Source organism: Vibrio sp. YT-16 (assembly GCF_033337405.1).
Lineage (GTDB): Bacteria > Pseudomonadota > Gammaproteobacteria > Enterobacterales > Vibrionaceae > Vibrio > Vibrio alginolyticus.
In genome coordinates this window covers 627,015-684,685 of sequence record NZ_JAWOQQ010000001.1, presented here as the reverse complement: position 1 = coordinate 684,685, position 57,671 = coordinate 627,015, and the positions used below count along the sequence as shown (strand labels likewise).

The window sequence follows — 57,671 nt, the reverse complement described above, 5'->3', positions numbered from 1 at the left end:
TTGGTGTTGGGGCTTGGTTTCAGTCGCTTTTATTTTGCCGCTACTACAGCTGATTGATTATGCGATCACTTATTTTGCGCAGAGTTGGACCTCAGAGTTTCGTGAATACGCATGGAATAGCTTAGTTGTGTCTGTTATTGCTGCGATTATTGGTGTTGCTGTCGCACTGATCGTTAACTTTACCCATCGAGTCAGTGGTAAACGAGAAAGCTTGGCATTTATGCGTCTTTCTTCTATGGGCTATGCAGTACCAGGAACGGTACTAGCCATCGGTGTGATGGTCGCTGTGCTGTTTATGGATCATCGTGTCAACGATGTTGCTAAAGCCATGGAGTGGGGAAGGCCGGGACTTATCTTTTCTGGTTCCATGTTCGCACTAGTATTTGCCATGGTTGTGCGCTTTTCCGCGGTAGCGATTGGTAGTATCGAAAGTAATTTAAATAAAATTTCTCCGTCGTTAGATATGGCATCGCGCACTATGGGTTGTAAGCCCAATGCCATGCTGTGGCGCGTGCACTTTCCGCTGGTTAAGCGCGGTGCACTGATTGCGGCTTTATTAGTGTTTATCGAGTCGATGAAAGAGCTTAATGCGGCTTTGTTACTTCGTCCGTTTAACTTTGAAACACTAGCCACATACGTTTATAACTTCGCCTCGGATGAGCATTTAGAATTGGCCGCTTTGCCAGCGGTTCTGTTGGTTCTTGTTGGGTTGATCCCGCTTGTTGTTGTTAACCGTTCACTGGAGCAAAATCACTGATGAGCTGTGCATTATCAATTAAAAACCTAACGTGCCAATATGACGATCAAACTGTACTCGAATCATTGTCTCTTGAGGTAGAACAAGGGCAGATTGTCTGTTTGCTAGGAGCCAGTGGCTGTGGGAAAACAACACTATTAAAGGCCGTTGCGGGATTATTGCCGTTAACGTCAGGCGAAATGAGTCTAAATTGCGTCACAATTGATGATGGGGAAAACTGGTTGCCGCCAGAACAGCGTAATATCGGGATGATTTTCCAAGATTACGCACTTTTTCCTCACTTGACGGTGGAGCAAAACATTGCCTTTGGCTTAAAGCAGTGCTCGACAAAAGAGAAAAATGCCAAAGTTCAAGAGATGTTAGAACTCGTGCATCTTCAAGGTTATGGCGATCGTTATCCTCATCAATTGTCTGGTGGACAGCAGCAGCGTGTTGCGATTGCTCGCTCATTAGCTTACAGCCCAGACTTATTGTTACTTGATGAACCGTTTTCTAATATTGATACGCAAGTTCGCCATGAGTTGATAAGTGAGATCCGTAAGATTTTTAAGGCCCAAGGTGTGACTGCCATTTTTGTTACGCATAGCCGTGAAGAGGCTTTTGCTTTCGCCGATAAAATGGCAGTGATGAACAATGGAGTCATCGAGCAATATGGCACAGCATCTGAGCTTTACTACCAGCCTTCAAGTAAATTTGTCGCTGATTTCTTAGGTGGTGGCAGTTACCTTGCTGCTAAACGGGTTTCGAATTCAGAATATGAAACCCACTTGGGCGTGGTTGAAGCCACGGCTCAACAAGATATTCCAGTACAGGCGGAGTGCTCTTTACTGCTAAGACCGCAGCATGTGCAAATTCAATCCGATGAAGATAGTTCGGTAACCGTATTGGAACAGCATTTTATGGGTGATCACTGCCGTTATGTGATTAACGCGAATGGTGACCGTTTGTTAGCTACAGCTTCGCAAGCATTAAATATAGGTGAGTCCGTCGCGGTGAAAATTGAAACGCAAGGCGTCCTGGCATTTGCTTAACGCTCCTGAGTATCTTTTCTATCTCGTTTACGACTTTCCAACATACAATAAAAAAGCCCGGCTGTGGAGCCGGGCAAGTGCTCTTCTCCTGTTGATGAGCGCCTTTTCAGACAGCGTTGACTCTCATCATAGTGCTCGAAGCGGGCACAAGGTTCAGTTATAAAGACAAGAAGTCTTTAAACTGTTGAAGAACACGTTCCGCAGTGTCCTTATCTTGCATCTCTGCAAAAATTCGTAGCAGTGGCTCAGTGCCAGAGAAGCGAGCGATGATCCAACCGCCGTTCTTGAAGTAGACTTTCGCACCATCTTCATAGCTGACTTTTTCGATTTCAAACTCGAACTCAGGCAACTGCTTTTCAACATAAATCTTGTTGAACAGTACGTCTTTTTGCGCTGGTTTGAACTTGCAATCGCCTTCTGCCATGTAGGCATAGCCGTACTTGCCGTAGATTTCATCCAGCAACTCAGACAGCTTCTTGCCGGTTACTGAAATCATTTCTACCAATAGGCTTGATGCGAATACGCCGTCTTTACCTTTGATGTGGCCGCGAATGGTTAGGCCACCAGAGCTTTCCCCGCCAATCAGTGAGTCATCCGCTTCCATTTGGGAGCTGATGTGCTTAAAGCCTACAGGAACCTCAAAGCATTTCTCGCCATGATCTTCGGCGACTTTATCGAGAAGGTGGGTGGTTGCGATGTTACGTACCACGGAGCCTTTCCAGCCTTTGTATTCAAGTAGGTAGTAGTAAAGCAGCAGTAGCACTTCATTTGGATGAATGAAGTTACCTTTTTCGTCGATAATACCAAGACGGTCCGCATCGCCATCAGTACCGATGCCAATATCGTAACCTTGCTCTTTCACTAGGTGCATCAAACGGTAGAGTGTTGCAGCGCTTGGCGAAGGCATTAACCCACCGAAGTCTGGGTTTTTGCCATCGTTAATCACATCAACGTCACAGCGGCCGTTGATTAATACGGTTTGCAGTGCGTTTTTCGCGACACCAAACATTGGGTCGATCAAAACACGTAAATTCGCCTTCTTGATCGCTCCGATGTCGATAAAGTCGATGATTGAGTCAACGAATTCGTTCATCGGATTGATGATTTCAATCAGCTTATCTTCAACCGCTTGTTCAAAGTCGACGCTTTTTACATCTTGCGCAGTGAGCGCGTCTATTTGTGATTCGATTTTTTGGGTGATGATTTCATCTGCGTCACGACCACCTTCAATGAAGACTTTAATGCCGTTGTAATCGGCAGGGTTGTGTGATGCGGTAATACATGCCGAGTATGCGCAGCCCATTTCTTTCGCTTTAAACATTACGATAGGTGTTGGGACAAATTTGTCGATAAAGCTAACCATAATGCCGTTTGCTGCTAGAACTTCAGCGAACCAACGACCTGCTTTATCGGAAAGAAAACGACGGTCATAGCCAATCACAAAACCGCGATCAGCAACCGATTCGTTATTCGTGATGTTTGCAACTGCTTGGGCAACCAAGCGTACGTTATCTTTGGTGAACTCCTCACCAATAAATGCACGCCAACCGCCTGTACCAAATTTGATCATGATTCGATCCTCGATAAGAGCGGCATCCCACCGCGTCTTAAATCTTTGCTAGCGAACCGATGCACTTGTAAAACATAAATGCACCGGATAAATCAAAAGGGGAGAAGGACTCCCCCAAAAGATGATTAACCTAGAGTAACGATAACTTCGTTTACTGAACCTTCCGCTTGAACTGGTACAGATGCACCATTTACAGCTTCACCGTTCACGGTAATCGACTTAACGCCTTTGCTTACTGAGTCTGGGTTAACGACTTTGATGTTGTACGTTGCTCCTAGCCATTGGCGAGTCACTTCGAAGCCAGGCCAGTTCGTTGGGATACATGGATCGATAGTTAGGCCATCGAAGCCTGTACGCACACCAAGAATAAAGTTGGTAACAGCGAAGTAAGCCCAGCCTGACGTACCTGTTAACCATGGGTGGTTTGCACGACCGTGGTCTTGGTGGTCACGACCCATGATGAACTGAACGTATGAGTATGGTTCTGCAATACGTTTTTCGATGATGTCGTTCTGGTTGTATGGGTTTAGCGCATCGTAGAACTTCATTGCACGATCACCACGACCCAGTTTCGCTTCAGCTACCCAAGCCCATGGGTTTGGATGCGAGAATATCGCACCGTTCTCTTTTACGCCTTGGTAAACACGAGTTACGAAGCCGATATCATCATTCGGTGTTGCAAAAGATGGTGAGTTTAGGTGGAGGCCGTATTCAGAGAATAGGTTCTCATCGACAGCGTCCATCGCTTTTTCTCCGCGCTCTTGAGATACCGCACCAGAAAGTACCGCAAGTGTGTTTGACTCTAGGTGTACACGACCTTCTTTTTGTTGCGCTGTACCGATCTTTTCGCCGTTTTTCGTTAGACCACGGATATACCAGCCGCCTTCTTCGTCCCAAAGGTGTGTTTCACACGCTTCACGCACGTTTGCTGCCATCTCGGTGTATTTTTCAACGTCGGCTTCCTTACCTAGGTATTTCGCTAGGTCGATGAACTCCTGCAGTGCCCAGAAATGTAGGAACGACACCATTGAAGATTCGCCGCCACCTAGGTTCAGACAGTCGTTCCAGTCTGCACGCAGACCTTTACAGATACCGGTTTGACCTACGTATTCAGCCGAGAAGTCTAGCGCGGCTTTCATGTGGTCATAAACCGTTGCATCGCCACCGTCGGCGTAAGGGATCACTTCGTCGAAGAAGCTGTGCTCACCGGTTTCCATCACGTACTTACAGATGGTTGGAACTAGCCATAGGTGATCATCAGAACAGGTGTCTTCGATGCCGTGAATTTTGTCTTCATCAGAAGGTGTTGGAACTACGGTTGGAGATTTAGATGGTTTAACATCCGCTTTTTCTGGATCAAACCAATCTGGATCGAATAGGTGTAGACCGTAGCCCGCTTTTACTTGGCCGCGCAGTAGGTCAACGATACGTTTGCGCGTCATTGCTGGGTTAGCGTGAGGAACTGAGATTGCATCTTGCGCTGTATCGCGGTAACCAAGACCAGTACGGCCTCCCACCTCGATGAATGAAGCAAAGCGAGACCACACCACACACGTTTCCGCTTGGTATAACGTCCAAGCGTTGATCATGGTATCTAGACCTTCGTTTGGTGATTTCACTTGGAACTTGCCACAACGCTCATCCCAGTGTGCTTTGATACCCGCAAATGCGTTGTCGACTTCTGCAAGGTCTTGGTACTTAGCACGCAGACGCTCTCCGTTGCCTTTACCGATACCGAGAATGTAAGCAAAGCGAACTTCTTCACCCGGCTGAATAGTAAATTGCTTATGCAAAGAGCCACAGTGGTTGTAACAAGTTTGCGCTGTATTGAAACACTTACCTTGTTCTACCGCTAACGGGTTTGCTTCGTCACGGTATAGGCCTAGGAAGCTGTCACGTTGGCCGTCGTATGAATCTGGGGCAAATGTTGAAGCTAGGTAGTAGAAGCCTTCGAAATCGTTGGTGTTGTAGTACAGGTCGTACTCGATCACGCCTTCGTTGTAAGCCGTACCTGCCGAGTACAGAGACATCTGATGGTTTTGGTTATCAGATTGAATGTGGCTGAATGAGAACTCAACAAATGAGAATGCACTGATCGTACGTGGTTTGTCAGAGGTGTTTTTAATCACTACATCCCAGATTTCAGCGTCTTCGCCTTTTGGCACAAACAGAGTTTTTGTTGCGGTAATACCGCTGTATTCACATTTGAACTTAGAGTAAGACAAGCCGTGACGAACTTCGTAGTTTGCTTCGTCTAGGCTCTTCGCAACTGGTTGCCAAGAGATTGACCAGTAATCACCTGTCTCATCATCACGCAAGTAAACGTAGTGTCCTGGGCGATCGAATGTCGCATTTGGACGGAATTTAGTAACACGGTTGTATTCTGGAGAGTTGTAGAACGAGTAGCCACCCGCGTTGTGCGAGATAACCGTACAGAACTTCTCAGTACCTAGGTAGTTGGTCCATGGTGCTGGTACGTCAGGGCGAGTGATGACGTATTCGCGATTCTCGTTATCGAAATAGCCGTATTTCATTTGTGTCTTTCCTTTTTACGAAGCTGCATCAGCAGCCAAAATTTAAAAACTCTTCAAGCGTGATGTTTCGACATCAGTTTTGTATTACTTCCACGGTTTACGGTAATTCACTCCCTGCAAATCAAGCAGAGGTAGATGGCCTTTCAAGCGTGATAAATAGTCGGTCCAATCTCGGTGTTGTTTGTCTGTCCAACATGCTTCTGCCATTGCAGTTAAACGAGGGAAGATCATGTAGTCCATGCGAGGTTGGTTATTGATAATTTCGCACCATAATGCTGTTTGAATGCCCCAAATGCGCTTACGTATTGGGTCGTCAGCAGGCACTTCAGCGAGCGGCTCGTAGTTGTAAGCTTTTTCTAGTGGCAGTGGGTTTGCCCAGTCCACGCCCGGTTCTTCAGGTGCGTAGTCTTGGGTCATATCTAGGTAAGTGGTTTGTGCTGGTTGCAGCACCACATCAAAGCCTTGGCGAGCACAGTTCAAGGCCGCTTCTTCGCTTAGCCATGAGTAGATCACCGTATCTTTACTGACTTTGTCGCCGTGTTGAGCTTCTTCCCAGCCCAGCATGCGTTTGCCCAATTTACGAAGTTTGTCTTCGGCATAACGCAAGAAGTGTCCTTGCAAATCTTTGTAGTCGCTGTAACCCAGTTGTTCCATTAGTGCTTGGCATGCTGGGCTTTTTGACCATACGCCGTTAGGTACTTCGTCGGCACCAATATGAACGTAAGGCGCAGGAAAAAGCGCAGAGACTTCTTCTAGCACTTTGTCGATAAATTCATAGCTCCCCGGCAGAGCTGGGTTAATGACGTTGTCGTTGTAATGCTGAATACTGCGGTATTCGGTGGTATCTTCCGCTTCTACCAATAGGTGTGGTAACGACTTGATGGCGGCTCGGCAATGACCAGGTACATCAATTTCAGGAATGATGGTGATGCCGCGTTGCGATGCAAATTCGATAACGTCTTTGATGTCTTCTTGTGTGTAGAAGCCGCCGTAACGTTCATCAAAGTGCGTGTACTGTGGTTCATTGATCTCATCCAATCCGCGCCAAGCACCAATATCGGTCAGTTGAGGCAGTGATTTGATTTCAATTCGCCACCCCTCATCGTCGGTAAGATGCCAATGGAACGTATTGAACTTGTAATGAGCCAGTTGGTTGATCAAGCGTTTGACTTGCTTAACGGAGTGAAAATGACGAGCACAATCCAGCATCATACCGCGGTAACGAAAACGTGGCCTGTCCTTGATTGAACAGCAAACTACTTCCATTGAGTTAGGTTGATCGCCAACTTTGATTAGTTGTAATAACGTTGCACAAGCATGGGTAAAACCAGACGAAGATCCTGCTTCAATTTTGATTGACTCTTCGGCTACTTTCAGTTTGTAAGCGCCTTCATCCAAGGTTGGGTTGCCTTTGAAGATGATCTGACTGCCATTGTCTGATGCGAACTCAAATTGGTGAATGCGCTTAAGCTCATCAAGTAGCCATTCTTTAGCTGAATTGGCCAGGCTTGAATAAACCGCGACGCCAGCATGATGATCAAAGCTAAAATAGTGATCGCTGACCTCAATATGGTTTGGTTTTGGCAGCAAGGGCTGTGCATGGGTTAAACTTGCAGGAATCTCACTGCGTTCACGGTATGGTGAAGCTAATACGATAGGCGTGACATCCACTTGTGCGCGCTGTGGGTTTCCATCAACGACAAAGTTGATCATCGCTTCGTTAAAGCCATCCGAGTAATAACGGAATGGGTTCGAACCAATACTGAATTCACAGTAATAGTGATGGTTGGCAGCCAGTACCACCCCTTCTGGCTTAAGTGTGCAAAAACTACCAATTTGAGTCAGTTGACCATTTGAAACGCTGTCTGGAAGAATGTAACGATCGAAAGCGAAAGTTAAGCTCCAGCTGTTTAGGTCTTGGTCGCTCAAGTTATGAAAGGTGAGGCCAAAGCGGCAGTTTTGTTTCTGCTCAGAAAGGACTACGAGATCAACACGATATTCCATATCTACTCCTACGCCGCACTGAGCGAGTAAAGGTTATGTTCTGGTTTGCCAGCAAACATAATTGCGCCTTCAATCGCGTCAAACTGTGGCTCAACAATCCATTGCTGAACTGGTGGTGAAAGCCAACGTACAATGCGTTCAGCTATGCTGCCCATTAAACAAATACGTGTTGCGCCGCGCTTGTTTAATGCCACGAGAAACATTTCTATATCCGCTGCGGTTTGCTTCAGCATTTCAATGGCCAGTGCATCGCCTTGTTCCGCATGTTGGAAAATAGCCGGAGAAAACTGCCCATAATCACGAGGAAGCGCCTGTTTTGACCACGCCACCACGTTGTCGACCTCATTTTCGAAATGCGTCATAACGTGTTGTGCTAGGGGCGTTTTTTCTCTGATGCCATCTTCAGCTAACAAAACTTGCTGAACTAGGCGTAGCCCCATCACTGCACCGCCACCTTGATCCGAAATAGGGAACTCACGACCACCGACAACGTGTTGCTCCAATCCGTTAAGGTAGATGCCACAAGAACCGGTTCCCGCAATCATGATTGCGCCATCTTCGCCATTGTGCGCACCAACGCACGCACCGTAAGCATCGGTATTCAGAGTCATACTGGCAAATGGATGAGGAAGAGACATGAAGGCTTGCCAAGATGCTTTGTGCTCTGCGCCAGCAAGGGCTAAGCCGACGTGCATCGACGCGAAATCTTGTTGTGTCAGACCGCCTTGCTCGGTAGCCGAAGTGATGGATTCAAGAATCGAAGCCATTGCTATTTCAGCACCTAGCATGATGTTGGCACTGCCGCTTTTGGCCTCGCCAAGAAAATTACCTTGTGAATCTTTAATCCTGGCTCGACATGACGTGCCGCCACCATCGATACCGACAAAATACATTCCCATGATTATTCTTCCTTCATATTTTTAGAGGTCGCCAACTGAGAAACATGCTGAGCTTGACTCATTATCGCGAGTAAGTACCAAGCGCCATGCGGGATCCATTGTTCGCCCCAGCGCCAGTTTTGTAACACGTCTTCTTTTTGTGCAGGTGGGTTAAATGCAATGTCTTCCTCGTCTTCAAAGCCGCCAGTGATTCCGTTACACACGCCACCTTTTGCGTTGAAGAAACCATATTGAGGGAGGTAATCAGGGTTGTTACGACCATGGCCATCTAGCATGCACATGTCGTATGGGTTTAAGCCTACAACCCAGTTCAATGCATCTTGAGCAAACACAGAAAGTTGTTGCTGTACTTCTTGCGACGCTATATGCGGTTGAGCAAGGTACGCCATGGTCGCGAGTGAGCCCAGTCGAGCATTCTCGCCTTGCCACCAATAGCCGGATTCATTGTTGTGTGCGACAAAAAATGCCTCGCGTTTTGACTCATTTACGCCTTTAACATATTGGCGAGGGTAACCGAATGGGTTGATCACTTTATTCGATATTGTGACCTCAAACTCACACGCTAGGTTGACGATACGTTTTACCGATTCCGCTCGTGCTGAGTCGTCTTCAATTGATAGATATTCGCATAGGGCAATAACTGGTAGACCAGCTTCGGCTGCGTGAAAATATGGACGGCTGCCGTCTTGGTTTGCTGACCAAAAGTGTTGAATCTGCTCATCGCTCATTTGGCGTGCAACTAAACGTTGCGTCCACAAACGGCTCTCTTCCAAGTAGCGAGTTTCTTTGGTTGCTTTAAACAGTTCTACACAAGCCAGTAGCGCACAGTATTCGTCGATAATGTTTTCTTCCCCATCATTGAGGTACTGCGTATTGTGCTCTTTTAAGTGCCAGTAACCATTTTCGGCAGCGTTGCGGTATTTTTGTTGATCGTATTCACCGTGAACACTTAAACGCGACGCTGCCGCTAGCGCTGCAATGGCGACACCGCCACCTTGTCGAAAGCCTGCTTGATAGTCGTCAAATTTGTGACCAAGTTGAGTTTCGTACGCGCAAATCTCGCGTTGCGCAGTATCTTTGCTCCACTTGTCAAAGACCGTCATGTAGAAAAAGCCTTTTTCGTTTTGCATACGCACAAGAAAGTCTGCACCGAACAGGGCTTCTTCAATCAGACGTGTACGTGTGAAAGCTGCAATGTCTTCGCTTCCTTCAAGCAATGAAACCCCTTTTAGGATGTTCCAAACCACCATTGGGGTTTGTTGAGGATTCAAATAATTCGCGTATGAAAGGTGACTTAAATACTTGCTAACGTCTCCTGATGCGTCGTACCAGCCGCCGTGTACATCAACCTTTTTATTGGAGTTTAGTACTGGAAGTTGTCGATCTTGTTGATCGAAGATCCCGCCGCAACGTTGCGATTTGAAGTAGTGGATCACATCTGACAAAGTTTGATCCAACAGAATGTGTTCGCCAACGATGAAAGAGGAAGAGCGCGTATCTTCTACTTGCAAGAAATAGTCACCTGACGTTGTGAAAGAGGAAAAGTCGATGAGGTAGAAATAGCCCTGATGCCAGTTCGCCACTTTACCTTGTTCTTCAACCGCAAAAGTTGCCACGGTTTGCTCGCTAGTGGCACAAATCAATTGAGCAGTGTAAGAAGACAAGTGTGGTTGTTCGGTCTGGATAATGGCTTTCTTTGGGCCCAGACGTTCATAACCAATGTGGTTAGTCAGTAGCAGCATTCAATGTCTCCGGGAAACGATAAAAACAGGAATGGGCCAGGCTGAACCTGACCCTCGTTATGATTAATCTTCAAATAAGTAACAGCGGACAAAGTGGTTGTCGGACAGTTGAGTGACGCCCGGTAGTCGTTCGCGACATTTGTCGGTAGCGTGTACACAACGTCCAGCAAATGGACAGCCGACAGATTCTGGTGTCCAAAGTGGGATTTCCCCTTTGTTGCCTTTCAGTTTCTCGTGAATAGACTTCGATGGATCTGGAACCGCAGATACCAACAGTTGCGTATATGGGTGTTGAGGATCGTGAATGATTTCTTCAGTATCGCCCCATTCAACCATGTGACCTACGTACATGACCGCGAGATCTTCAGCAATGTAACGCGCTGTTGCGATGTCGTGAGTGATGTAAAGCAGAGACATTTGTTTCTCGAACTTCATCTCTTCCATCAAGTTCAGAACACCGGCACGGATTGATACATCGAGCATCGATGTTGGCTCATCCGCCAATACCACTTCTGCACCAACTGCGATGTTACGAGCTAGGTTTACACGTTGACGCTGACCGCCAGATAGCTGGTGCGGGAACTTTTGCGCCGTTTCTTTTGGTGGAATAAGACCAACTTGTTCAAGTAGGTCGTACACACGCTCTTCCAGTTCTTTCTTGTTGCTAGGTGAGACCTTTTTGTGGATTAGCAGTGGTCGAGCAATATGGTGGAAGATATTGTGCGTTGGGTTTAGCGAGCCAAACGGGTCTTGCCACACCATTTGTACACCTTCACGGTAGGTCATTAAATCGTGACGAGAGGTGATGTCTTGGATATCACGACCTTTGTATTCAATGATGCCATCGGTTGGTGCGTACATTTTTGCAATCATTTTTGCAGTAGTAGACTTACCTGAACCAGATTCACCTACCACTGACAAGCCGCGGCTCTTGTACATTTTGAAAGAGACGTCGTTGATTGCGCGCATCTTAGATTGTTTGATTGAGTTACTGTTTAAAGGGAAGTCCTTAACGACATTTTTACCCTCAATCAGCAGTTCGCCGAATTGTTTGCTCATAATTCTCTCCAGTGTAATTTTTGTTCTTAGCTAGCGTTTTTTTGTTGTTAAACCTTAGCTTGAGCAATGGTGTCGCCGTACAAATGGCAATTTGAGAGGCGACCTGGTTCAATTTGACGTAATTGGGTTGGTACACGTGTACATGCTTCATGTACGCGATCGCAACGAGCTTGGAAGCGGCAGCCCCGTGGTACTTCTAGCAAGTTCAACGGGTTACCTGGAATACCAGTCAATTTGGTCTTTGGTCCAGTTAGTGGAGGGAAAGAGCTACCCAAACCTTTGGTGTAAGGGTGGTAAGGACTTTCCAGAATTTGCTTAGAAGGCGCGACTTCAATCAACTCACCTGAGTACATGATGCCGATACGATCCGAGAACTCGACCATCAATGACAAGTCATGTGTGATGAATAGAATTGAGAAACCAAACTCTTCTTTAAGCGCGTAAATTTTTTGTAGAATTTCACGTTGAACCACTACATCCAATGCGGTAGTCGGTTCGTCCATGATGATCATTTTTGGGTTCAGAGCCAAAGCGATTGCGATTACTAGACGTTGACGCATACCACCAGAGAACTGGTGCGGGTAATCACTCAATCGGCTAGGGTGGATATCAACGATTTCCAGCAGACCTTCAGCGCGTGTTTTTGCTTGAGCGCGAGTCATATTGGTATGACGCATGATGACGTCACAGAACTGCTCTTCCATGGTTAGAACAGGGTTCAAAGCGTTCATCGCACTCTGGAATACCATCGACATTTCACTCCAGCGGAACGCTTGCATGCGATCATCGCTGTACTGAAGGATATCTTCACCGTTGAAGATAACCTCACCACCTGTGATAAACGCTGGCGGCTTATGAAGGCGCATTAGTGAGAAGGCAACAGTGGATTTACCACAGCCAGATTCACCAGCCAGACCGAATACTTCACCGGGTGCAATGTCGAAGCTCACGTTGTTACAGGCGCGGACATCGCCCGCGTCTGTGATGTAGTCTACGCATAGGTTACGGATGGAAATTAGTGGTGCAGTCATGATTATTTATCTCCGCTCCATAGTGCATTTTGTGGTGCCAGTTCAGGCTCACGCTCTTTCTTGTCTTTTGCTGCTAGTTTTTTCCAGCGTTTCATGCCTTTGTGAGAACGAAGTTGAGGGTTCGCAATTTCGTCAACGGCAAAGTTCAACAGAGCAAGACCAGTAACCAGTAATGTTAGGGCAATACAAGGTGCTAGTACTTCCCACCATGCGCCAATCAGCATGGCTGATGAGGTTTGCACGTTGTAAAGCATGATGCCCCAACTGATCGTGTTGGCATCACCCAAACCTAGGAACGAAATGACCGCTTCAGTGTTGATCGCCAGCATTACTGAGCCAATGAAGCTCGCACCGACAATTGGGATAAGGTTTGGTAAAATCTCAACAAAGATGATGCGGAATGAAGACTCTCCCAATACTTCGGCAGCTTTAACGAACTCTTTCTCGCGTAGTGCCATAGTTTGAGAGCGGACAACACGTGCACCCCATGCCCAAGAAGTACCAGCGATAATCAAGGCAATGGTGAGTGGGCCTGCTTCACCGATAAAGGCCGCCAACACGAATAGCAATGGATACTGCGGAATTACTAACATGATGTTCATCGCGGCACTCAATACGTCATCCACTTTGCCTCCGAAGTAACCTGCCGATATACCAATGACTGTTGCTAAGAAGCACACGATGATGCCAGCGCCAAAACCTACACCCAGTGATACTCGTGCACCGTAAGCCACTTGCGACCAGATATCGCGACCCATTCGGCTAGTACCTAATACGTGGTCAGCCTTTTTAGACATAATCAGCGTACGACGATCGTCTGCTAGGTTTTTAGCGACCCAACCATCAGGATTGTTTTGTGCCTGTTTTACAACAAAGCTTGGGTATTCGTGTGGGTTACCGGTTCGCTTGTCTGGCGCATGCTTTGTAAGTAAAGGAGCGGCAATCGCAACGAACACGAACAGCGTAACAATGCCAAGACCAATGCGAGCAAATGCGTTACCCAAAATAAGTTTGAATAGTTCTTTCATGATTATTTGCCTCCCGTACGTAGGCGAGGGTCTAGAATCATGTACAGCATGTCAGCCATTAAGTTGAAGCACAGCATGAACATCGTCATGATAATTAACTGACCTTGAAGTACTTGGTAGTCACGAGCGTGAATTGCGTTTAGAAGAACCGTACCTAGGCCTGGGTAGTTGAAAATCATCTCGATGATTAATTGACCTCCAATGGCCATACCTAAAGACATAGACAGTGCGGTAACACTTGGAAGTAGTGCGTTACGTGCGGCGTAATTAAAGACGACGCGGTTTTCACTCAGCCCTTTACCTTTAGCCATCGTGATATAGTCTTCGGCGAGAAGGTTGATCATGTTGTTACGCATGTTAACTAGGAAGCCACCAATTTGAACGATGGTTGCACAGAATAGAGGTAGTACAGCGTGGTAACCCACGTTCTTGATGAACTCCCAGCTTGTCCAATCAGGAATAGTACCTGGCGTGTAAGCATAGCCAGATGGGAACCATTTCAGGCCAATCGCAAAGGTAAACAGTGCTAACATTGCGATAACCATTTGTGGAATCGCTTGAATGATCAATGTGCCAGGCGTTACGAATGCATCGTACTTACTACCGCGCTTCCAGGCGGCAAAAATACCAAGGACAGAAGCGATGGAGAAAGAAAGTACAACCGCAGTACCAGCTAGAAATAGTGACCAGCCAAATGCACTACCTAGTAAAGAATTAACTGAAAGAGGGTAGAACTGGATTGAGGTGCCCAATTCCCAACTTAGAATGTTTTTAATGTACGAGAAGTACTGAATGTAAATTGGCCCATCAACGAAACCGAGCAGTTCTTTCATTGCTGCGATTCGTTCTGGAGTCACCTGTACTGAAGCATTAGCAAACATCATGGTAACTGGGTCACCAGGCATTGCTCGCGGAATAATAAAGTTTAACGTCGCTGCAACTAAGAGCGCGACAAGATAGAACGACAAACGTCTTAAAAAATAACCCATAACTCACACCTTACTCACCCAGATTTTTTCCCTGTTTCTGGTTTCAGGTCGCTCCTAGCGAAATTTAGAGCGAAAAATCCCCTGACGACGAGCGCCACATATTGGTTTCGTTAACAAGGGATTTTTATAGGCGGCACACGGGATGTATGCCGCTTGAAATGAACTTCTACTTATTTAACTGGTTTTAGGTCCAGTACGTGAAGTAGACGCTCTGGGATACCTGCCCAAATGTTTGGACGGCCCTTAGGGTTTTCTTCGTTCCACCAACCAGTGAAGCGAGTTGTGTTGTATTGGTACATGTACGCGCCAGATAGCACAGGAATAGTTACTTGGTCCTGAGCAATGATCTTCTGAATGCCATGAGCGATCTCTAGCTGTTCTTGCTTATCTGCTGTCTTGTAGAAGCTGTTAAGAAGACCGTCTAGCTTATCGTTCTTGTAGAAGTGCATTGCAAAGCGAGGCATGCCGTCACCAGCTTGTAGCTTCGAGTTGTAGCCACTATCCCAGTACAAGTGTGGATCTGCACCGTGGAAGTAGTTGGTGTAAGCAACGTCGTAAGTACCTTCTAGCATAGCTTGGTTGTATACCGAGAAGTCCGGTGTACGAGCACGAGCTTTAATGCCCACTTCTGCTAGTTGCTCAACGGCTAGCTGTACCGTGTTGTTGAAGTCAGTCCAACCGTTTGGTGATTGAATTAGAAGCTCGAAAGACTTGCCAGATGGTGTATCCACAAAGCCATCTTTGTTTACATCTTTGAAGCCAGCTTTAGCTAGAAGCTTTTTCGCACCTTCCGCGTTGTATGTGTTGTAGCCTTTGTACTTGTTGTGCGTCTCTTCATCAGACCAAGCTTCGAATGCGTAGCCAAGACCAGATGCGAAGTCGTTCACTGTACCGCCGCCGTAGAAAGCGATATCAATGATAGTTTGACGGTCTAGCGCCATAGAGAACGCACGACGGAAGTCAACGTTAGTTAGTGCTTCGTTTTTCGCAGCGTCTGGGTTTTTGAAGTTCACTACAAATGCTTGAGTACCCGCTGGTGGGTACCAGTAGTGGTGATTCGGGCTTGCTGCAGCGTACGTACGGTCGATGTCTGGTACGAATGAAGACGTCCAGTCCATTTCGCCGTTAACGATTTTGCCCAAGAATTGGTCGTTGTTCGCGATTTGTGGCACACGCAGACAATCTACATCTAGGTTGTCAGCATCCCAATAATTCGGGTTCTCACACTGGATATATAGCTGCGGTGTGAAAGTGTCGATTTCAGTAAATGGACCACTTCCTACTGGATTTTCGTTTGTGAATGTAGCTGGATCTTTTACTTTGCTCCATACGTGCTTAGGTACGACGGGTACTTTCGCAATTTCGTAAGGAACGTTTGAGTTTGCTTCGCTTAGACGGAATTTAACTTGGTAGTCGTTAACTTTCTCTACGCCAGTCACCCAAGAGTTGATACCAGACTGGTCTAGCTCTGGCTTCTCTTTCACTAGGTTGAAAGAATAAACAACGTCATCAGCGGTAAACGCTTTGCCATCAGACCATTTTACGCCCTTACGGATATCGAAGGTTACGCTCATCAGGTCATCAGCCATGGTAAAGTTTTCTGCTAGACGAAATACAGGCGTGTTACCGTGCATTTCGTTAAAAACAACGAGCGGCTCGTAAATAAAGTCGGTTGTTGTGTGCAGGTTAGTTGCACCCAAGAAAGGGTTAAAGTTACGAACGAAAGTTGTAAACTCTTTAGGGTGGATAGTCAGTTCACTGCGTTCAGCCGCAGTAGCTACCGATGCAAAACCTGTAGTAGCCGTTGCAATAATTGCTGTTGCTAGTGCTGTTTTTTTAATATTGGCAAGCATAGCTGTTCCTTACTATTTGCTTTCATTTCACTAAATGGAATTGAATGTCATCAATTGATAAACACTCTCTAAGACCTACCTCTTGTACATGCCTTACTCATTACAACATTGAGTTTCGCCAAGAGTGGCCTGTAGGCCTTAGGCAGGAGTAAGAAAACACCTTATCCATAAAATAATCAAACTTGATTCCCGTTAAAAACGTTAAAATCTCTGAGCTCTCCGTTATAAACGTTATTTTGGCTAATTTTAACCAGCATTGGGCCAAAAAATAAACGTTGATATGCGTCGCAGTTTATATCCTTGTTAATAATGAGTGTTGGTGATTACTAACCTGTTGGTCCTTTTTAAATATACGTTTCCTGCTTGGTTTCTAGGTTCGGAGATCTCGCTCACATGCAGAAATGGTGTTAATTAATCAGCTAAAAATTAATCTGCCGTTCTGTTGTGATTAAGTTCGCAATCTCTATCAATAGTTCGTCAAAATCCGCTTGTTATCTGAAAAATGGCCTTTTTTATCGACAGTTTTCTTCCGTTTGTTGTCCTTTTTTTATTGTATGAATGAAGTTTTTCGGTTGCTCGAACTTACCTAGTTAAGACAAGTTAAATGGATAAGGTCGTACGTTTGAATACCAACAATAGATAGCGTTGTCTAACCGAATGTTCGTTATTGGAAATATGTTAACGGGGTAGGAAGAGGCGGTCTCTTTTATCTCTAGGAAGGGAATACTCGAATAACAAAAAAGCCCAGCATGCACGCTGGGCTAGTTTTTTGATAAATATTAGCTGGTCAATAGTCGCTGTAGTTTATCTCGTTGTGCTTCTATGTATGCTCTCTCGGGGCTCTGTTCTTTGCAGTGTTCGAGAATGAACTCTATCGAGCTTAGCACCGTTCTCCAACGTGGTGTTTTGGGTAATGTTTCTATACGCATGTATTTATCTAAAGTGCGTGTTTGCAAAGTACTACGGTCTAGATAAACGCGCCACAAGCCACTTTGCTCTGCAAATGCGAACTTACTTTCACCCGTTACAGATTCCCAATACTCTAAAGCATGTGTCATTGCGTCTACTAGAACTTCTCGCATAAGTTCTTGCTTGTCCTTTTTATTACCGAGTGCTTTGTCTGCAAGGCGCGTAAATTCTCCGCCAAGCTCTTTTAGCTTTTGCAATTGGTCTTTGTCACCATCAAATGCATAACTTGAAAGCACTTCTACGGCGGTTTCTAGATTATGTATGCGAGCGGCACTGGCTCCACCGCCGACATTAAAGATGTACATGATATCTAACCCTGAACCTTCAGGGAGCTTAAGAATGTCTGCTTCGATGTTCTGACGAATATCTTCAATATAGATATCAATCTTGCCACAGTAATGAGGTTGTTTGACGGTCAGATATTTAGGGGCAATCAGCTCATCAGCAGATGAGCGCTTTAGCTGTTCTAAGCTGCGCTTGAATAGCTTACAAGCAGCTTCGTTAGCAAAGCGAATACGCTTGTCTTCACGTAGACAGATGATAGCTTCAGGAGCCGATTCTAGCTGTTCCAACAAACGACCTTGAGTCTCAAGTAAGCTTGCTTCAACGACTGCACGCTGTCTAAGTTCAGACTCTAGCACTTTGTTTTCCATATGGCGCATTTCTGCTTTACTTGCCGTTAAATGCGCTTGGATACGTGCCGCCAACTCTTGTTTATTAAATGGTTTCGATAAATAGTCGTTGGCTCCTGCCTCAAAACCTCTTACACGATCTTCTGTTTGACTGAGTGCGGTGAGCATAATGATTGGCAACTCGGCATGATCATAGGTTTCACGTAGTTCACTACAAACTTGGTAGCCGCTCATGCCTGGCATCATGATATCCAATAACAGAAGTTCCGGCTTCTCTTGCTCGACGAGCGCTAACGTTTCTGGCCCATCGGAGACGGTACGCACACGATAGCCCTCTAAACGTAAAAAGCTTTCAAGCACGCGTAAGTTTACTGGTTCATCGTCAGCAACATACAGTAACGGGCCGTCTGGGTTCTCTGGAAGTGATAAGTCTTCACTGTTCTCTACATTAACTTCAGGGATTTGGAAGTGTCCGTGCGCAGCTAGAGTCTGGGTTGCTTGGATTTCTTCTTCACTGGCGAGCGGTAAAGTGAAACTGAAGGTAGTTCCGACCATTGGTTGGCTACTGACGTATAACGAGCCTCCCATTAATTCGATCAATTGACGGCTAATGGAGAGCCCAAGTCCTGCACCTTGACGATAACGGCTCGCGTCTTGCCCTGCTTGGATGAGTGGTTCAAAAATATGTTCAAGTTGTTCTGCGGGAATTCCTTGTCCAGTATCCACGACTTGTACGCGTACATGATCATCTACCACATTAGCGGAGATAACAATTTTACCTTCTGAGGTGTATTTAATCGCATTGCCAATCAGGTTATATAGCACTTGTTCAAGGCGTTGCGGGTCAGCTGACACTGCTTTTAAATCCGCAGGGACTTGGTTGATGATGCGGATGGTTTTACTTCCAAGTAAATGGCTAGAAAGCTCTAAAACCAATCGTGTTGCACTGCCCAAACTCACTGCTGATTTCTGGATATCCATGCTTCCATAACGCATTTTATGATAATCCAACAAGTCATCGACTAGATTAGCGAGACGCTGACCACTTTTAATGATGATATCAAGCTGATATTTCTGGCTAGCGGGGATCGCGCCATTGGCGCCGGACGCTAAGGTTTCAGCAATCCCGACCATGCCGTGTAACGGTGTACGAAGTTCATGAGAAGTCGTGGCTAAGAACTCATCTTTTAATTTATCGGCCAATTGCAGTTCTTCATTCTGTTTCTGAATGATCTGTATGTTGCTTTCTAGTTCTTCATTTTGCTTCTTAATGGTTTGAATCTTCTCTCGAATAGAGCGTTGCATTCGTTCAAAGCTTAACGCAAGCCGACCAATTTCATCTTTACGAACCGTATTAAAAGATGTGTCATCAAGATCCCCTGCAGAGACCTTTTCGGCAACCCAAGTCAATTTCAGCAACGGAGAAGTGATAAAGTTTGATAAATAGTGAGAAGCGATCACCACAAGGATAATGGCGATCAACATAGCGATAACGAATAGTTTTTCGAGTTGATGGATACGAGCGAAAGCTTCGTTTTCTGGTAACTGTACGACGAGCGCCCAAATCACACCACGAGTTTCAATCGGTGCATAAGCCGCGATGATCTCTTCACCTAAACCGTTTGTGTAAGTGCCGACACCAAATGCACCAGAGAGTGCTTTATCGATCACTTCTAAACTGTTCTTAATGTCGTCTTGTTTCGTGTTAATTGTGCGAGGTTGGTGATCATTTCCAACCAGCAAGGTGTTAATTGATGACTCTCGGTTGGCGTCTGCGGCTAACTTAGTGATGCCATTATTTGGCAAGCGGAACATGGCATAGCTGTGTAGATAACCTTGCTGAACAATTGGTGCACCTAGCCAAGCGACTGATTTCCCCCCTTCCAGCTCGAAGTCAGACACAATCACAGGAGTGTAGTCTTCGTTTACTTTTCGACGTTCAGTCACATCATCGGCGAGACGCTTGAAAGTTTTGCCAAGTGCCGAGTCTTTGTAGGGGCCTGATAACAAGTTCGTTCCGTAGTTATCGTCTTTGTTGATCGAGTAGGTGACGTTACCATTGATGTCGACCAGCAAAATGTCATTAAAATCAGAGCGCTTGAGGAGCTCCAAGTAGGCCCAATGATAGCGTTTATGCAAAAGTCGGTAACGTTCACTTCCTACATAGTTGGATGACTCGGGTAACGTTGAGGTTTTGATTTGGTCTCCGCTGCCCTCGATGTAGCGCTGTTGGGCGTTTTTACGAGACTCTTCAATATCATTGCCTAAACGACTAAAAGCATTGACGAGACCGTAGAATCGGCCACCACTGGCGTAAGCCAACTCTGAGCGCACAAAGCCCATGACTTCGGTTTCTCGTGCCTCAAAGTAGTCGATGATTTGCTGCTGTTTTGTATCTCGAACAGACAGTAAGTGTGAGGTGCTTTGTTCTTGCAGATCTTTACTGTGGGACTGCAAGAAAAAGATCGCAGTAATGGTAAGAGGTGTGATACTGAGCACCAGAAATGCGGTCATCAGTGTACTCTGAAGGCGCTTAAATTTCTGTTTTTTGTAGAATTTAAACATGGATAAGATTACAACTCATAATGGGCAGTTCTAAAACATACTTCGCTGCCGAGGTTCTCGTTAAAAACGGATAAGATGTTCAACTAGATAGAATTAACAAAATTAACGAGTTTTTTTTCTTTGACAAGAAAGTTAGTTGTAAAGCGTGCAGGGTGACGCAGTTTTTCTTATGAGTGTTGAATTTATGAGAAAAAATCGCGCAGGTTTGTGCCTGCGCGGAGGGAAGTTATGATTTTTTCGCGTAGTAGATAGAAAATTTATTGGTCTTATTTAGCGTCTCGCAATTATTAAACGCCCGCTCGATAATTGGTGGGTATTTTAAGAAGCTATTCGCGACAATCACCATTTCGCCGTCTTTGGTTAAATATTGTGGTGCCTGACCCAACAAGGTTTCCGCTGCGTTGTAATTTGTGTCTAAACCACTGTGGAATGGCGGGTTGCTGACGATAAAGCGGTAGTCTTTTGCGGTATCCGAGTATATATCTGATGCAAATACGCGTCCGGATAAACCATTCGCTTCTAATGTGGCTTGGCTAGAAGTGATCGCATAAGCATTAATGTCACACATCTCAATCGCGATCTCTGGATTCGCTTTCGCCATAAACGCACCGAGCACACCTGCACCACAACCAAAGTCGAGCACTTTGCCCGACAGCTTAGGTAAGGTTTCAAGCAGCAATCGGCTACCTAAGTCGAACTCGCCATGGCTGAATACGCCAGGTAGGCTCTTAACCGCTAGCGACTGCTCACCGAGTGTAACAGTGTAAGACTTAAACCAATCTGCTTGGTTGAAAGGTTTTGGTTCATTGAGGCAATTACCCCAGTAAAATGAGCAGCGACGAGCAGAGTCGTACTTGTTCACAGGGCCGTATTCTTGGAACATCTTCTCGATGCTCTTGATGCCGGAGCGGTTTTCACCAACGATGACGATTTCGGTGTTAATGCCCAGTTTCGCCATCAACATCGCCAGCAAGTATTCTGCTTCAGCTTTTGCTTTTGGCCAGTATAAAAGGACCATGTCTGCTTTTGTTTCAACATCAAATACAGAGCCAAAATGACTTTTCACTTTGTCAGATGTTTGAATTTGGCGGTAGTAGCTATAGTTGGAAGTAAACACTTCAACAGACTCACAATGAGCCACTAACTCAAGAGGAAATAGGTCTTCAACTTCACCAGCGACTAAAACGTGTTTTCCGTTGAAGTATTCAAGTTGGCGCTGAGCTATTTGGCTAGGAGCGATATAAGCAGACATAAATTTGGTTCATCAGGAATAATTTGGGGCAGATTTTCGCACAATCTGCCCCAAGCTTGAAGTGATTAAGCGGTGACTAGCTGTTGTCTTGTTGGTTAAGGAAGTCTTTGAATTCTTCCTCGTAGATATTAAACAGTACCATGGTCACGGCAAAAATAAGTGGGCCGTAGATAAGACCAATCAAACCAAACAGATGCAGACCACCCAGTAATGAGAAGAAAATCATAAGGGTATTCATGCCGGCGCTGCCTTGCATTAGCAACGGACGTAATAGGTTATCTATAGAGCCAACGATAACTACACTCCACACCGTCAAGAAGATAGCCCAAGTCATATCGCCTGTTAAGAACAAGTACGCTGCTGCAGGAATCCAGATTAGCGCGGTTCCTACCACTGGAATGAATGATGCAAAGCCCATCATTGTTCCCCAAAATAACCCAGGGAAACCGGCGAGCCACATACCGATACCGCCAGCCAAACCTTGAGCAATCGCTGTCATGAATGAGCCCATTACGGCTGATTTAGAAACTTGCTCTATCTCTGTCAATATGCGGTCTTCTTGGCTACGTGAGAGTGGCAGGATATGACGAATCGCAGAGATAATTTTGTCGTGGTCACGAAGCAGAAAAAACAGCACAAACAGCATTAAGAAGAAGTTCATTAGGAAGTTGGTTGCGTCTCCTAAAATCTTTGCGCTGATAGCGACTAAGTTAGAGCCAAACGATGTGGCAAATTGCCCAATTTTCTCAGCAATGGCTTTGGGCTCGATTTTATCAAAAGGTAAGTACTCATTAACAATCGCTAAGCCTTTGATAACGAAAGGATGTTGGAATATATCTTGGATACCACCATTGGTAACCCAATTATATGTATTTTGTGAGAAAACAGAGCCTTGCTGAACAATGGCGGCAAACACAAATAAAAGCGGGATAACAATAATAAACGTCAAGACGACACATGACAGCAGTGCCGCCATATTGGGGTGCTGGGGAATTTTCTGCTCAAACCATTCGTGTATCGGAAACATGAGCAAAGAAATGATAAAAGCCATCACAATGGAATTGATATATGGCTCAACCAATAAGTAGCAAGCAAAAGCAGCGGCGAGTAAAGCAACCATTAGTACTCGGTGACTCGACGTTATTTTTACATTATTTGGCATGGTATTAGTCCAACTTACAGGTGACGTTTACGGTTTATGCCTTCAATGATGGCGTGTAACCTTTATTACTTTGCACTCTTAACTCTTTCAAGCTTATGACAATGCCGAATTAGAGCAGGGCGATGTACCTTGCTATAATGACTACAAATCAGTCGGTTATCAATCAAGAGATGAGCTATGGGTTGTTGCAACGGTGATAAAAAGTGTCAAACTGAGAAAAAAGCTAAGCGAATACCGTGGTTTGGCATTGTCGTTGGGGTATTAGCGATATTGGTTATTTTGAATTGGCAATAAAAAAGGACCGTTACGGTCCTTTTCTAAATGCGTTATCGCCGTTTTTAGCGATTATTTCGCTTCTTCTGCAAGAACAGCAAAACAGCGGTCAGCCGCTTCTAATGTGGCATCAATCTCTTTTGAACCATGAGCGAGTGAAGTAAAGCTCGCTTCAAACGCAGATGGCGCAAGGTAGACACCGTGTTTTAGCATTAAGTGGAAGAAACGCTTGAAGCGTTCTACATCGCACTTCGTTACGTCTTCGTAGCAAGTTACTTTTTCCTGGTCAGTGAAGAAGAAGCCGAACATACCGCCCACTTGGTTAACAACTAGCGGAATACCGTGTTTTTCTGCTAGAGACTTAAAGCCTTCAGCAAGTTGTTTCGTTTTAGAAGCTAGGCGCTTTTCGTTGCCTTCTTCTTTTAGAAGGTTCAAACATGCGTAGCCTGCTGCCATTGCGACAGGGTTACCGGAAAGGGTACCAGCTTGGTAAACTGGGCCTGTAGGTGCAACGTATTGCATCACTTCTTTACGGCCACCGAAAGCACCTACTGGCATACCGCCACCAATCACTTTACCCAGTGTCGTTAGGTCGGGTTTGATGTTGTAGTGTGCTTGCGCGCCGCCTAGAGCAACACGGAAGCCTGTCATTACTTCATCAAAAATTAGTAGCGCGCCTTCTTGATCACAGATTTCACGTAGCCCTTCGTGGAAGCCTTCCACTGGTGGAATACAGTTCATGTTGCCTGCTACTGGCTCAACGATGATACAAGCAATTTCGCCTTTGTTAGCAGCAAATAGCTCGCGTACAGAATCTAGGTCGTTGAATGTTGCTGTTAGCGTGTGCTTAGCAAAATCTGCAGGAACGCCAGGAGAGCTTGGTTGACCTAGAGTTAGTGCACCAGAACCTGCTTTTACTAGCAAGCTGTCAGCGTGGCCGTGGTAACAACCTTCAAATTTCATGATCTTGTCGCGACCGGTGAAGCCACGTGCAAGACGAATCGCGCTCATCGTAGCTTCAGTACCAGAACTTACCATGCGGATTTGCTCCATTGATGGAACAAGCTCAGAAACTAATTCTGCCATCGCGATTTCAAGTTCTGTTGGCGCACCGAAGCTAAGACCGCGTTGCGCTGCATCAATTACTGCTTCGCGGATAACTGCGTGGTTGTGGCCAAGAATCATTGGACCCCAAGAGCCAACGTAATCAATATACGCTTTACCATCGGCATCAAAAATCAGTGGACCGTCTGCTCGTTCGATAAATAGCGGAGAACCGCCAACGCCGTTGAATGCACGAACTGGTGAATTGACACCGCCAGGGATGGTTTGCTGAGCTTTTTGATACAGCTCTGATGATTTGGTCATGGGGTTATCCTCTTTTGATTGCTCGGACCAAGTGGAGCGCATTGTACCTAGCTATAATCAAGTTAGAAACGTTTTGCTTAATTTATGTGTTGTTTCGCAGTGTAATCTTATATATCCGCATCTGTTATAAAGAATCGGCGGCGAATACTTGAACGAGTTTGTCAGGTATTGGATAATCGTCTCAATTAGCACAAATTTGACGTCTTGCTTCAGGCTTGACGCATTACACGAGTGAGAGAGGTCTTCGTGAGCGAAGTAAACGTACCATTATCTTTTTCTGACGCAGCAGCATCTCGCGTTAAAGCATTGATTGCTGAAGAAGAAAACCCAGCATTGAAACTGCGCGTATACATTACTGGCGGCGGCTGCAGCGGCTTCCAATACGGCTTTACTTTTGATGAAAATGTAAACGAAGGCGATACGACAATCGTAAACAGTGGTGTAACACTGGTTGTAGACCCTATGAGTCTGCAATATCTCGTTGGCGGTATTGTTGACTACACAGAAGGGTTGGAAGGAGCGCGCTTCTTCGTAAATAACCCCAATGCAACGACAACATGTGGTTGTGGTGCATCGTTCAGTGTGTAATTAACACCTAACAGGCAGCTAACGGCTGCCTGTGCTTTATGTAGAAGGATGTCACGTAAAGCGCACGCTCGCAGATATGCAGAGAAATAATAAAAAGGACTTTATATGTCTGGACTTTCTTTTGGACGCCGAATTGTCGAGCGCCCTTGGCTAGTATCTCTTATCCTCGTCTTACTTCTTGTTGCATGGCTAACCATCGGCCAACTCAAAGCACAAGATGATCATCCTAACTCTTCAACATCCACGAACACGACACCACTTGCAAAGGTGATGTTTGATACTTTTCTTGCCGAACCTACCAGTAAAACCATTGAATTGTATGGACGAACAGCGCCCAATCGTCAAGCGCGTCTTGGCGCCGAAGTTGCCGGTAAAATAGTCAGTCTTAACATAAAGAAAGGCCAAGCGGTCAAACAGGGACAAGTGATCGCAAACATCGATAAGCGCGACCTTGGCATTCAACTTAAACGGGCCCAGGCGATGCTGTTGGTTAAAGAGAAAGAGTTTAATGCAGCTAAATCGCTAAAAAGTCGTGGACTGCAAGGTGAGGTTGCATTTGCGACAGCGCAAGCAGCGTTGGTAGATGCACGTGCGAATTTGAGTAACGTGCAAACGGCTTTAAGAAATACTGAGGTTAAAGCGCCATTTGATGGCATCGTAGAGCACCACTTTGTTGAGTTAGGTGATTTTGTCGGGATTGGCGATCCTATTGCGACGGTCATTGATTTGGATACTTTAGTGATTGAAGCCGATGTCAGTGAACGGCATATACAATACCTTAAGGAAGGCCTAGAAGCCGACGTAAGAACCATTAACCAACAGCATCATCAAGGTCGTGTGCGCTACATTGGACGTGTTTCTTCTGCTTCTACTAATACATTTCCAATTGAAATCGAAATTGATAATCAAGACGCAAGAATTTCTGCCGGTATGAGCGCAGAAGTACAGCTGCCTTTGAGTGAAGTGTTGGCGGTAAAGATTACGGCTGCCATGTTAGCACTAGATGAAGAAGGTAACTTAGGTGTCAAGACACTGCGTAATGAGCATGTTGAGTTTGTTCCAATTCAACTCGTTAAGGCCGAGGATGATGGTGTGTGGCTCTCTGGGTTAGGAGAGCGTGTAGACATTATCGTGCTGGGACAAGGTTTTGTGCGAGATGGTGATCAAGTACTGGCCAATAAAGTTGATGACGTAGTTCTTGAAGCAGCTAATGAGCAGTAAGGAGCACCTATGTACACTCTGATTGATGCTGCGTTATCTCGCGCTCGCACTATGCTGACATTATTGGTGATGATATTAATTGCAGGTGTCATTACTTACGTCACAATCCCCAAGGAATCGAGCCCTGATATTACCATTCCGATCATTTATGTTTCTGTTGGACATCAAGGTATTTCTCCTGTCGATGCCGAGCGTTTATTGGTTCGCCCAATAGAGCAAGAGCTGCGTTCAATTGAAGGCGTAAAAGAGATGACCTCTGTGGCATCAGAAGGTCATGCTTCGGTGACGCTGGAATTTAGTGTCGGAGTGGATCTTGATAAAGCGATGGCAGATGTGCGTGATGCGGTTGATCTTGCGAAGCCAAAGTTACCAGAGGACAGTGATGAGCCAACGGTAAACGAAGTCACGTTTGCATCTGAAGAGCCTGTGTTGACCGTTGTGCTCTATGGCACCGTACCAGAGCGAACCATTGTTCAGATTGCCAGAACGTTACGTGATCGTTTGGAAAGTTTCCGTCAGATTCTTGAGGTTGAAATCGCAGGAGATCGCGAAGACATCGTGGAGATAGTTGTCGATCCGCTATTGATGGAAAGCTACGGTCTCGATCAAGCGGATATCTATAATTTAATCGCCTTGAATAACCGAGTTGTGGCAGCGGGGTTTGTCGATACTGGGTATGGACGCTTTTCGGTAAAAGTCCCATCGGTTTTTGATTCACTGAAAGATGTGCTTGAATTACCGATCAAGGTGAATGGCAAAGAGGTGATCACTTTTGGCGATGTGGCGACAGTACGGCGTGCATTTCGCGATCCTGAAAGTTTTGCTCGTTTAGATGGCGAATCTGCCATCGTTTTGGACGTAAAAAAACGGGCAGGGGAAAACATTATTGAAACGGTTGAGTTGGTAAAAGAAGTACTGGCTCAGGGACAGAAGCGCGCCGAGTGGCCCGACAATTTGCAAGTTAAATACACTTGGGATCAATCCGACGATGTCAAATTGATGCTCAGTGATCTACAAAACAATATCTTATCCGCAATTATCCTCGTAGTTATCGTCATTATTGCCATATTGGGGGTTAGGACCGCGCTTCTCGTGGGGATTTCTATTCCAGGATCGTTCTTGACTGGGTTGTTGGTGTTATCGGTATTTGGGCTGACGGTCAATATCGTCGTACTGTTTGCTTTAATTATGGCGGTAGGCATGTTGGTGGATGGTGCCATTGTGGTGACAGAGTTTGCAGATCGGCGCATGCAAGAAGGAACGCCACGTAAAGAAGCCTATCGAGATGCAGCAAAGCGAATGGCCTGGCCTATTACCGCATCCACAGCAACCACATTGGCTGCGTTTGCTCCGTTACTTTTCTGGCCAGACATCACTGGTGAGTTCATGAAGTACTTACCACTTACTTTAATTGCTACCTTGGCCGCTTCGCTGATGATGGCTTTATTGTTCGTTCCTGTCATCGGTGGGATCATTGGCAAGCCTCAAGTAGTCAATCAGAAAGCTCAGCGAGAAATGGTGGAGCTGCATAACGGCAACTTTGAAAAAGCGACTGGCATTACCAAGCTTTATTACCAGACTCTGTCGGTAGCGATTCGTCATCCATGGAAAGTCTTACTCAGCGCGATACTGCTAGCGGCAGGTGTCGGCTTCACTTACAACAAAGCTGGCTTGGGTGCAGAGTTTTTCCCTGAAGTGGACCCTGCCTTTTTTACCGTTAAAGTTCGTTCTTATGGTGACCTGTCTATTCACGAAAAAGATGTTGTTATGCGCGAAATCGAGAAGGTGATGCTCGGTCATGACGAGTTTGAAAGTGTCTACACGCGCACAGGAGCGAGCGATAATGGGGACGAGATTGGCCAGATTCAAATAACGCCTGTGGATTGGCAGTATCGACGCAAAGTGAAAACCATTATTGAGGAACTAAAAGAGACGACAGACCGCTTTTATGGTGTTGAACTTGAGTATAAATTCCCGGACGCAGGACCGCCTGTCGAGCATGATCTCGTGATTGAAGTATCATCACGAAACTTGAGTGTTAGTGCGTTAGATGAAGCGGCCAAAAAAGTACGACATTGGGCTGATGGTAATCCTGCACTGACCAACTTGAGTGATACCACTAATAAGGAAGGGATTGATTGGCAAATTGATATCCAGCGAGATGACGCTTCTCGCTTTGCAGCGGATGCTACCTTAGTCGGGAATACCGTCCAGTTTGTTACGAACGGCTTGAAAATAGGCGATTATTTGCCCGATGATGCGGATGAAGAAGTCGATATTTTGGTGCGCTATCCGCAAGATAAGCGCGACATAGGTCGATTTGATCAACTGAGAGTGAAAACGGCAGCTGGTCTGGTACCGATTACGAATTTTGCTCAAATCAAACCAGATCATAAGCAAGACACTATTCGTCGGGTCGACGGTCATCGAGTTATCAATATTAAAGCGGATATGGTGGAAGGTTACAATTTGGCGCTTGAGTTACCTAAGATTGCCGCTGGAATGGAACAGCTCGACTTACCGGAAGGCATTGAATATAAGATTCGGGGTCAAAATGAAGAGCAGGAAAACTCATCAGCATTCTTGCAAAATGCTTTTATTGTCGCGCTTGGTGTGATGGCTTTGATTTTAATTACGCAGTTTAATAGCTTTTATCAAGCTTTCTTAATCCTTAGTGCAGTGCTGTTTTCTACCGTTGGTGTCTTCGCCGGGTTACTTATTTTCCAAAAGCCATTTGGCATCATTATGTCGGGAATTGGAGTGATTGCGTTGGCTGGTATCGTGGTAAACAACAATATTGTTTTAATCGATACTTATAATCAGATGCGTAAACGTGGCTTAGAAAAATCTGAGGCTATTTTGCGTACGGGTGTGCAGCGTTTAAGACCCGTTTTACTTACGACGGTGACCACCATATTAGGCTTATTGCCAATGGTGTTAGAAATGAACATCGACTTAGTTAATCAGAAAGTGGAGTTTGGCGCACCAAGCACTCAATGGTGGTCTCAGCTTGCGACCGCTGTCGCGGGTGGTTTGGCGTTTGCGACTTTGCTAACGTTAATTCTGACACCGTGTTTGCTTATGCTCGGGAGAGAGCATCACTCCGAACAGTAAGCTTTATCGTGATGATATCGACAAAACAAAAAGGGCAGCTTCGCTGCCCTTTTCAATACCTGGCTTACTTCATTGCTAGCAGTTTGCTGTAGCGTTCAAGCTTGTCCATGCTAATTTTCGCGTTTGCCATGAAAGTTTGTCTCGCTTTGCCTGTCAGGGATTTAGATTGTGGCAAATTCACCGTGCGCGGGTTTTTATGGACACCATTCACAAGGAACTCATAGTGCAGGTGAGGGCCAGTTACACGGCCAGTTCCGCCAAGCGTACCGATGGTTTGGCCTTGCTTAACGCGTTGACCAGCTCGTACAGTACGTTTGGTTAAGTGCAGGTACTTGGTAATGTAAGTATTGCTATGTTTAATGAAAACGTAGTTACCATTAAATTTGTTGTAAGACGATTTTTGAACAACGCCATCACCAGCCGCCCAAATCGGGGTGCCCACTGGTGCTGCATAGTCCGTGCCTCTATGAGGACGAACGCGTCCCGTCACTGGATGTAAGCGGCGTGGGTTGAAATTAGACGAAACTCGACGGAAGTCCAACGGCGCGCGTAAGAATGCTTTTTTCATTGCACGCCCATTTTCGTCGTAATACTTGCCACTTTTCTGATCCAATATTGCGGTAAAGGTATCGCCTTGGTTTTTAAAGATCGCAGCAATGATTTTTCCACGGCCGATTACTTCACCTTCTACCACTTCCTCTTGGTAAAGTACTCGGAAGCTGTCGTTTTTACGAATATCTAAAGCAAAGTCGATGTCCCAACCAAATATGCCAGCCAGTTCCATGATTTGGTTACCATTTAATCCAGAAGATATTCCTGCATTCCAAAAGTTTGATTTGATGGTGGCTTCAGCGTAGTTGTACTGGAAGTCGACTTCTTTTTTATCAACTTCAGAAACGTACTTGCCGTCTTTTAATGTGATACGAAAAGTCTCGAACGCGCTTAGTGTTCTTCTTAGCTGCACCAAGTTGTTATTTTCGTCAAAACCAAATTGCAATCGGTCACCAGGTCGAAGCCGAGTTAACTGTTTTTCCACTTCTTTGTCTGATGACACCAGTTCATGTAATAGACGAGCAGAAAGCCCTACGCGACTAAATAAGATGGCAGCACTCTCGCCATTTTTTACCTTGTATGTCTCCCAGCGTAGCACGGCGGGAACCGCAGGCGATGAACTATTTAGTGCACTGAGTTCGAGGGAAACTGGCACAGGATAATGTTGACCAACTTTTAATCGGCTCTGCTGCGGGTCTAGGTCTTGCGGATCAGGTAAAAAGAAGAGCGCGAAGATAATCAGCGCACTAAAAAAACCGATCAATACTTTGTGCAAGAGTGGAAGTCGGACAAAAATCGAATGCATGAGGTACTTGATTGCTAAATTAAACGGAAAAAGTGACAACTACCTAGTCTAACGTGTTTCAAAATGCATCGCTATTCAAGTAATATGTTCAGCTATTATATTTTTGCCAAATCTGTGGGAGTGAACAAGAATGGCGAGCATTGAAGCTGCACTAGCCGAGATTAAGCGCGGTGTTGAAGAGCTGATTCCAGAAGAAGAGCTAATCGCAAAACTAAAAGAAGACCGTCCTCTACGTATTAAATTGGGCGCTGATCCAACAGCACCTGACATTCACCTAGGACATACGGTTATTTTCAATAAGCTTCGCTTGTTCCAAGAACTAGGTCATGAAGTGACGTTCCTAATCGGTGACTTCACTGCAATGGTTGGTGACCCAACAGGTAAAAACACAACTCGTCCACCGCTAAGTCGTGAAGACGTATTGCGTAACGCTGAAACGTACAAAGAGCAAGTGTTCAAAATTCTCGATCCTGCAAAGACTAAAATTCAGTTTAACTCTGAGTGGCTGTCTGAATTGGGCGCAGAAGGTATGATTCGCCTTGCGGCAAACCAAACCGTTGCTCGTATGCTAGAGCGTGACGACTTTAAAAAGCGTTACGCGGGTGGTCAGCCAATTGCTATTCATGAGTTCATGTACCCACTTCTACAAGGTTGGGACTCAGTAGCAATGGAAACGGATGTTGAATTAGGTGGTACAGACCAGAAGTTCAACCTTCTAATGGGTCGTGAACTGCAAAAGTCTCACGGTCAAAAACCTCAGGTTGTACTGATGATGCCGCTTCTAGTGGGCCTTGATGGCGAGAAGAAGATGTCTAAGTCAGCAAACAACTACATCGGTATCAGCGAAGCGCCAAGCGAAATGTTTGGTAAAATCATGTCTATTTCTGATGACTTAATGTGGAGCTACTACGAGCTGCTCTCTTTCCGTCCTCTGGAAGAGATTGCTCAATTCAAAGCTGATGTAGAAGCGGGCAAAAACCCTCGTGACATCAAAGTATTGCTAGCAAAAGAAATTATTGCTCGTTTCCACAGTGAAGCCGATGCCGATGCAGCAGAGCAAGAATTCGTAAACCGTTTTGCGAAGAACCAAATTCCTGATGAAATGCCAGAGTTTGACTTTGACGCAGGTCGCCCAGTGAGTAATCTGTTGAAAGAAGCAGGCTTATGTCCATCATCGTCAGATGCGATGCGCATGGTTAAGCAGGGCGCTGTGAAGATTGATGGTGAAAAAATTGCGGACAGCAAATTTGCTCCAGAAGCGGGTACTTACGTGTTCCAAGTAGGCAAACGTAAATTTGCTCGTATTACTATTCAGTAATTCATAATGACTGCAAATGAAAGCGTCCGAAGGGCGCTTTTTTTGTATGAAAATTTAGCAAAAACGGCAAAGTAAAACTTCCATACCTGATGAACTTTGCTACTATACTTGCGCTGCCAATAATGGCAGCGCTATCGGAGATTTACATGAACAATACCGACCATCCTCCCAGTCGTTGGGTGAGTAAGATTAAGGGAGCGAAATAACCCGCTTCGGTATTGGCGATCTCCGCCTTACCTAAGTGGTGAGGCATCTTTTCTAATTTTCTTCTCGTTATTTCCTTCATACATTCTGAATAGACAGTGCATTCGCATTGGTTTTCTCTGTGCATCTTAATTGTTGTCTGACTTTTAGCGTGCAAGAGTGGCTTTTCATGCTTTGTCGATGGTCGTTACCAATGCCAATCGGGAGATTCGCCATGACGGTAATGAACAACACTTTTATTGAAACAACACCAAACTTTTCTGAAGTAGAAATTGGTGCAGCTCGCAATGCATTCTTGCAGTACGAGCAAGAGCAACAAGTCCATTTGCTTACGGTTATGCCGATTGATGAGGCTGTAGGTATTTTACAGCATTGCTCTGTCGGCTATGTGAATAGTCTTATTGCTCAACTTGAGCAAGCAGGTCATGACAAACGCGCACGTCATTATGCTCACCAACTGGGTCTGCATATGTCTGAAGTTGATACACCCGATGGTTATTTATCAACTAGTGTTTTAGGGCATGTAAAACAGCGTATTGGATGGATCATTGCGCTGGCTCTTTTAGGGATAGTGTCAGGCTTGATCATCGCTCAGTATGAGGACACCCTTAGTCAGCTTGTTTTACTTGCAGTGTACATGCCAGTGATTGCAGCTGCTGGTGGTAACACAGGAACACAAGCAGCAACTTTGGTGATTCGTGCTCTTGCTACTGGAGAGTTAAAAAAACGCCAATGGTTAGAAGTTTTGTGGAAAGAGAGCCGAGTCGCTCTATTTATTGCGCTAGCAATCGCTATCGTGATGATTGGACGCATTATGTTATTTAGTGCAGGACAATCAACAGGAGGCTTTGAACTGACCGATATCGCACTGGCAATAGCAGTTGCGCTGTTCATTCAAGTCACCATTTCTACAACATTGGGCGGGCTGTTGCCAATTATTGCACGAGCTTGCAAGTTGGACCCGGCCGTATTGGTGAGTCCAGTTCTTGCGTCTATCGTCGATATTTCAGGAATGTGGATTTACTTTAACGTGGTGAACTATTTCTTAGGTATTGCCTGACTAAAGTTCACAATGTCATTGTAAAAAAGCTGCTCAAAATGTGTAATCGGGGCGATGACAGGTGTGTTGTCGTCCCGTTTTTCTGGGAAGTAGTCTGAAACAAACTGAACAAAAATGGTGTTAGGTTGACCATTTTTATCCAAGCCATATCCAGCCATATTGTAAGTCCCGTAGATAGAGCCACTTTTCGCGATCAGCTGTCCTTTAATTGGAAGTTTTCGCATACTTTGTCGGTACTTTAATGTGCCGGATTCACCTGATTTCGGCATGATGGCAATCAATTTGAGTTCGTTTTCATGCTTCCAAATATAGCGCAGCATTTCAGCCATCTTGGTCGCGGAGATCCGGTTATTTCGCGAAAGTCCTGAGCCGTCTTCTAGGCGCGCATTACGAATATCAATACCAGTGTTGGCGAAAATGATCTGCTTGATCGCTTCTGTACCGTTAGTAAAACTGCCTGGCTGAACGAAAAATTTAGCGCCAAGTGTTTTGGTTAATGTGTCGGCAATTAAGTTGTCAGAGTTTTTGAGCATATCTTCGAGAATGTCTGTTAAGGCCTTTGATTGATGCATTGCGATGAGCTTTCGCTGCTTTTCTGGCGCCGTACCGACCCTAATCTTTCCCGATACCCCAATGTTGAGCTCCTTGAGCAAAGCCGCCAACCTTTGACTGGTGTAACGCTCAGGGTCTTGAACCGCAAATTTCAGTGGCAATGGTTTGTCTCTTTCAACCAAGCACCCTGTTAGCTTGTAGTTGTTATCGGGATTTGCAACTAAACCTAAGTCACAATGACGACTTTTCTTAATGGTTTTAGAAACTGTTTCTACGGTACTTGTGACACGAATAGGTTGATGCTCTGGTACGTAGACCCGCGTTCCACCATCTTTTTGTGTATAGATAGAGGCTTGTACACAGTTGTTATTGAGTGTGATGGTCGATGCCGGAGCGCTGTAGCAAACTCCCAAGATATCCCACGGCCAGCCCACCGCACGGTTATAACCAGTGAATGCGCTGTTATCGAGCCATAGGTCACCGTTAATCCGTTTTAAGCCATTTTTCTTAGCTAGAGTGAGAAGTGATTTTAAGTCGTTGGTTTGGAGTGTTGGGTCGCCGACAAAGTAAATCACTGTATCTGAGTTCGACGTTTCCAGCTTGGTTCGAAACCGGAAGTTATCACCCAGTTCTAGCTTTGCGGCTAATGCGGTGACGATTTTTAATGTACTCGCTGGTGGGAACAGTTGTTCGGTAGGATGAACACCGTCAAGCTCAGCATTTTCACTGAGTTTTTCCGCAACTAAACTGATGCGGGCGCCTTCAGGCAACACCTCTTGATGAGGGTACGCTTGTGAAAAAGCAGAAAGTAATGAAGAGAATATGAGCAAGGGCCAACGTAAACGCATAATGATACTTTCTAAGGTGAGTTATGTGATTGAGTATACGCAAGTCCTTTCAATATGCTAGGTAACTAAAGAAATGCTTCAAATGTCTTCATGAATGAGACACGAGAGAAAGGCGCGCTGCTTAAAATGAAGTATAAAAAATGCCCGCTTAAAGCGGGCATTCGATATTCTAGTCAAAGACCGGAATTAGAAGTCGTAACGTAGACCTAGAGCTAGCTCGTCTTCAGCATCGATCTTAGTTGCAACTGTTTTGCTCGTGTCAGTTGAACCAAACTTGTCACCTGCATCAATCAGGTTGAAGTTGTAAGAAATGTAACCACGGAAGTTAGGCTTGAAGTAGTAAGAAGCATCAACAGCGAAGTTGTTTGCAGAAGTTTCGTTGTTAGTTTCTGCATTGTTGTATGATGTTGTAAATACTGTTTGGCCTAGAGTGTAAGCACCCGCTAGCTCGTAACCAGTGTAATCAACTGTGTTACTGTTGTTTGAATCTTCCATTTTCTCGCCGTCAGTGAATACACCAGCGAAGTAAAGATCAGACATTGTGTAAGATGCAGCTAGCATGTACTCGTTAGCTTTGTCTTGATCTGCGTAACCAGCACCTAGCTCAAGACCAGTGTCAGCTAGAGCGTAGATTGCAGATAGAGAGTAACCGTCTTGTTTGTTGTCGTAGTACTCACCAGTGTTTTTGTTTTCCATACGATCAGCGAAGCGGTAGCTTGCTTTTACGCTTAGGTTTTCAAACTGGCCTTTGTAAGCCATCATGTTGTCTGTACGGTCTGATACAGCTAGTTTGTCTGCTGCAGAGTTACCGTGGTAAGCCATGATATCTGTGAAGTCAGTGATAACGCCTAGTGCACCTTCAGTTTTACCGTATGCGAACTCACCGTAAGCACCGCCAAGACCAGCGTAAGCAAGACGAGTTTCTAGATCGCTCTTGTCGTCGCCGTCTACAGTACCGTTTTGAGCAGTCTCAAATTCACCTTCCCAGAAACCAACACCGTATAGGTTGTCATTGATTTCTTGTTTACCAAGGAAGTTTAGACGGATGCGAGATTTGTCTTGAGCGTCGCCATCTTTCATAGATAGACGTGCTTCAGCACGGCCGCCCATTTCTAGAGAAGTACCGTCTTGGTTGTAAAGTTCAGCTGCGTTTACGCCAGTTGCCATAGCTGCTGCAGATACAGAAAGAGCAATTAGAGTCTTTTTCATCTTATTTGTCCTAGTTAGCTGTCCATAATCATTGTTGTATGGGGGAGAGGTGATCTCTCACAAGTTGTTGGTCCAAAATTGGCTAATTGAGCGATATAGTTCGCACTTGTAAGCCATTGATCTAACAACTCGCTGGACATGTTTTACTGCTAAAGTTTCCGTATGAGTTAGTAAAATGATATAAATCCCACTGATGAACACTGTTCAATTGTGCGTTGTTTTTATTTAAATTACTGTTTTTGATTGAAATTATTGGCAATGACATTGGCCTGACATTGATTAGTTTTTATCTTTTTTGAGGTTTTTGGTGTAATGAACAGTGTTGTTTTTCAATAAATTGAGAAGGTGATTCGCCCTAGAACCGCTCTAAAAGTGAGTTATATCATTATGCCGAAAAGGCATAGTCTTGCTGTCTTTCGAATTAAGATGATTTCGTCCGGGAGTTTGTTTACACTAAACGAAATACATCTTTAAGCGCACTACCCAGTCCTATGACAGGGTGGGCTTTTTTTGTCCAAAGACCCATTTGGGCTTGAGGTTATAAAATGGAAAAAGTTCCAATGACACTACGTGGCGAGCAAAAGCTACGTGCAGAACTCGATCGTCTACTTAAACTACGTCCTCAGATCTCAGAGGCAATTGCTGAAGCTCGTGAGCTAGGTGATTTAAAAGAGAATGCTGAATATCACGCCGCTCGTGAAGAGCAGGGCATTTGTGAAGCACAAATCCGTGACATTGAATACAAACTGTCAGTTGCTCAAGTTATTGATGTAACGAAGATGGAGAACACGGGTAAAGTTATTTTTGGTTCAACCGTAACCTTGATTGATATCGACACCGAAGAAGAAAAAACGTACCAAATCGTTGGTGATGACGAAGCCGATATCAAAGCAGGTCGCATTTCAGTGAGCTCACCTATTGCTCGTGGCCTGATTGGTAAGATGGAAGGCGATGAAGTTGCTATTCAAACTCCGGGTGGCGCGAAAGACTTCGAAATTGACCGAGTAGAATATATCTAAGTCGTTTGGAGTAGCATTATTACTCTGATAAAACGCAAAAAGGTCGCCTCAGGCGACCTTTTTTCTTCAGCAACGTAAGTAGAGTTACTTACGAGGGATTTCGATTTTACGCTCTTCAGACTGGCGGTATAGCACAAGCACTTTACCAATAGTCTGAACTTTTTCAGCGCCCGTCTCACGTACGATAGCGTCGATGATTAGCTGTTTTGTTTCACGATCTTCCGAAGCAACTTTTACTTTGATAAGTTCGTGATGGTTAAGAGCGATTTCAATTTCTGCTAGCACGGCTTCTGTAAGTCCATTTGCGCCCATTAGCACAACAGGTTTTAAACTGTGAGCTAGGCCTTTAAGGTGCTGCTTTTGTTTGGTGCTTAGGTTCATTACGCGGCCAATTTTCTTTAAAATAAGGGTTGAAAAAAGCTATTTTAACGCCATCTATTGCTGAAGACTATAATTTATTGAGTAATAGGTAGCGCCTATTAAAACAATAGCTCCAATTTGTGCCTTGTTGGGATTAAAATGAGTAAACAAAAACATTCGGCTAGTTCTGGTCGTTGGTTGAAAGAACACTTTGATGATAAATACGCGAATGAAGCCCGAAAAAAAGGCTACCGCTCACGTGCTTATTTCAAGATCGATGAGATTCAAACGAAAGATAAATTGTTAAAGCCTGGAATGACAGTCGTCGACTTGGGGGCCGCGCCGGGCGGATGGTCTCAATATGCTGCTAAGATAGTAGGGGACAGTGGGCAGATCATTGCGTGTGACTTGCTTCCTATGGACCCGATTGCTGGCGTTAGCTTTTTACAAGGCGACTTTCGTGATGATGCGGTATTGGACGCTTTGCTAGAAAGGATCCAACCTTCCATGGTAGACGTAGTAATGTCTGATATGGCGCCTAACATCGCGGGAAACAATTCTGTTGATCAACCTCGCGCTATGTATTTAGTTGAATTAGCTTTAGATATGTGTCGACAAGTTCTAGCGCCTAATGGTAGCTTTGTCGTAAAGGTTTTCCAAGGGGAAGGCTTCGATCAGTATGTGAAAGAAGTCCGAGACATGTTTAAAGCCGTAAAAATTAGAAAACCAGACTCATCGCGAGCTCGCTCTCGAGAGGTCTTCGTCGTAGCCACTGGTTACAAAGGTTAACCATTTTGCTCTCTTGAGAGCGTGTTAACACTATAGCTACAGTTAATGAACTGTAGTACCCTACCTTTAATTACAATTAGTTATCGAGAGGCTTACACCTTGAGTGACATGGCAAAAAATTTAATTCTGTGGCTTGTTATCGCCGTCGTATTGATGTCGGTATTTCAGAGCTTTGGCCCTGGAGAAAGCAATGGCAGAACCGTGGATTACACCACGTTTGTACAGGAAGTTGGCCAAGGCCAGATTCAAGAAGCAACTTTTAAAGACGGTGAAATTAGCTTTGTTCGTCGTGGCGGCGGTGCCAAAATGGTCACTTACATGCCAGTGTATGACCAAAAGCTTCTAGATGACCTAATTAACCAAAACGTGAAAGTACAAGGCACGCCTCCAGAAGAGCAAAGCTTGCTTGGTACTATCTTCATCTCTTGGTTCCCAATGATCTTACTAATTGGTGTATGGATTTTCTTCATGCGTCAAATGCAAGGCGGCGGTGGTAAAGGCGCCATGTCTTTTGGTAAGAGCAAAGCTCGAATGATGAGCGAAGAACAAATCAAGACAACTTTTGCTGACGTTGCTGGTTGTGACGAAGCAAAAGAAGACGTGAAAGAACTGGTGGACTACCTACGCGATCCAAGCCGCTTCCAAAAACTAGGCGGTAAGATTCCAACGGGTGTTCTAATGGTTGGTCCTCCTGGTACGGGTAAAACGCTTCTAGCGAAAGCCATTGCCGGTGAGGCGAAAGTACCATTCTTTACTATCTCTGGTTCTGATTTCGTAGAAATGTTCGTTGGTGTTGGTGCATCTCGTGTGCGTGACATGTTTGAACAAGCAAAGAAAGCTGCACCTTGTATCATCTTTATCGATGAGATCGATGCGGTAGGCCGTCAACGTGGCGCAGGTGTTGGTGGTGGTCATGATGAACGTGAACAAACACTAAACCAAATGCTCGTTGAGATGGATGGTTTCGAAGGTAACGAAGGTATTATCGTTATCGCTGCGACTAACCGTCCGGACGTGCTAGACCCTGCGCTACTGCGTCCTGGTCGTTTTGACCGTCAAGTGGTAGTTGGTCTTCCAGATGTACGTGGCCGTGAACAGATCCTAAAAGTTCACATGCGTAAGGTCCCTCTAGCGGGTGATGTAGAGCCTTCTCTCATCGCACGTGGTACTCCAGGCTTCTCTGGTGCTGACCTAGCAAACTTAGTTAACGAAGCAGCCCTGTTTGCTGCGCGCGGTAACAAGCGCAACGTTTCTATGGTTGAGTTTGAACTGGCGAAAGACAAAATCATGATGGGTGCTGAGCGCCGTTCAATGGTGATGTCTGAGGAAGTGAAAGAGTCAACAGCATACCACGAAGCGGGTCACGCGATTGTTGGTCGCTTGGTTCCTGAACACGATCCAGTGTACAAAGTGTCTATCATTCCACGTGGTCGTGCGTTGGGTGTAACAATGTACCTTCCAGAGCAGGACCGCGTGAGTATGTCTCGCCAACACCTAGAATCAATGATTTCTAGCTTGTACGGTGGTCGTTTAGCAGAAGAACTTATCTACGGTGCTGACAAAGTATCAACCGGTGCTTCTAATGATATCGAGCGCGCAACAGATATTGCTCGTAAGATGGTTACTCAATGGGGTTTCTCTGAAAAGCTTGGCCCTCTGCTGTATGCAGAAGATGAAGGCGAAGTGTTCTTAGGGCGTAGTGTAACTCAGACTAAACATGTGTCTGACGATACAGCGAAGTTGATTGATGACGAAGTTCGTCAGATCATTGACCGCAACTACGATCGTGCGAAGAAGATTCTTCAAGAGAACATGGATATCATGCATGCGATGAAAGATGCGCTGATGAAGTATGAAACCATTGATGCTCGCCAGATTGATGACTTAATGGAGCGCAAAGCTGAAATTCGTGAGCCTGCGGGTTGGAGTGATAACTCAGCAAGCAAACCAGAAGACAGCGACAAGCCTCAAGCAAAGCAAGAAGTTAAAGAAGAAGCAACGGATACTGCGAAAGATGCAGAACAGCCTAGCTCTTCTGATATAACTTCTAACGAAGCGCCTGAAAAGAAAGACTCTGAATAAAGAGTATCGATAATATTAAACCCCGAGTTATCTCGGGGTTTTTGTGTTTATGATGATGATTACAGCAAATAACAAATCTTTGGACCTTTCGCGTCCACATGTCATGGCCATTCTAAATGTGACACCGGATTCCTTTTCGGATGGCGGTAAATACAACTCAATTGAACTTGCTCTTGCTCAAGTTGATAAAATGATAAAGGCTGGTGTAAGTATTGTTGATGTTGGTGGTGAATCGACAAGACCTGGTGCACCGGATGTGTCTTTGGAAGAAGAGCTTAGGCGTGTTGTCCCAGTAATCAAAGCCATTCGTGAAAAATATGATGTATGGATTTCCGTTGACACCAGTAAAGCAGAAGTGATGCGTCAAGCAATTGATGCTGGGGCTGATTTGATCAATGACATCCGCTCGCTGCAAGAGCCAGGTGCTCTGGAATTCGCAGCAGAAGCAAACCTTCCAATTTGTCTGATGCATATGAAAGGTCAGCCTAGGACCATGCAAGTTGACCCTCATTATGATGATTTAATGGGGGACGTGTCGGCTTTTCTAGAAGAACGTATCGCGGCGTGTGAAGCAGCAGGGATTGATAAATCTCAACTGATTCTCGATCCTGGGTTTGGCTTTGGCAAAACAATCGAACACAATTATCATATGCTTGCTCATCTTGAAAAGTTTCATGAATTCGGCCTACCTATTTTGGCTGGCATGTCTCGTAAATCCATGATCTTCAAACTGTTAGACAAGCCAGCGGCAGAGTGTACGAACGCAAGTGTTGTTTGTGCTACGATTGCCGCGATGAAAGGCGCGCAGATCATTCGCGTGCATGACTTTGAAGAGACAATCGAAGCAATGAAAGTTGTTGAGATGACGAAAAACAATATTTAAAAATAATAAAGGAAAGTTTATGTCGAATGAAAGACGTTACTTTGGTACTGACGGTGTGCGCGGTAAAGTAGGACAATACCCAATCACTCCAGACTTCGTACTTAAGCTTGGCTGGGCTGCTGGTCGTGTACTAGCGAAACAAGGCACAAAGAAAGTTATCATAGGTAAAGATACACGTATTTCAGGTTATATGCTTGAATCTGCACTAGAGGCTGGCCTTGCAGCTGCGGGACTTAAAGCAACATTTACTGGTCCCATGCCAACTCCAGCTGTGGCATATTTAACTCAGACTTTCCGTGCCGAGGCTGGTATTGTGATTTCTGCATCACATAACCCATATTACGACAACGGCATTAAATTCTTTTCTTCTGAGGGTACTAAGCTACCTGACGATATTGAATTGGCGATTGAAGCAGAGTTAGATAAAGAAATTGAATGTGTGGAGTCTGCTGAGCTTGGTAAAGCAACCCGCCTAAATGATGCAGCTGGTCGTTACATCGAATTCTGTAAGAGTACTTTCCCATCTGAGTTGAGCCTTGCGAACTTTAAGATCGTAGTAGACTGTGCGCACGGTGCAACGTACCACATCGCTCCAAATGTTTTCAAAGAACTTGGGGCAGAAGTTATCGCTATGGGCGTAGAGCCTAACGGCATCAACATTAATGAAAAAGTGGGCGCAACAGACGTACGAGCTCTTCAACAGCGTGTTGTTGAAGAGCAAGCGCATCTTGGTCTCGCATTTGATGGTGATGGTGACCGCATCATTATGGTCGACCACCTAGGTAACAAAGTTGATGGTGACCAAATTGCTTATATCATCGCTCGTGATGCACTTCGTCGTGGTGAGCTAAAGGGTGGTGTTGTTGGTACACTAATGACTAACTTGGGTATGGAAAATGGTTTAAAGCAGCTAGGCATTCCGTTTGTACGTGCTGCTGTTGGTGACCGTTATGTCATGGAGCAACTGCTAGAAAAAGGTTGGAAAATTGGTGCTGAAAACTCAGGCCATGTGATCTTATTAGATAAAGTCACAACCGGCGATGCGATTGTTGCTGCACTTCAAGTACTTGCTTCTGTAATTGGCAGCGATATGTCTTTATATGAACTATCGCAAGGAATGACATTATATCCTCAGGTTTTAGAAAATGTCCGTTTCTCAGGAGAAAGTAACCCTCTTGAAGCTACAGCTGTATTAAACGCTGTCGCTGAAGTAGAGGCGACACTTGGTGATAAAGGGCGTGTACTGCTGCGTAAGTCTGGCACTGAGCCTTTGATCCGCGTTATGGTGGAAGGCGAAGATGGTGAACTAGTTCAACACTCAGCATTGAAAATCGCTGAGGCTGTTAAAGCAAGTTGTTAATCATTGCGTTAAAGCATGTCTTGAATGAAAAGGGCATCTTTTGCCCTTTTTTTGAGCGCTTAACGCATTGGCATTGATTTTTTACTAATTTTCCCTTGTCAGCGTTACTGGCTTTCGCTAGTATTGCTCCGCCTCCCGTTAGGAGGTCGCTAGCCTTGTTCATTATGATTTATTCTTTTGAACGGCGCTGGCTCAACAATTTGGAACATAGGTGGAAAAAATGTTTTCAGTTCTACTTGTGATTTACCTGTTGGCAGCGCTTGGTGTGATTGGCCTTGTGTTGATTCAACAAGGTAAAGGCGCAGATATGGGAGCCTCGTTCGGTGCTGGTGCTTCAAACACAGTGTTTGGTGCTGGCGGCTCAGGTAATTTCTTAACCCGAACAACTGCTATTTTAGCAACCGTATTCTTTATCGTTAGCTTGTTACTTGGTCGTATGTCTACGCACCAGACTGAATCACAATGGGTAGACCCAACGTTAGGTCAACCAGTTGTTGAACAAGTTAAGGATGCAGCGAGTGAAGTTCCTGCCCCTGCGGGTGATGAAATTCCTCAATAAGCTGTAAGGTTTTGATGCCGAGATGGTGAAATTGGTAGACACGCTAGCATGAGGTGCTAGTGCCTTAGGTGTGAGGGTTCGAGTCCCTCTCTCGGCACCATGTATTTACAAACTTGTAAATCACTTGTTTGCGAGTATAATGCTCAGCAAGTCGGACGCGGGGTGGAGCAGCTTGGTAGCTCGTCGGGCTCATAACCCGAAGGTCGTCGGTTCAAATCCGGCCCCCGCAACCAATCTCTTTCCTTAAAAGGAAATCGTAGATTGGCAAGTTTGCGTAGTGCTAACCACACTACGAGTTAAGAAAAGCAATTGTTGGCTATTCTTAACGTATCAGGGTCCAGCAGCATAAAACCCCGACTATCGGGGTTTTTTGTTATCTGAGCTTTTTGAAATAGCTCAGATACTGCTTGGTTTTTTGATTGGGCTCTGAGCCCTTTTTTTGTTTCTGGAGTGGTTAAATGACTGGTTTAGAAAGACAACTTACTGAAATGCTTGACGCGCCAGTAGCGGCATCAGGTTATGAGTTAGTTGGATTAGAATTCATTCGTGCAGGCGCGCACTCAACGTTACGTATCTACATTGACCATGAAAATGGTATTAACGTAGACGACTGTGCAGAAGTTAGCCACCAAGTTAGTGCAGTTTTAGACGTTGAAGATCCAATTTCTGTTGCTTACAGCCTAGAAGTGTCTTCTCCAGGTTTAGAAAGACCACTTTTTAAAGCAGCACATTACGAGCAATTTATTGGTCACGAGGTCAGCATCGTATTGAAAATGGCTGTAGCAAACCGTCGTAAGTGGAAAGGTATTATCCACGGTGTTGATGGCGAAACAGTGACAATTACTGTAGACGGTCAGCAAGAAGAGTTTGCTCTAAGTAACATTTCCAAAGCTAACCTGATCCCTAAATTTTAGTTCCCTAAAAAAGTTTAAGCTTAGAGGCTAAATACAATGAGTAAAGAAATTTTAGCGGTAGCAGAAGCGGTATCGAACGAAAAAGCGGTACCTCGTGAGCGTATCTTTGAGGCTCTTGAGATTGCTCTAGCAACTTCTACAAAGAAAAAATACGAAATCGAAATCGACGTACGTGTTGCCATTGACCGTAAAACCGGTGAGTTCGTAACTTACCGCCGTTGGTTAGTTGTTGATGACGTTGAGAACCCTACAAAAGAGATCTCACTAGAAGCAGCGCAATACGAAGATGACTCAATCGAGCTTGGCGACTACGTAGAAGACGAAATCGAATCAGTAACGTTTGACCGTATTACGACTCAAACTGCTAAGCAAGTTATCGTACAAAAAGTTCGTGAAGCTGAGCGCGCACAAATCGTTGAACAGTTCATCGACAATGAAGGTGATCTAATCACTGGTGTCGTGAAAAAAGTAAACCGTGACACAATCGTGCTTGATCTTGGTAATAACGCTGAAGCGGTAATCCTGCGTGATGACCAACTTCCTCGTGAAAACTTCCGTCCAGGCGACCGCGTACGTGGCCTTCTTTACAAAGTCGCGCCTGAAGCACGTGGTTTCCAATTGTTCATCACTCGTTCTAAGCCAGAAATGTTGGCAGAACTGTTCCGTGTTGAAGTGCCTGAAATCGCAGAAGATATTATCGAGTTGAAAGGCGCGGCACGTGATCCTGGTTCTCGCGCTAAGATCGCTGTCAAAACAAATGACAAACGTATCGACCCTGTAGGTGCGTGTGTTGGTATGCGTGGTGCACGTGTACAAGCTGTTTCTGGCGAACTTGGTGGTGAGCGTATCGATATTGTGCTTTGGGATGATAACCCAGCTCAATTCGTTATCAACGCAATGGCGCCAGCTGATGTTGCTTCTATCATCGTTGATGAGGATGCACACTCAATGGACATCGCAGTTGAAGCTGACAACCTAGCGCAAGCTATCGGTCGTAACGGTCAAAACGTGCGTCTAGCATCTCAACTAACAGGTTGGGAACTGAATGTTATGACAGTTGCTGATCTTCAGAAGAAACACGCTGAAGAATCACAAGCATCTATTGAAAACTTCATGAAGTACCTAGATATTGAAGAAGACTTCGCTCAACTTCTTGTTGAAGAAGGTTTCTCAACGCTAGAAGAAATCGCATACGTGCCAGTTAACGAGCTACTAGAAATCGATGGTTTGAATGAAGAACTAATCGAAGAGCTTCGTGGACGTGCAAAAGATGCACTAACGACGATCGCACTAGCACAAGAAGAGTCTTTTGAAGGTCTAGAACCAGCTGAGGACCTACTTGCACTTGAAGGTCTTGAGCGTGAGATGGCATTTAAATTGGCAGCGAAAGGTGTAGCGACACTGGAAGATCTTGCTGACCAAGGTATTGACGATTTAGAAGGTATCGAAGGCCTGACCGAAGAACGTGCAGGTGAGCTAATTATGGCCGCACGTAACATCTGTTGGTTCGGCGAAGAAGCATAATTTTCGGCAAGGAGGAAGCGGCATGACACAATTAACAGTTAAAGCACTGAGTGATGAGATTGGTACGCCAGTCGACCGCTTGATTGAACAACTTGCTGACGCTGGCATTAAAAAGGCGAGCTCTGACAATGTTACTGATGAAGAGAAGCAGAAGCTTCTCTCTCATTTAAAGAAAGAACACGGTGATAAATCAGGTGATTCAGAGCCGACTCGCCTTACGCTTCAGCGTAAAACTCGTAGTACACTTAGTGTGAACGCGGGTGGTGGTAAGAGTAAGAATGTTCAGGTTGAGGTGCGCAAAAAACGTACATACGTGAAGCGCAGCACAATTGAAGATGAAGCGAAACGTGAAGCTGAAGAAGCAGCACAACGTGAAGCAGAAGAAGCAGCAAAACGTGCAGCAGAAGAAGCTGCAAAACGTGAAGCTGAAGAAGCTGCGAAACGTGAAGCTGAAGAAGCTGCAAAACGTGAAGCGGAAGAAAAAGCGAAACGTGAAGCTGAAGAGAAAGCGAAGCGAGACGTAGATACGAATGCACAACGTAATGCTGAAGAAAAAGCAAAGCGTGATGCTGAAGAGAAAATTAAGCAAGAAGCAGCGCGAAAAGAGGCCGACGAGCTTAAACGTCGTCAGGAAGAAGAAGCTAAGCGTAAGGCTGAAGAGGAAAGTCAGCGCAAGCTTGAAGAAGCTCGCGAATTGGCTGAAAAGAATAAAGAGCGTTGGTCTGCTGCAGAAGAGAAAAAGGGTGATATGGAAGATACAGATTACCATGTAACGACTTCACAATACGCACGTGAAGCCGAAGATGAAGCAGATCGCAAAGTAGAAGGCGGTCGTCGTAAGAAGAAAAAAGCAGCTTCGGGTAAAGACGACCAAGCTCGCGGTGGCCGTAACAACCAACGTGGCGGTAGAGGTCGTAAGGGCAAACTTGCTAAGCCGACTTCAATGCAGCACGGGTTTGATAAGTCAGCAACGGTTGCTAAGCAAGACGTTGTAATTGGCGAAACGATCGTTCTATCAGAACTTGCTAACAAGATGTCGGTTAAAGCGACAGAAGTTATCAAAGTAATGATGAAGATGGGCGCTATGGCGACTATCAACCAAGTGATCGACCAAGAAACAGCACAACTTGTTGCTGAAGAAATGGGCCATAAAGTAGTTCTTCGTAAAGAGAACGAACTGGAAGAAGCGGTACTATCTGACCGTGACACTAACGCGGAAGCAGTTCCACGTGCTCCAGTTGTTACTATCATGGGTCACGTTGACCACGGTAAAACGTCAACACTTGACTACATCCGTCGCACACACGTTGCTTCTGGCGAAGCGGGTGGTATTACTCAGCACATTGGTGCGTACCACGTTGAAACAGACAACGGCATGATCACGTTCCTTGATACTCCTGGACACGCAGCGTTTACTGCAATGCGTGCTCGTGGTGCTCAAGCGACAGATATCGTTGTTCTTGTAGTTGCAGCAGACGATGGTGTAATGCCACAAACAGTAGAAGCGATTCAGCACGCGAAAGCGGCAGGCGTTCCTCTAATTGTTGCTGTGAACAAGATCGATAAAGAAGACGCGAACCCAGATAACGTTAAGAACGAGCTTGCTCAATACGACGTTATTCCTGAAGAGTGGGGCGGTGAGAACATGTTCGTTCACATCTCTGCTAAACAGGGTACAAACATCGATGGTCTTCTAGAAGCTATCCTTCTTCAGTCTGAAGTTCTTGAACTTACAGCTGTAGCTGAAGGCATGGCATCTGGTGTTGTTGTTGAATCTCGCCTAGATAAAGGTCGTGGTCCAGTTGCAACAGTACTTGTTCAATCAGGTACACTAAACAAAGGCGACATCGTTCTTTGTGGTCAAGAATACGGCCGTGTTCGTGCAATGCGTGATGAGCTAGGTAAAGAAATTACTTCGGCTGGCCCATCTATCCCTGTAGAGATCCTAGGTCTTTCAGGTGTACCATCTTCAGGTGATGAAGCAACAGTAGTTCGTGACGAGCGTAAAGCGCGTGAAGTAGCTAACTACCGTGCTGGTAAGTTCCGTGAAGTGAAACTTGCTCGTCAGCAGAAATCTAAACTAGAGAACATGTTCTCTAACATGACTGCTGGTGAAGTTGCTGAACTTAACGTTGTACTTAAAGCAGACGTTCAAGGTTCTGTAGAAGCAATCGCAGACTCACTAGTTAAGCTATCTACTGACGAAGTTAAAGTGAACATCGTTGGTTCTGGTGTTGGTGGTATTACGGAAACTGACGTAGTACTAGCGGAAGCTTCAAACGCAATCATCCTTGGCTTTAACGTTCGTGCAGATGCTTCTGCTCGTCGTGCTGTTGAAGCCGCAGCTGTTGACTTACGTTACTACTCAATCATTTACCAATTGATTGACGAAGTGAAACAAGCAATGGGCGGTATGCTTGCTCCAGAATTCAAGCAAGAGATCATTGGTCTTGCTGAAGTTCGTGACGTGTTTAAGTCACCGAAACTGGGCGCTATCGCTGGTTGTATGGTTACAGAAGGTGTGATTAAGCGTAACAACCCAATCCGTGTACTACGTGATAACGTTGTTATTTACGAAGGTGAACTAGAGTCACTGCGTCGTTTCAAAGATGACGTTCAAGAAGTTAAGAATGGCTACGAATGTGGTATCGGCGTTAAGAACTACAATGATGTTCGCGTTGGTGACCAAATCGAAGTCTTCGAAATCGTTGAAATTAAACGTACTCTAGACTAATTGACTAAAATTACTAATATTGTCTTTGAAAGATAAGTAGTAATTGGTTGTTGAATACACCATGGGGGGCTGGCTTTGACCAACCCCCCATTCTTTCTATATAAGAGTAAAGATATGTCAAAAGAATTTAGCCGCACGCAGCGCGTTGCACAGCAGCTGCAAAAAGAACTAGCGATGATCCTTCAACGTGAAGTTCGTGACTCTCGCCTTGGCATGGTGACGATCTCAGACGTAGAAGTCTCTCGTGACCTAGCTTACGCAAAAGTATTTGTGACCTTCCTATGTGTGGGTGAGCAAACACCTGAATCATGTCTAGCAGCGCTACGTGAGCACGAAGTGCACATTCGCATGATGTTAGGTAAGCGTATTCGTCTACGTTTAACGCCAGAAATCCGCTTCCACTATGACAATACGCTTGTTGAAGGTATGCGTATGTCTAACCTAGTGTCTGAAGTCGTTAGTTCAGACAAACAAAAGCAAAAAGATTCTGGTCGTGAGGACGAAGAATAATGGCTCGTCGTCGTAAAGGTCGTCCAATTAATGGCGTTATACTGTTGGACAAACCAACAGGTATCTCTTCCAATGATGCACTGCAAAAAGTAAAGCGAATCTACTTTGCCGAGAAAGCAGGCCACACTGGAGCCTTGGACCCATTAGCGACAGGCATGCTGCCAATTTGCTTGGGTGAAGCGACAAAATTTTCTCAGTTTCTTCTTGATTCTGATAAACGCTACCGTGTGATCGCAAAGCTGGGTGAACGTACCAATACGTCTGACTCGGATGGTGAAGTTGTAGAGACGCGTCCAGTCGATGTTACGTTAGACAAGCTAGAAGCGTGCATCGATCAGTTCCGTGGTGAGTCTGATCAAGTGCCTTCCATGTTCTCTGCGTTGAAGTATCAAGGTAAACCCTTGTATGAATACGCTCGTAAAGGCATCGAAGTTCCGCGTGAATCTCGTAAGATCACGGTATATGAGATTGTTCTTCACCGTTTTGAAGGCGATGAAGTAGAGATGGAAGTGCACTGCTCTAAAGGTACCTATATTCGTACTATCGTTGATGATCTGGGCGAAATGTTAGGTTGTGGTGCGCACGTAACTATGCTTCGTCGTACTGGTGTTGCTAAATACCCTTACGAGAATATGGTAACACTTGAGCAACTAAATGAGTTGCTAGAGCAAGCTCACCGCGAGGAACGAGCGCCTCGAGAACTACTGGACCCACTGCTTTTGCCAATGGATACAGCGGTAGAAGACTTACCAGAAGTCAACTTGGTGCCTGAACTGGCGGATATGGTCCAACATGGGCAGCCCGTTCAAGTATTTGGTGCTCCGACTGAGGGCTCACTTCGCCTTACTATGGGTGAAGAACGCTTGTTTATTGGCGTTGGCGAAATGAACGAAGATGGCAAAATCGCCCCTAAGCGATTGGTCGTGTTCCGAGATGACGTTGCATCCAAGTAAATGATTGAAAATACCGACCTGAGTGTCGGTATTTTTATATTGCACGAGATAGGAAATTTCCCTATAATCCGCGCTTCGCGTAGCGGCTGAATCAGAGATTGGCTGCTACAACTTTAAACCTACTCTTATTAGGAGAGAATTATGTCTCTGAATGCAGAAACTAAAGCAGCAATCGTTGCAGAATACGCACAAGGCGAAGGCGACACTGGTTCACCAGAAGTTCAAGTAGCTCTACTTACAGCTTCTATCAACCACCTACAAGGTCACTTCAAAGCGCACAAAGGCGATCACCACAGCCGTCGTGGTCTTCTACGCATGGTTTCTCGTCGTCGTAAGCTTCTAGATTACCTAAAAGGTAAAAACCTAGCTCGCTACCAAGACCTAATCAAACGTCTAGGCCTACGTCGCTAATCAGCGACTGCATAGCAGTTTGTCTAAAAAGGGGCTTTATGCCCCTTTTTTGTTGCCTAAATTTAGCCAAATTAGACTTATGCCGTTATAATACTGGCGGCTAAACCTTGTAAGAGGTTTTCTCAAAAGCTCATAGCATTACAGTCAACCACGTCGACCAAAAGGTCGCGACTATTCAAAAGGAATTTCCGAGTTTCTTTTTACTAGTCGCGATTCGTAATGCCTTGAGTGTCAATTAACACATCTAAGATTTCTTTAAGCACTAAAGGAAGATTAGAAACAAGGAATAACAATGTTCGAAAAACCAGTTGTTAAAACGTTCCAGTACGGTAACCACACAGTTACTTTAGAAACTGGCGTTATTGCACGTCAAGCTACAGCAGCAGTTATGGTCACAATGGATGATACGTCTGTATTCGTATCTGTTGTAGGTAAAAAAGAAGCCGTTGCAGGTCAAGACTTCTTCCCACTAACGGTTAACTACCAAGAGCGTACTTACGCTGCGGGTAAAATCCCAGGCGGCTTCTTCAAACGTGAAGGTCGTCCTTCTGAAGGCGAAACGCTAACAGCTCGTCTAATCGACCGTCCAATCCGTCCGCTATTCCCAGACGCGTTTAAAAACGAAGTTCAGGTTATCGCGACAGTAATGTCTGTAAACCCAGATGTTCAGCCAGATATCGTTACAATGATCGGTACTTCTGCTGCTCTTGCTATCTCTGGCATTCCATTCAACGGCCCTATCGGTGCGGCGCGTGTTGGTCATATCGATGGTCAGCTTGTACTTAACCCTAGCCAAACTGAACTAGAAACTTCTAAGCTTGACCTTGTTGTTGCAGGTACAGAGTCAGCAGTACTGATGGTTGAGTCAGAAGCGGACAACCTAACTGAAGAAGAAATGCTAGCGGCGGTTGTTTATGGTCATGACCAACAACAAGTTGCTATTCAAGCTATCAACGAATTCAAAGCAGAAGTTGCAACTCCTGCTTGGGATTGGGTTGCTCCTGAAGAGAACACAGCGCTTAAAAATAAGATTGCTGATCTAGCAGAAGCTAAACTTGTTGAAGCTTACCAAATTACTGAGAAAATGGCTCGTTACGACCGCATCCATGAGATCGCTGCGGAAGTAAATGAAGTTCTTCTTGCTGAAGATCCTGAAGCAGACACAAAAGAAATCCACACTATCTTCCATGATCTAGAGAAGACAGTAGTACGTAGCCGTATTATTGCAGGTAACCCTCGTATCGATGGCCGTGAAAAAGACATGGTTCGTGCACTAGATGTACGTACTGGTGTTCTTCCTCGTACTCACGGTAGCGCGCTATTCACTCGTGGTGAAACTCAGGCGATCGTTACTGCAACGCTAGGTACTCAGCGTGATGCTCAAATCATCGATGAGCTAACTGGTGAGCGTAAAGATCACTTCCTACTGCACTACAACTTCCCTCCATACTGTGTAGGTGAAACTGGTTTTGTAGGTTCTCCTAAGCGTCGTGAAATCGGCCACGGTAAACTGGCGAAGCGTGGTATTGCTGCAGTAATGCCTTCTGTTGATGAGTTCCCATACACAGTACGTGTTGTATCGGAAATCACTGAATCTAACGGTTCATCTTCAATGGCTTCAGTATGTGGTACTTCTCTTGCACTTATGGACGCAGGTGTGCCAATCAAAGCATCTGTTGCTGGTATCGCAATGGGTCTTGTTAAAGAAGGTGACGATTTCGTTGTACTTTCTGACATCCTTGGCGATGAAGACCACCTAGGTGACATGGACTTTAAAGTAGCAGGTACTAACACTGGTATCACTGCACTTCAAATGGACATCAAGATCGAAGGCATCACTAAAGAAATCATGCAAATTGCGCTTAACCAAGCTCAAGGCGCACGTAAGCACATCCTATCTGTAATGGATGAAGCAATCTCTGGTGCTCGTGAAGACATCTCTGAATTTGCTCCGCGTATTCACACGATGAAGATCAGCGCTGAGAAGATCAAAGACGTTATCGGTAAAGGTGGTGCAGTTATCCGTGCTCTAACTGAAGAGACTGGTACAACTATCGAAATCGAAGACGACGGTACTATCAAGATTGCGGCAACTGAAGGCACTGCTGCGAAAGAAGCTATCCGCCGTATCGAAGAGATCACTGCTGAAGTTGAAGTGGGCCGTATCTACACAGGTAAAGTTGCACGTCTAGCAGACTTCGGTGCATTCGTAACGGTTCTTCCAGGCAAAGATGGTCTTGTACACATTTCTCAAATCGCAGAAAAACGCGTAGAGAAAGTGTCTGACTACCTAGCTGAAGGTCAAGAAGTTCAAGTTAAAGTTCTTGAAATCGACCGCCAAGGCCGTGTACGTCTAAGCATGAAAGAAGCGGTAGAAAAGCCAGCTGAAGAAGCTGCTGCTGAAGCACCAGCTGCTAAAGACGAGTAAGACAAAATGAGACTTTCAGCCTTTTATTAGATTAAGGGCCTGAAAGCATGTTATAAAAGGGGAGCATTTTCGCTCCCCTTTTTTGGTTTGTTTCGATGTATTAACCTCAAACGAGGTTATCGCCTATATTGCATTAAGAGAAATAAATCTTGAGCGGTCCAAACAGGAGTATCAATTAGTGAAATGGTTTCAAACCGCAATTTTATGTGTTGCTATCGCGCTGACCGGTTGTGCAAATACTTCTCAACAATCAGCACAAAAGTGGTTATATCCACCGATGGCGGTGCCACTTCAGCCTAGTGTTCAACAAGAAGTACAAATCGCGCGTCTCTCGCAGTTGCTACAACGTCCCGACCTTAGTGATGAAGTGCGCGCTAAAATGCATTATGAGCGCGGTAGCTACTACGACAGCGTTGGTTTACGTGATCTTGCCCGTTTGGACTTTAACCAGTCTTTGCAGTTGAATCCTGCTCAGCCGGACATCTTCAATCTTTTGGGAGTATACTTTACCCAAGTAGGAGAGTTTGATGCGGCATATGAAGCGTTTGACTCGACCATAGAGTTGGCTCCTGATAATACCTATGCTGAGCGCAACCGTGCGATTGCACTGTATTATGGTGGCAGAATCGATCTCGCTTTAGAAGATATGACCAAGCATTATCAAGAAATGCCAACGGATCCTTTTCGTTCATTATGGCTGTACATCATCGAAGCTGAGCAAAATCCAGAGCAAGCAAAAGCCAATCTTCAACAGCGTTATTTACGAGATCGTAGTGAAGAGTGGGGATGGGTTCTTGTTGCCATCATGCTACGAGACGTCTCGGACGAAGACGCGCTTAAAGCAATTATGGATGGAACGAGAGAGAACTATCGCCTAGCTGAACGATTGACGGAAACGTATTTCTACCTTGGAAAGCGTAATCAGCTTGAAGGTGATATCGCAAGTGCCATCTCACTTTATAAGCTCGCGATTTCGTTCAACGTTTACGATTATGTTGAGCATCGCTATTCTTTCTTGGAGTTGGCGCAAATTTACGATCAATTACAGCAAGACAGATTGGCCAAGTTAAAGGCTGCCAAGAAGCTGGAAATTGAATGATTTAGAGCCGCTCGATGAGAGCGGTTTTTTTTATGATTGAACTTGATGAGTGACTCATTTAAAATAGTTAGTCTTGCTAACTAAGTGGTGGTGGCTTTTATGGCATTAGAAGAAAGCTTGATTGATTTAGAGCGTTTTTGCGCCAAAGCTTGGCGTGTCTATGCCAAAGAAGATCCATTATCACATCTAAGCTTTAATGAGTTCGATTATTTACGTGTGATTCAGGTTTACCCTGAGGGTGTGCGAATAACCGATCTTGCAGAAGAGCTGCAAGTGACTAAGCCTTCCGCATCGACAATGGTTGTGCGTTTGGAAAAAAAGGGTTTGGTGAAACGCATCGCATGTAATGAGGATGCTCGTGCTAAGCGTGTGTTGCTTACGGAAGAAGTCGCAGAAAAAATGTCTTTGGAGCAGGTAGTGTACAAAGATATCTCTGACCAAATGATGCAACAATTAAATCAGCAAGAAGCTGAACAGTTACAAGCTTTATTGAATAAAGCATTGAGTAATAAGTCATTTTAAACTAAAGCAAAGGCCTCAGCTGTATGGTTTAGTTTTTGTTGTTTCATCTTTCTTTTATTTAATTTAACTATTTAGTTAGTCTTGCTAATTAAATGGTTAGCTTTGCTAACTACTGGTGACAGTCATGCAAAACTCAATTTATAGACAGTTTTGGAAATATACGATTCCAACCGTCGCAGCAATGCTCGTAAACGGTTTGTATCAAATAGTTGATGGCATTTTTATTGGCCGTTATGTTGGCGCTGACGGATTAGCTGGGATCAATGTTGCGTGGCCTATTATCGGTTCGATCCTCGGTATAGGAATGATGATTGGGGTGGGGACTGGCGCGCTGACTTCGATCAAGCAAGGAGAGAACGATCATGAAGGCGCTAAGCGAATCCTAACGACCGGATTGACGTTGTTAGCGGCATTGATGCCGATCGTTGCTACAATATTGTTCTTGTTTTCGGATGAATTTATTCGCTGGCAAGGTGCGGAAGGGCGAGTGTTTGAACTTGCGCTGCAATATTTGCATATTCTGATTGTCGCGTGCGTATTCACGTTGGGTTCTATCGCAGTTCCGTTTTTATTACGCAATGACGACAGCCCGAACTTAGCAACGATTTTGATGGTCATCGGTGCCGTTATTAACATTGTATTAGACTACGTATTTATTGCTTGGTTGGAGTGGAAGTTAACCGGAGCCGCTATTGCCACTGCACTTGCACAATTAGTGGTCACTGTGCTCGGTATTGGTTACTTCTTTACTTCAAAAGCAACATTACGCCTTCGTATCCGCGACTTCAAAGTTCAGGTTGATGCTGCACCAAAGATTATCATGATAGGTACATCAAGTTTCTTTATGTACGCCTACGGCTCTGTGATGGTGGCACTGCACAACGCGTTATTTGCTCAATACGGAAGTGCAATGTTGATCGGAGCGTACGCCATTTTGGGGTACATCGTGACGGTTTACTATCTGATAGCCGAAGGAATTGCGAATGGTATGCAGCCTTTAGTGAGCTTCAACCACGGTGCACGTAATCAGGAGAACATCAGAAAGTTATTAAAGGTCGCGATGGGGACATCTGTGCTTGGTGGGGTGGCGTTCGTTGTTTTGATGAACCTTTTCCCGTACGAACTGGTTGCGGTGTTTAATAATGCTGACCAACAGTTGATTGATAGCACCGTGATCGGGATTCGTTTACACATGTTTGCGTTGTTCTTAGATGGTTTTTTAGTTGTGGCGGCCGCGTACTATCAATCAGTAAACAAAGGCAGCAAAGCTATGTTTGTAACACTAGGCAACATGCTGGTCCAGTTGCCATTCTTATTCATTATGCCGAAACTTTTCGGCGTGACAGGTATTTGGTTAGCTTTCCCATTGTCTAACATTGCATTGAGTTTGGTCGTGATCAGTATGTTGTGGCGAGATGTGAAAAAGCTGCTTAATGAGAGTTCTGTCGAACCAAGGGTGCAAGCCTGCTAACAAAAGCTAACAGATAAAAGCGAGGCTAGGCCTCGCTTTTATCTTTAAGGATTAAATGGTTTTTACTTCTAAGCCCGCTAGTTGATGCCAATAGCCATTGCATTGGCGGCTTTCGAGCTTTTCAGGATTATCGCCGTATTCGTTTGAGCGAAAACGCTCTAACTCTGAAAAAATGTCCATACCAAGAGGGCTTAACCGGACCACATCAACCAGCCCTTTCATAGTAGGTAAGTCATTGATGAGGTTGTAGCAATACCCTGACTGTGTTTGAATGCCGTTAAGGTTAAAGACTTCTTGCCCTTCTTGGCTGCTGACCTGGATACCCGTAGGGTATTTGATACAGCAGGTTTCGCAATCGTCTTTCGCTCGGTTTTCAGCTCGGGCTGTGAAACAGCGAGCGGAATACGCTAAAGGCAAATAACCGTGGCTAAATACCTCAACTTCAAACTTGTTACGAATACCAAGCTCGTCACACTGAACTAAAGTATCGTTTAACCATTCGCGAGAGAGCTCGACAGGCATGCACCAACGCATCATACCTTGCTTCAAAAATAAGTTGAGCGTGTGTGCGTTATAAGTATTGATTGCAGGGCCAACGACGAAAGGCACTTTATGCTCTGATGCCAATTGAACAGCAGATACGTCATTTGCTTCAATCGCGAAGTCACCGTTGTCGATGTACTTCTTCATTATGTTTACTTCACTCGGAGCTTCTAGTAGTGCCATTGTTGATAGCACCACTTGCTTGCCAGATGCAGACAGCTCTTTTGCGATTTCAAGCCAATGCGAAGGCTTCATTTCTCGACGTTTTGAACATACGGTTTCCCCAAGATAGATGATGTCCGCGGAGCTTGATTTCGCTTGTTCATAAAACGCTTCGATGTCTTGTTTTGGCCAGAAGTACAACAGCGGGCCAAGCGCGTATTTCATTGAATTATCCATCTTAACCTCTACTGCCATTTGCGGTGATAAGCACCAAGTGTGGTCTGCGTACCTTCAGACACGTTTGCCAATGCGGCATCCCAAGCCGCTTCGACTTGGTAAGCTTCTGGGTTTGCTTGGTAACGGTCAATCGCGGCTCGCCATGTTCGAGTGACTTGTTCTACGTAAGCAGGGCTACGTTGGCGACCTTCAATTTTTACAGACGCCACATTTGCAGCAAATAGTTCTGGTAGCATAGAGAGGGTGTTCAAACTGGTTGGTTCTTCCAGTGCGTGGTAGCGTTTTTTCTCGCCTTCGATTTCAGCTTCGAAACGACCTTTACACAAGGTAGGGTAGCCCGCATTTTCACCGGCGCTGTAGCGATCGATCAAAATGTCGTTAAGGCGGGATTCCAGACCATTTTCTGTTTCTTGCCAGCGAACGTACTTAGCTGGAGAGCATGCTCCCACAGTGTTTGGAGACTCGCCTGTCATATATGACGATAGGTAGCAGCGACCTTCAGACATGATGCAAAGGCTACCAAAAGCAAAGACTTCTAACTCGACATCGCTAGTGATGTTGCGTGAAAGCTGTTTGACCTGATGAATCGATAAAACGCGAGGTAATACTACCCGTTTTACGTTGAAGTTTTGTTTGTAAAAATCAATGGCTGCGACGTTGGTCGCTGATGCTTGCACTGAAAGGTGTAGTTCCAGATCGGGATATTTGCGAGCCGCGTACTCCAGCACTGCAATGTCTGCAACAATCAGCGCGTCTACACCCAGTGCCGCTGCATTGTCTACTGCGTTCGTCCAGCGCTCGAAGCCATTGGGATGAGCGAAGGTATTCAACGCGACATGAATTTTTTTATTGCGGTCATGAACGTATTGCACCGCTTTTTCTAATTTCTTGCCGTTAAAGTTGAGGCCAGCAAAGTGACGGG

43 protein-coding genes and 2 tRNA genes (2 of these 45 cut by a window edge) are annotated in these 57,671 nt (G+C 45.2%); 25 read left to right on the top strand and 20 right to left on the bottom strand.

Annotated features, from left to right (window positions below; translation table 11 throughout):
* A protein-coding gene (locus R7F07_RS03045; protein WP_025768193.1) for an ABC transporter permease crosses the window boundary here: on the top strand, positions 1–757 show its end. It extends 869 nt beyond the left edge of the window; 757 of the gene's 1,626 nt are visible here — the last part of the coding sequence; its start codon lies off the left edge, out of view; its stop codon occupies positions 755–757.
* Complete coding sequence (locus tag R7F07_RS03040; protein ID WP_005380055.1) at positions 757–1,788, top strand: ABC transporter ATP-binding protein; 1,032 nt, start codon at positions 757–759, stop codon at positions 1,786–1,788. Before R7F07_RS03045 ends, R7F07_RS03040 begins: the two co-directional genes overlap by 1 nt.
* Before the next feature lie 157 nt (positions 1,789–1,945).
* On the opposite strand, the gene R7F07_RS03035 is transcribed toward R7F07_RS03040, so the two are convergent.
* The 14 genes from R7F07_RS03035 to hemL all read right to left on the bottom strand — a co-directional run bounded on the left by R7F07_RS03035 (position 1,946) and on the right by hemL (position 24,718).
* On the bottom strand, positions 1,946–3,358 hold the full coding sequence (locus tag R7F07_RS03035; protein ID WP_005380053.1) for a phosphoglucomutase/phosphomannomutase family protein: 1,413 nt from the start codon (positions 3,356–3,358) through the stop codon (positions 1,946–1,948).
* Positions 3,359–3,483: 125 nt separating this feature from the next.
* Positions 3,484–5,892 (bottom strand): GH36-type glycosyl hydrolase domain-containing protein, encoded by a 2,409-nt coding sequence (locus R7F07_RS03030; protein ID WP_005380050.1) that lies wholly within the window; start codon positions 5,890–5,892, stop codon positions 3,484–3,486.
* 84 nt (positions 5,893–5,976) lie between these two features.
* Positions 5,977–7,896 (bottom strand): beta-N-acetylhexosaminidase, encoded by a 1,920-nt coding sequence (locus R7F07_RS03025; RefSeq protein ID WP_005380048.1) that lies wholly within the window; start codon positions 7,894–7,896, stop codon positions 5,977–5,979.
* Positions 7,897–7,904: 8 nt separating this feature from the next.
* Positions 7,905–8,795, bottom strand: a complete 891-nt coding sequence (locus tag R7F07_RS03020; protein WP_005380046.1) for an N-acetylglucosamine kinase — start codon at positions 8,793–8,795, stop codon at positions 7,905–7,907.
* A gap of 2 nt (positions 8,796–8,797) precedes the next feature.
* Positions 8,798–10,537, bottom strand: coding sequence for a glycoside hydrolase family 9 protein (locus R7F07_RS03015; protein ID WP_171343196.1), 1,740 nt, complete (start codon positions 10,535–10,537; stop codon positions 8,798–8,800).
* A gap of 63 nt (positions 10,538–10,600) precedes the next feature.
* Positions 10,601–11,596, bottom strand: coding sequence for an ABC transporter ATP-binding protein (locus tag R7F07_RS03010; protein ID WP_054579087.1), 996 nt, complete (start codon positions 11,594–11,596; stop codon positions 10,601–10,603).
* Between the two features lie 47 nt (positions 11,597–11,643).
* Positions 11,644–12,627 carry an ABC transporter ATP-binding protein gene (locus R7F07_RS03005; RefSeq protein ID WP_005380040.1) on the bottom strand — a complete coding sequence of 328 codons (984 nt, stop codon included), beginning with the start codon at positions 12,625–12,627 and terminating at the stop codon, positions 11,644–11,646.
* A gap of 2 nt (positions 12,628–12,629) precedes the next feature.
* On the bottom strand, positions 12,630–13,655 hold the full coding sequence (locus tag R7F07_RS03000; RefSeq protein ID WP_025768199.1) for an ABC transporter permease: 1,026 nt from the start codon (positions 13,653–13,655) through the stop codon (positions 12,630–12,632).
* A 2-nt stretch (positions 13,656–13,657) separates the two neighbouring features.
* Positions 13,658–14,644 (bottom strand): ABC transporter permease, encoded by a 987-nt coding sequence (locus R7F07_RS02995; protein ID WP_005380038.1) that lies wholly within the window; start codon positions 14,642–14,644, stop codon positions 13,658–13,660.
* Between the two features lie 170 nt (positions 14,645–14,814).
* Positions 14,815–16,497 (bottom strand): ABC transporter substrate-binding protein, encoded by a 1,683-nt coding sequence (locus tag R7F07_RS02990; protein WP_005380037.1) that lies wholly within the window; start codon positions 16,495–16,497, stop codon positions 14,815–14,817.
* A gap of 779 nt (positions 16,498–17,276) precedes the next feature.
* A complete protein-coding gene (locus R7F07_RS02985; protein ID WP_005380036.1) occupies positions 17,277–20,663 on the bottom strand; it encodes a response regulator in 3,387 nt (1,128 codons plus the stop codon).
* Between the two features lie 226 nt (positions 20,664–20,889).
* The gene (gene rsmC, locus R7F07_RS02980) at positions 20,890–21,915 is read right to left on the bottom strand and encodes a 16S rRNA (guanine(1207)-N(2))-methyltransferase RsmC (RefSeq protein WP_017820412.1); all 1,026 of its coding nucleotides are present in this window, start codon (positions 21,913–21,915) and stop codon (positions 20,890–20,892) included.
* Positions 21,916–21,991: 76 nt separating this feature from the next.
* A complete protein-coding gene (locus tag R7F07_RS02975; protein ID WP_085569821.1) occupies positions 21,992–23,077 on the bottom strand; it encodes an AI-2E family transporter in 1,086 nt (361 codons plus the stop codon).
* 345 nt (positions 23,078–23,422) lie between these two features.
* On the bottom strand, positions 23,423–24,718 hold the full coding sequence (gene hemL, locus R7F07_RS02970; protein ID WP_005380032.1) for a glutamate-1-semialdehyde 2,1-aminomutase: 1,296 nt from the start codon (positions 24,716–24,718) through the stop codon (positions 23,423–23,425).
* A gap of 246 nt (positions 24,719–24,964) precedes the next feature.
* Between hemL and erpA the strand changes: the two genes are divergently transcribed.
* The 3 genes from erpA to vmeK all read left to right on the top strand — a co-directional run bounded on the left by erpA (position 24,965) and on the right by vmeK (position 29,641).
* On the top strand, positions 24,965–25,306 hold the full coding sequence (erpA, locus tag R7F07_RS02965) for an iron-sulfur cluster insertion protein ErpA (RefSeq protein ID WP_005380031.1): 342 nt from the start codon (positions 24,965–24,967) through the stop codon (positions 25,304–25,306).
* Positions 25,307–25,411: 105 nt separating this feature from the next.
* Positions 25,412–26,527 carry an efflux RND transporter periplasmic adaptor subunit gene (locus R7F07_RS02960; RefSeq protein WP_171343197.1) on the top strand — a complete coding sequence of 372 codons (1,116 nt, stop codon included), beginning with the start codon at positions 25,412–25,414 and terminating at the stop codon, positions 26,525–26,527.
* 9 nt (positions 26,528–26,536) lie between these two features.
* Entirely contained in the window at positions 26,537–29,641 is a 3,105-nt protein-coding gene (gene vmeK, locus R7F07_RS02955) for a multidrug efflux RND transporter permease subunit VmeK (RefSeq protein WP_104975565.1), read from the top strand.
* Between the two features lie 64 nt (positions 29,642–29,705).
* Here the strand turns inward: vmeK and R7F07_RS02950 are convergent, their stop codons facing one another.
* Positions 29,706–30,998: a peptidoglycan DD-metalloendopeptidase family protein gene (locus R7F07_RS02950; RefSeq protein ID WP_054579093.1), complete on the bottom strand. Its 1,293-nt coding sequence runs from the start codon at positions 30,996–30,998 to the stop codon at positions 29,706–29,708.
* 130 nt (positions 30,999–31,128) lie between these two features.
* On the opposite strand from R7F07_RS02950, the gene tyrS reads away from it, so the two are divergent.
* On the top strand, positions 31,129–32,316 hold the full coding sequence (gene tyrS, locus R7F07_RS02945; protein ID WP_017820416.1) for a tyrosine--tRNA ligase: 1,188 nt from the start codon (positions 31,129–31,131) through the stop codon (positions 32,314–32,316).
* A gap of 418 nt (positions 32,317–32,734) precedes the next feature.
* Positions 32,735–33,580 carry a magnesium transporter gene (locus tag R7F07_RS02940; protein ID WP_005380062.1) on the top strand — a complete coding sequence of 282 codons (846 nt, stop codon included), beginning with the start codon at positions 32,735–32,737 and terminating at the stop codon, positions 33,578–33,580.
* On the opposite strand, the gene dacB is transcribed toward R7F07_RS02940, so the two are convergent.
* Together dacB and R7F07_RS02930 are read right to left on the bottom strand one after the other, a co-directional pair.
* Positions 33,559–34,980, bottom strand: coding sequence for a serine-type D-Ala-D-Ala carboxypeptidase (gene dacB / locus R7F07_RS02935; RefSeq protein WP_171343198.1), 1,422 nt, complete (start codon positions 34,978–34,980; stop codon positions 33,559–33,561). The two genes, R7F07_RS02940 and dacB, sit on opposite strands and share 22 nt — an antisense overlap.
* A gap of 186 nt (positions 34,981–35,166) precedes the next feature.
* On the bottom strand, positions 35,167–36,189 hold the full coding sequence (locus R7F07_RS02930) for a porin (RefSeq protein ID WP_005380064.1): 1,023 nt from the start codon (positions 36,187–36,189) through the stop codon (positions 35,167–35,169).
* Positions 36,190–36,734: 545 nt separating this feature from the next.
* On the opposite strand from R7F07_RS02930, the gene greA reads away from it, so the two are divergent.
* Positions 36,735–37,208, top strand: a complete 474-nt coding sequence (greA, locus tag R7F07_RS02925) for a transcription elongation factor GreA (RefSeq protein ID WP_005380065.1) — start codon at positions 36,735–36,737, stop codon at positions 37,206–37,208.
* 84 nt (positions 37,209–37,292) lie between these two features.
* Here the strand turns inward: greA and yhbY are convergent, their stop codons facing one another.
* Positions 37,293–37,589 (bottom strand): ribosome assembly RNA-binding protein YhbY, encoded by a 297-nt coding sequence (yhbY, locus tag R7F07_RS02920; protein WP_005380066.1) that lies wholly within the window; start codon positions 37,587–37,589, stop codon positions 37,293–37,295.
* Between the two features lie 138 nt (positions 37,590–37,727).
* Between yhbY and rlmE the strand changes: the two genes are divergently transcribed.
* The 17 genes from rlmE to R7F07_RS02835 all read left to right on the top strand — a co-directional run bounded on the left by rlmE (position 37,728) and on the right by R7F07_RS02835 (position 55,807).
* Complete coding sequence (gene rlmE / locus R7F07_RS02915; RefSeq protein WP_104975562.1) at positions 37,728–38,357, top strand: 23S rRNA (uridine(2552)-2'-O)-methyltransferase RlmE; 630 nt, start codon at positions 37,728–37,730, stop codon at positions 38,355–38,357.
* Between the two features lie 108 nt (positions 38,358–38,465).
* A complete protein-coding gene (gene ftsH, locus R7F07_RS02910) occupies positions 38,466–40,439 on the top strand; it encodes an ATP-dependent zinc metalloprotease FtsH (RefSeq protein WP_171343199.1) in 1,974 nt (657 codons plus the stop codon).
* Positions 40,440–40,491: 52 nt separating this feature from the next.
* Positions 40,492–41,322 (top strand): dihydropteroate synthase, encoded by an 831-nt coding sequence (gene folP, locus R7F07_RS02905; protein WP_171343203.1) that lies wholly within the window; start codon positions 40,492–40,494, stop codon positions 41,320–41,322.
* A 19-nt stretch (positions 41,323–41,341) separates the two neighbouring features.
* Positions 41,342–42,682 (top strand): phosphoglucosamine mutase, encoded by a 1,341-nt coding sequence (glmM, locus tag R7F07_RS02900; RefSeq protein WP_005388992.1) that lies wholly within the window; start codon positions 41,342–41,344, stop codon positions 42,680–42,682.
* 220 nt (positions 42,683–42,902) lie between these two features.
* A complete protein-coding gene (gene secG / locus R7F07_RS02895; RefSeq protein WP_005380080.1) occupies positions 42,903–43,241 on the top strand; it encodes a preprotein translocase subunit SecG in 339 nt (112 codons plus the stop codon).
* 16 nt (positions 43,242–43,257) lie between these two features.
* Positions 43,258–43,341 (top strand) — tRNA-Leu (locus R7F07_RS02890).
* A 56-nt stretch (positions 43,342–43,397) separates the two neighbouring features.
* Positions 43,398–43,474 (top strand) — tRNA-Met (locus tag R7F07_RS02885).
* A gap of 225 nt (positions 43,475–43,699) precedes the next feature.
* Positions 43,700–44,155, top strand: coding sequence for a ribosome maturation factor RimP (rimP, locus tag R7F07_RS02880; RefSeq protein WP_005386424.1), 456 nt, complete (start codon positions 43,700–43,702; stop codon positions 44,153–44,155).
* Between the two features lie 36 nt (positions 44,156–44,191).
* Positions 44,192–45,679 (top strand): transcription termination factor NusA, encoded by a 1,488-nt coding sequence (gene nusA, locus R7F07_RS02875; RefSeq protein ID WP_005380084.1) that lies wholly within the window; start codon positions 44,192–44,194, stop codon positions 45,677–45,679.
* A 22-nt stretch (positions 45,680–45,701) separates the two neighbouring features.
* Entirely contained in the window at positions 45,702–48,413 is a 2,712-nt protein-coding gene (gene infB, locus R7F07_RS02870; RefSeq protein ID WP_005380086.1) for a translation initiation factor IF-2, read from the top strand.
* A gap of 114 nt (positions 48,414–48,527) precedes the next feature.
* Complete coding sequence (rbfA, locus tag R7F07_RS02865; protein WP_005380087.1) at positions 48,528–48,923, top strand: 30S ribosome-binding factor RbfA; 396 nt, start codon at positions 48,528–48,530, stop codon at positions 48,921–48,923.
* Positions 48,923–49,876, top strand: coding sequence for a tRNA pseudouridine(55) synthase TruB (truB, locus tag R7F07_RS02860; RefSeq protein WP_017820421.1), 954 nt, complete (start codon positions 48,923–48,925; stop codon positions 49,874–49,876). The genes rbfA and truB overlap by 1 nt, the downstream gene beginning before the upstream one ends.
* Positions 49,877–50,017: 141 nt before the next feature.
* Complete coding sequence (gene rpsO / locus R7F07_RS02855) at positions 50,018–50,287, top strand: 30S ribosomal protein S15 (RefSeq protein ID WP_005380094.1); 270 nt, start codon at positions 50,018–50,020, stop codon at positions 50,285–50,287.
* A 292-nt stretch (positions 50,288–50,579) separates the two neighbouring features.
* Positions 50,580–52,715 carry a polyribonucleotide nucleotidyltransferase gene (gene pnp, locus R7F07_RS02850; RefSeq protein ID WP_005380098.1) on the top strand — a complete coding sequence of 712 codons (2,136 nt, stop codon included), beginning with the start codon at positions 50,580–50,582 and terminating at the stop codon, positions 52,713–52,715.
* A 178-nt stretch (positions 52,716–52,893) separates the two neighbouring features.
* Positions 52,894–53,814, top strand: coding sequence for a lipoprotein NlpI (gene nlpI, locus R7F07_RS02845; protein ID WP_005380101.1), 921 nt, complete (start codon positions 52,894–52,896; stop codon positions 53,812–53,814).
* Positions 53,815–53,913: 99 nt separating this feature from the next.
* Positions 53,914–54,336, top strand: coding sequence for a MarR family winged helix-turn-helix transcriptional regulator (locus R7F07_RS02840; RefSeq protein ID WP_005380103.1), 423 nt, complete (start codon positions 53,914–53,916; stop codon positions 54,334–54,336).
* A gap of 124 nt (positions 54,337–54,460) precedes the next feature.
* On the top strand, positions 54,461–55,807 hold the full coding sequence (locus R7F07_RS02835) for an MATE family efflux transporter (protein WP_318110435.1): 1,347 nt from the start codon (positions 54,461–54,463) through the stop codon (positions 55,805–55,807).
* A 51-nt stretch (positions 55,808–55,858) separates the two neighbouring features.
* Here R7F07_RS02835 and R7F07_RS02830 read toward each other — a convergent pair whose 3' ends face one another.
* Together R7F07_RS02830 and R7F07_RS02825 are read right to left on the bottom strand one after the other, a co-directional pair.
* Positions 55,859–56,737, bottom strand: a complete 879-nt coding sequence (locus R7F07_RS02830) for a U32 family peptidase (protein ID WP_171343204.1) — start codon at positions 56,735–56,737, stop codon at positions 55,859–55,861.
* 20 nt (positions 56,738–56,757) lie between these two features.
* Positions 56,758–57,671, bottom strand: the 3' portion of a protein-coding gene (locus R7F07_RS02825) for a ubiquinone anaerobic biosynthesis protein UbiU (protein WP_005386427.1). The gene runs 100 nt beyond the window's last position; 914 of the gene's 1,014 nt are visible here — the last part of the coding sequence; the start codon falls outside the window, past its right edge — the gene reads right to left on this strand; the stop codon is at positions 56,758–56,760.

Excerpts from the sequence above, each read along its gene's own strand:
- R7F07_RS03040 (WP_005380055.1), top strand. The coding sequence starts at position 757 with ATGAGCTGTGCATTATCAATTAAAAACCTAACGTGCCAATATGACGAT.
- R7F07_RS03035 (WP_005380053.1), bottom strand. The coding sequence starts at position 3,358 with ATGATCAAATTTGGTACAGGCGGTTGGCGTGCATTTATTGGTGAGGAG.
- R7F07_RS03030 (WP_005380050.1), bottom strand. The coding sequence starts at position 5,892 with ATGAAATACGGCTATTTCGATAACGAGAATCGCGAATACGTCATCACT.
- R7F07_RS03025 (WP_005380048.1), bottom strand. The coding sequence starts at position 7,896 with ATGGAATATCGTGTTGATCTCGTAGTCCTTTCTGAGCAGAAACAAAAC.
- R7F07_RS03020 (WP_005380046.1), bottom strand. The coding sequence starts at position 8,795 with ATGGGAATGTATTTTGTCGGTATCGATGGTGGCGGCACGTCATGTCGA.
- R7F07_RS03015 (WP_171343196.1), bottom strand. The coding sequence starts at position 10,537 with ATGCTGCTACTGACTAACCACATTGGTTATGAACGTCTGGGCCCAAAG.
- R7F07_RS03010 (WP_054579087.1), bottom strand. The coding sequence starts at position 11,596 with ATGAGCAAACAATTCGGCGAACTGCTGATTGAGGGTAAAAATGTCGTT.
- R7F07_RS03005 (WP_005380040.1), bottom strand. The coding sequence starts at position 12,627 with ATGACTGCACCACTAATTTCCATCCGTAACCTATGCGTAGACTACATC.
- R7F07_RS03000 (WP_025768199.1), bottom strand. The coding sequence starts at position 13,655 with ATGAAAGAACTATTCAAACTTATTTTGGGTAACGCATTTGCTCGCATT.
- R7F07_RS02995 (WP_005380038.1), bottom strand. The coding sequence starts at position 14,644 with ATGGGTTATTTTTTAAGACGTTTGTCGTTCTATCTTGTCGCGCTCTTA.
- R7F07_RS02990 (WP_005380037.1), bottom strand. The coding sequence starts at position 16,497 with ATGCTTGCCAATATTAAAAAAACAGCACTAGCAACAGCAATTATTGCA.
- R7F07_RS02985 (WP_005380036.1), bottom strand. The coding sequence starts at position 20,663 with ATGTTTAAATTCTACAAAAAACAGAAATTTAAGCGCCTTCAGAGTACA.
- rsmC (WP_017820412.1), bottom strand. The coding sequence starts at position 21,915 with ATGTCTGCTTATATCGCTCCTAGCCAAATAGCTCAGCGCCAACTTGAA.
- R7F07_RS02975 (WP_085569821.1), bottom strand. The coding sequence starts at position 23,077 with ATGCCAAATAATGTAAAAATAACGTCGAGTCACCGAGTACTAATGGTT.
- hemL (WP_005380032.1), bottom strand. The coding sequence starts at position 24,718 with ATGACCAAATCATCAGAGCTGTATCAAAAAGCTCAGCAAACCATCCCT.
- R7F07_RS02960 (WP_171343197.1), top strand. The coding sequence starts at position 25,412 with ATGTCTGGACTTTCTTTTGGACGCCGAATTGTCGAGCGCCCTTGGCTA.
- vmeK (WP_104975565.1), top strand. The coding sequence starts at position 26,537 with ATGTACACTCTGATTGATGCTGCGTTATCTCGCGCTCGCACTATGCTG.
- R7F07_RS02950 (WP_054579093.1), bottom strand. The coding sequence starts at position 30,998 with ATGCATTCGATTTTTGTCCGACTTCCACTCTTGCACAAAGTATTGATC.
- tyrS (WP_017820416.1), top strand. The coding sequence starts at position 31,129 with ATGGCGAGCATTGAAGCTGCACTAGCCGAGATTAAGCGCGGTGTTGAA.
- R7F07_RS02940 (WP_005380062.1), top strand. The coding sequence starts at position 32,735 with ATGACGGTAATGAACAACACTTTTATTGAAACAACACCAAACTTTTCT.
- dacB (WP_171343198.1), bottom strand. The coding sequence starts at position 34,980 with ATGCGTTTACGTTGGCCCTTGCTCATATTCTCTTCATTACTTTCTGCT.
- R7F07_RS02930 (WP_005380064.1), bottom strand. The coding sequence starts at position 36,189 with ATGAAAAAGACTCTAATTGCTCTTTCTGTATCTGCAGCAGCTATGGCA.
- greA (WP_005380065.1), top strand. The coding sequence starts at position 36,735 with ATGGAAAAAGTTCCAATGACACTACGTGGCGAGCAAAAGCTACGTGCA.
- yhbY (WP_005380066.1), bottom strand. The coding sequence starts at position 37,589 with ATGAACCTAAGCACCAAACAAAAGCAGCACCTTAAAGGCCTAGCTCAC.
- rlmE (WP_104975562.1), top strand. The coding sequence starts at position 37,728 with ATGAGTAAACAAAAACATTCGGCTAGTTCTGGTCGTTGGTTGAAAGAA.
- ftsH (WP_171343199.1), top strand. The coding sequence starts at position 38,466 with ATGGCAAAAAATTTAATTCTGTGGCTTGTTATCGCCGTCGTATTGATG.
- folP (WP_171343203.1), top strand. The coding sequence starts at position 40,492 with ATGATGATTACAGCAAATAACAAATCTTTGGACCTTTCGCGTCCACAT.
- glmM (WP_005388992.1), top strand. The coding sequence starts at position 41,342 with ATGTCGAATGAAAGACGTTACTTTGGTACTGACGGTGTGCGCGGTAAA.
- secG (WP_005380080.1), top strand. The coding sequence starts at position 42,903 with ATGTTTTCAGTTCTACTTGTGATTTACCTGTTGGCAGCGCTTGGTGTG.
- rimP (WP_005386424.1), top strand. The coding sequence starts at position 43,700 with ATGACTGGTTTAGAAAGACAACTTACTGAAATGCTTGACGCGCCAGTA.
- nusA (WP_005380084.1), top strand. The coding sequence starts at position 44,192 with ATGAGTAAAGAAATTTTAGCGGTAGCAGAAGCGGTATCGAACGAAAAA.
- infB (WP_005380086.1), top strand. The coding sequence starts at position 45,702 with ATGACACAATTAACAGTTAAAGCACTGAGTGATGAGATTGGTACGCCA.
- rbfA (WP_005380087.1), top strand. The coding sequence starts at position 48,528 with ATGTCAAAAGAATTTAGCCGCACGCAGCGCGTTGCACAGCAGCTGCAA.
- truB (WP_017820421.1), top strand. The coding sequence starts at position 48,923 with ATGGCTCGTCGTCGTAAAGGTCGTCCAATTAATGGCGTTATACTGTTG.
- rpsO (WP_005380094.1), top strand. The coding sequence starts at position 50,018 with ATGTCTCTGAATGCAGAAACTAAAGCAGCAATCGTTGCAGAATACGCA.
- pnp (WP_005380098.1), top strand. The coding sequence starts at position 50,580 with ATGTTCGAAAAACCAGTTGTTAAAACGTTCCAGTACGGTAACCACACA.
- R7F07_RS02840 (WP_005380103.1), top strand. The coding sequence starts at position 53,914 with ATGGCATTAGAAGAAAGCTTGATTGATTTAGAGCGTTTTTGCGCCAAA.
- R7F07_RS02835 (WP_318110435.1), top strand. The coding sequence starts at position 54,461 with ATGCAAAACTCAATTTATAGACAGTTTTGGAAATATACGATTCCAACC.
- R7F07_RS02830 (WP_171343204.1), bottom strand. The coding sequence starts at position 56,737 with ATGAAATACGCGCTTGGCCCGCTGTTGTACTTCTGGCCAAAACAAGAC.